This is a genomic window from Roseovarius sp. (assembly GCF_965228755.1).
Classification (GTDB): domain Bacteria; phylum Pseudomonadota; class Alphaproteobacteria; order Rhodobacterales; family Rhodobacteraceae; genus Roseovarius.
Window position 1 is genome coordinate 1 of sequence record NZ_CBDDIG010000013.1, and the last position, 56,993, is coordinate 56,993.

Annotated in this window: 49 protein-coding genes, 1 tRNA gene and 1 pseudogene (1 of these 51 running past the window's edge); 28 read left to right on the plus strand and 23 right to left on the minus strand. The window is 65.1% G+C overall.

All coding sequences use genetic code 11. From position 1 onward, the window contains the following. Positions 1-2,019, plus strand: a pseudogene (gene infB, locus ACO07J_RS18330) (translation initiation factor IF-2); the annotation flags it as partial. A gap of 70 nt (positions 2,020-2,089) precedes the next feature. Here the strand turns inward: infB and ACO07J_RS18335 are convergent. The 4 genes from ACO07J_RS18335 to ACO07J_RS18350 form a co-directional block, all read right to left on the minus strand. After that, the gene (locus tag ACO07J_RS18335; RefSeq protein WP_422031630.1) at positions 2,090-2,224 is read right to left on the minus strand and encodes a hypothetical protein; all 135 of its coding nucleotides are present in this window, start codon (positions 2,222-2,224) and stop codon (positions 2,090-2,092) included. A gap of 219 nt (positions 2,225-2,443) precedes the next feature. Beyond that, positions 2,444-2,842 (minus strand): 8-oxo-dGTP diphosphatase MutT, encoded by a 399-nt coding sequence (mutT, locus tag ACO07J_RS18340; RefSeq protein ID WP_422031632.1) that lies wholly within the window; start codon positions 2,840-2,842, stop codon positions 2,444-2,446. Then, positions 2,839-4,068 (minus strand): bifunctional glutamate N-acetyltransferase/amino-acid acetyltransferase ArgJ, encoded by a 1,230-nt coding sequence (gene argJ, locus ACO07J_RS18345; RefSeq protein ID WP_422031634.1) that lies wholly within the window; start codon positions 4,066-4,068, stop codon positions 2,839-2,841. The genes mutT and argJ overlap by 4 nt, the downstream gene beginning before the upstream one ends. Positions 4,069-4,070: 2 nt before the next feature. Then, on the minus strand, positions 4,071-4,931 hold the full coding sequence (locus ACO07J_RS18350; protein WP_422031636.1) for a peptidylprolyl isomerase: 861 nt from the start codon (positions 4,929-4,931) through the stop codon (positions 4,071-4,073). Positions 4,932-5,116: 185 nt separating this feature from the next. Between ACO07J_RS18350 and secA the strand changes: the two genes are divergently transcribed. From secA to ACO07J_RS18365, 3 genes are all read left to right on the plus strand, one after another. After that, positions 5,117-7,819: a preprotein translocase subunit SecA gene (gene secA / locus ACO07J_RS18355; protein WP_422031638.1), complete on the plus strand. Its 2,703-nt coding sequence runs from the start codon at positions 5,117-5,119 to the stop codon at positions 7,817-7,819. A 174-nt stretch (positions 7,820-7,993) separates the two neighbouring features. Beyond that, positions 7,994-8,965 carry a hypothetical protein gene (locus ACO07J_RS18360; protein WP_422031640.1) on the plus strand — a complete coding sequence of 324 codons (972 nt, stop codon included), beginning with the start codon at positions 7,994-7,996 and terminating at the stop codon, positions 8,963-8,965. Positions 8,966-8,989: 24 nt separating this feature from the next. After that, complete coding sequence (locus ACO07J_RS18365; RefSeq protein ID WP_422031642.1) at positions 8,990-10,552, plus strand: phosphate ABC transporter substrate-binding/OmpA family protein; 1,563 nt, start codon at positions 8,990-8,992, stop codon at positions 10,550-10,552. A 6-nt stretch (positions 10,553-10,558) separates the two neighbouring features. On the opposite strand, the gene radC is transcribed toward ACO07J_RS18365, so the two are convergent. Further along, complete coding sequence (radC, locus tag ACO07J_RS18370; protein ID WP_422031644.1) at positions 10,559-11,323, minus strand: RadC family protein; 765 nt, start codon at positions 11,321-11,323, stop codon at positions 10,559-10,561. Between the two features lie 35 nt (positions 11,324-11,358). Continuing rightward, positions 11,359-11,784, minus strand: a complete 426-nt coding sequence (locus ACO07J_RS18375; RefSeq protein ID WP_422031646.1) for a PACE efflux transporter — start codon at positions 11,782-11,784, stop codon at positions 11,359-11,361. A gap of 186 nt (positions 11,785-11,970) precedes the next feature. Between ACO07J_RS18375 and ACO07J_RS18380 the strand changes: the two genes are divergently transcribed. Further along, positions 11,971-12,813, plus strand: coding sequence for a DUF305 domain-containing protein (locus ACO07J_RS18380; RefSeq protein ID WP_422031648.1), 843 nt, complete (start codon positions 11,971-11,973; stop codon positions 12,811-12,813). Between the two features lie 41 nt (positions 12,814-12,854). Here the strand turns inward: ACO07J_RS18380 and dnaJ are convergent, their stop codons facing one another. Together dnaJ and dnaK are read right to left on the minus strand one after the other, a co-directional pair. Next, a complete protein-coding gene (gene dnaJ, locus ACO07J_RS18385; RefSeq protein ID WP_422031650.1) occupies positions 12,855-14,009 on the minus strand; it encodes a molecular chaperone DnaJ in 1,155 nt (384 codons plus the stop codon). A 65-nt stretch (positions 14,010-14,074) separates the two neighbouring features. After that, complete coding sequence (gene dnaK / locus ACO07J_RS18390) at positions 14,075-15,991, minus strand: molecular chaperone DnaK (protein WP_422031652.1); 1,917 nt, start codon at positions 15,989-15,991, stop codon at positions 14,075-14,077. A gap of 216 nt (positions 15,992-16,207) precedes the next feature. On the opposite strand from dnaK, the gene ACO07J_RS18395 reads away from it, so the two are divergent. Continuing rightward, positions 16,208-16,813, plus strand: coding sequence for an alpha-ketoglutarate-dependent dioxygenase AlkB family protein (locus tag ACO07J_RS18395; RefSeq protein ID WP_422031654.1), 606 nt, complete (start codon positions 16,208-16,210; stop codon positions 16,811-16,813). Here ACO07J_RS18395 and ACO07J_RS18400 read toward each other — a convergent pair. Beyond that, entirely contained in the window at positions 16,810-17,421 is a 612-nt protein-coding gene (locus tag ACO07J_RS18400) for an SH3 domain-containing protein (protein WP_422031656.1), read from the minus strand. The genes ACO07J_RS18395 and ACO07J_RS18400 overlap by 4 nt on opposite strands. Continuing rightward, the gene (locus ACO07J_RS18405; protein ID WP_422031658.1) at positions 17,418-18,239 is read right to left on the minus strand and encodes an ABC transporter permease; all 822 of its coding nucleotides are present in this window, start codon (positions 18,237-18,239) and stop codon (positions 17,418-17,420) included. The genes ACO07J_RS18400 and ACO07J_RS18405 overlap by 4 nt, the downstream gene beginning before the upstream one ends. A gap of 135 nt (positions 18,240-18,374) precedes the next feature. On the opposite strand from ACO07J_RS18405, the gene cysQ reads away from it, so the two are divergent. The 8 genes from cysQ (at position 18,375) to ACO07J_RS18445 (ending at position 27,456) form a co-directional block, all read left to right on the plus strand. Beyond that, a complete protein-coding gene (gene cysQ, locus ACO07J_RS18410; protein WP_422031660.1) occupies positions 18,375-19,172 on the plus strand; it encodes a 3'(2'),5'-bisphosphate nucleotidase CysQ in 798 nt (265 codons plus the stop codon). Then, complete coding sequence (locus ACO07J_RS18415; protein WP_422031662.1) at positions 19,172-19,972, plus strand: 3-deoxy-manno-octulosonate cytidylyltransferase; 801 nt, start codon at positions 19,172-19,174, stop codon at positions 19,970-19,972. Before cysQ ends, ACO07J_RS18415 begins: the two co-directional genes overlap by 1 nt. Positions 19,973-20,134: 162 nt before the next feature. Next, positions 20,135-21,028: a UTP--glucose-1-phosphate uridylyltransferase GalU gene (gene galU, locus ACO07J_RS18420; RefSeq protein ID WP_422031664.1), complete on the plus strand. Its 894-nt coding sequence runs from the start codon at positions 20,135-20,137 to the stop codon at positions 21,026-21,028. Positions 21,029-21,043: 15 nt separating this feature from the next. Further along, positions 21,044-22,027, plus strand: coding sequence for a UDP-glucose 4-epimerase GalE (galE, locus tag ACO07J_RS18425; RefSeq protein ID WP_422031666.1), 984 nt, complete (start codon positions 21,044-21,046; stop codon positions 22,025-22,027). Between the two features lie 45 nt (positions 22,028-22,072). After that, entirely contained in the window at positions 22,073-23,095 is a 1,023-nt protein-coding gene (locus ACO07J_RS18430; RefSeq protein WP_422031668.1) for a glycosyltransferase family 2 protein, read from the plus strand. 220 nt (positions 23,096-23,315) lie between these two features. Next, positions 23,316-24,302, plus strand: coding sequence for a glycosyltransferase family 2 protein (locus ACO07J_RS18435; protein WP_422031670.1), 987 nt, complete (start codon positions 23,316-23,318; stop codon positions 24,300-24,302). A 19-nt stretch (positions 24,303-24,321) separates the two neighbouring features. Beyond that, on the plus strand, positions 24,322-26,022 hold the full coding sequence (locus ACO07J_RS18440; protein WP_422031672.1) for a beta-1,6-N-acetylglucosaminyltransferase: 1,701 nt from the start codon (positions 24,322-24,324) through the stop codon (positions 26,020-26,022). A gap of 6 nt (positions 26,023-26,028) precedes the next feature. Beyond that, on the plus strand, positions 26,029-27,456 hold the full coding sequence (locus ACO07J_RS18445; protein WP_422031674.1) for a sulfotransferase family 2 domain-containing protein: 1,428 nt from the start codon (positions 26,029-26,031) through the stop codon (positions 27,454-27,456). A 7-nt stretch (positions 27,457-27,463) separates the two neighbouring features. On the opposite strand, the gene ACO07J_RS18450 is transcribed toward ACO07J_RS18445, so the two are convergent. From ACO07J_RS18450 to ACO07J_RS18500, 11 genes are all read right to left on the minus strand, one after another. After that, positions 27,464-27,928 (minus strand): PTS sugar transporter subunit IIA, encoded by a 465-nt coding sequence (locus tag ACO07J_RS18450; RefSeq protein WP_422031676.1) that lies wholly within the window; start codon positions 27,926-27,928, stop codon positions 27,464-27,466. Between the two features lie 48 nt (positions 27,929-27,976). Then, positions 27,977-28,540, minus strand: coding sequence for a ribosome hibernation-promoting factor, HPF/YfiA family (hpf, locus tag ACO07J_RS18455; protein WP_422031678.1), 564 nt, complete (start codon positions 28,538-28,540; stop codon positions 27,977-27,979). Positions 28,541-28,787: 247 nt separating this feature from the next. Then, positions 28,788-29,552 carry an LPS export ABC transporter ATP-binding protein gene (lptB, locus tag ACO07J_RS18460; protein ID WP_422031680.1) on the minus strand — a complete coding sequence of 255 codons (765 nt, stop codon included), beginning with the start codon at positions 29,550-29,552 and terminating at the stop codon, positions 28,788-28,790. Continuing rightward, positions 29,549-29,950 (minus strand): lipopolysaccharide transport periplasmic protein LptA, encoded by a 402-nt coding sequence (gene lptA, locus ACO07J_RS18465; protein WP_422033432.1) that lies wholly within the window; start codon positions 29,948-29,950, stop codon positions 29,549-29,551. Before lptA ends, lptB begins: the two co-directional genes overlap by 4 nt. Positions 29,951-30,048: 98 nt before the next feature. Further along, positions 30,049-30,621: an LPS export ABC transporter periplasmic protein LptC gene (gene lptC / locus ACO07J_RS18470; protein WP_422031682.1), complete on the minus strand. Its 573-nt coding sequence runs from the start codon at positions 30,619-30,621 to the stop codon at positions 30,049-30,051. A 44-nt stretch (positions 30,622-30,665) separates the two neighbouring features. Continuing rightward, a complete protein-coding gene (locus tag ACO07J_RS18475) occupies positions 30,666-31,277 on the minus strand; it encodes a ribonuclease D (protein ID WP_422031684.1) in 612 nt (203 codons plus the stop codon). A gap of 95 nt (positions 31,278-31,372) precedes the next feature. Beyond that, a complete protein-coding gene (gene glf / locus ACO07J_RS18480) occupies positions 31,373-32,530 on the minus strand; it encodes a UDP-galactopyranose mutase (protein WP_422031686.1) in 1,158 nt (385 codons plus the stop codon). Between the two features lie 85 nt (positions 32,531-32,615). After that, complete coding sequence (locus ACO07J_RS18485; protein WP_422031688.1) at positions 32,616-33,269, minus strand: ABC transporter ATP-binding protein; 654 nt, start codon at positions 33,267-33,269, stop codon at positions 32,616-32,618. 8 nt (positions 33,270-33,277) lie between these two features. Next, positions 33,278-34,666 carry a sugar transporter gene (locus ACO07J_RS18490; RefSeq protein WP_422031690.1) on the minus strand — a complete coding sequence of 463 codons (1,389 nt, stop codon included), beginning with the start codon at positions 34,664-34,666 and terminating at the stop codon, positions 33,278-33,280. Positions 34,667-34,930: 264 nt separating this feature from the next. After that, on the minus strand, positions 34,931-35,884 hold the full coding sequence (locus ACO07J_RS18495) for a glycosyltransferase (RefSeq protein WP_422031692.1): 954 nt from the start codon (positions 35,882-35,884) through the stop codon (positions 34,931-34,933). A 161-nt stretch (positions 35,885-36,045) separates the two neighbouring features. Continuing rightward, a tRNA-Leu gene (locus ACO07J_RS18500) sits at positions 36,046-36,132 on the minus strand. A 148-nt stretch (positions 36,133-36,280) separates the two neighbouring features. Between ACO07J_RS18500 and ACO07J_RS18505 the strand changes: the two genes are divergently transcribed. Next, positions 36,281-37,270 carry a complex I NDUFA9 subunit family protein gene (locus tag ACO07J_RS18505; protein WP_422031694.1) on the plus strand — a complete coding sequence of 330 codons (990 nt, stop codon included), beginning with the start codon at positions 36,281-36,283 and terminating at the stop codon, positions 37,268-37,270. Here ACO07J_RS18505 and ACO07J_RS18510 read toward each other — a convergent pair. Then, entirely contained in the window at positions 37,267-38,070 is an 804-nt protein-coding gene (locus ACO07J_RS18510; RefSeq protein WP_422031696.1) for an undecaprenyl-diphosphate phosphatase, read from the minus strand. The two genes, ACO07J_RS18505 and ACO07J_RS18510, sit on opposite strands and share 4 nt — an antisense overlap. 225 nt (positions 38,071-38,295) lie before the next feature. Here ACO07J_RS18510 and ACO07J_RS18515 point away from each other — a divergent pair, with 225 nt between their 5' ends. The 13 genes from ACO07J_RS18515 (at position 38,296) to ACO07J_RS18575 (ending at position 56,026) form a co-directional block, all read left to right on the plus strand. Then, positions 38,296-39,732, plus strand: a complete 1,437-nt coding sequence (locus ACO07J_RS18515) for an NAD(P)-dependent oxidoreductase (RefSeq protein ID WP_422031698.1) — start codon at positions 38,296-38,298, stop codon at positions 39,730-39,732. Positions 39,733-39,847: 115 nt separating this feature from the next. Continuing rightward, positions 39,848-40,597, plus strand: coding sequence for a hypothetical protein (locus ACO07J_RS18520; RefSeq protein WP_422031700.1), 750 nt, complete (start codon positions 39,848-39,850; stop codon positions 40,595-40,597). A gap of 4 nt (positions 40,598-40,601) precedes the next feature. Then, positions 40,602-45,134, plus strand: coding sequence for a glutamate synthase large subunit (gene gltB, locus ACO07J_RS18525; protein WP_422031702.1), 4,533 nt, complete (start codon positions 40,602-40,604; stop codon positions 45,132-45,134). A gap of 235 nt (positions 45,135-45,369) precedes the next feature. Next, a complete protein-coding gene (locus ACO07J_RS18530; RefSeq protein ID WP_422031704.1) occupies positions 45,370-45,741 on the plus strand; it encodes a DUF4189 domain-containing protein in 372 nt (123 codons plus the stop codon). Positions 45,742-45,801: 60 nt separating this feature from the next. After that, positions 45,802-46,533, plus strand: coding sequence for a monofunctional biosynthetic peptidoglycan transglycosylase (mtgA, locus tag ACO07J_RS18535; RefSeq protein WP_422031706.1), 732 nt, complete (start codon positions 45,802-45,804; stop codon positions 46,531-46,533). Positions 46,534-46,592: 59 nt separating this feature from the next. Next, positions 46,593-47,258, plus strand: coding sequence for a glutathione S-transferase family protein (locus ACO07J_RS18540; RefSeq protein WP_422033434.1), 666 nt, complete (start codon positions 46,593-46,595; stop codon positions 47,256-47,258). Between the two features lie 89 nt (positions 47,259-47,347). Then, complete coding sequence (gene queG / locus ACO07J_RS18545; RefSeq protein ID WP_422031708.1) at positions 47,348-48,403, plus strand: tRNA epoxyqueuosine(34) reductase QueG; 1,056 nt, start codon at positions 47,348-47,350, stop codon at positions 48,401-48,403. Positions 48,404-48,447: 44 nt separating this feature from the next. Further along, complete coding sequence (locus ACO07J_RS18550; RefSeq protein WP_422031710.1) at positions 48,448-50,448, plus strand: hydantoinase/oxoprolinase N-terminal domain-containing protein; 2,001 nt, start codon at positions 48,448-48,450, stop codon at positions 50,446-50,448. 163 nt (positions 50,449-50,611) lie between these two features. Continuing rightward, entirely contained in the window at positions 50,612-51,808 is a 1,197-nt protein-coding gene (locus ACO07J_RS18555; protein WP_422031712.1) for a glycine C-acetyltransferase, read from the plus strand. After that, a complete protein-coding gene (locus ACO07J_RS18560) occupies positions 51,805-52,728 on the plus strand; it encodes a PLP-dependent cysteine synthase family protein (RefSeq protein WP_422031714.1) in 924 nt (307 codons plus the stop codon). Before ACO07J_RS18555 ends, ACO07J_RS18560 begins: the two co-directional genes overlap by 4 nt. A 16-nt stretch (positions 52,729-52,744) precedes the next feature. Next, positions 52,745-53,767: an L-threonine 3-dehydrogenase gene (gene tdh, locus ACO07J_RS18565; RefSeq protein ID WP_422033436.1), complete on the plus strand. Its 1,023-nt coding sequence runs from the start codon at positions 52,745-52,747 to the stop codon at positions 53,765-53,767. 13 nt (positions 53,768-53,780) lie between these two features. After that, complete coding sequence (locus tag ACO07J_RS18570; RefSeq protein WP_422031716.1) at positions 53,781-54,773, plus strand: GlxA family transcriptional regulator; 993 nt, start codon at positions 53,781-53,783, stop codon at positions 54,771-54,773. Between the two features lie 302 nt (positions 54,774-55,075). Further along, positions 55,076-56,026, plus strand: coding sequence for a DMT family transporter (locus tag ACO07J_RS18575; RefSeq protein ID WP_422031718.1), 951 nt, complete (start codon positions 55,076-55,078; stop codon positions 56,024-56,026). A 7-nt stretch (positions 56,027-56,033) separates the two neighbouring features. Here ACO07J_RS18575 and ACO07J_RS18580 read toward each other — a convergent pair whose 3' ends face one another. Beyond that, positions 56,034-56,993 carry the 3' portion of an NAD(P)/FAD-dependent oxidoreductase gene (locus ACO07J_RS18580; RefSeq protein WP_422031720.1) on the minus strand. It continues 378 nt past the right edge of the window, so the window shows 960 of its 1,338 coding nt (coding positions 379-1,338); its start codon lies off the right edge, out of view; the stop codon is at positions 56,034-56,036.

Below are 56,993 nucleotides of genomic sequence, written 5' to 3' on the forward strand. Positions count from 1 at the left end.
AGGCGAAGGCCGAGGAAGAAGAGCGCAAGCGCCAGGAAGAGGTGGATGCCGCGAAGCGCGCCGCCGAGGCCGCCGCGCAGCCCGCCCCCGACGAGGCGCAGCCGTCGCGCGCGCCCGCGAAGGCTGCGCCGCCGCGCCGTGACGATGCCAAGACCGACCGCGACCAGAAAGGCGGCAAGGGCCGTGGCAAGGGCCGCGACGATGGCCGCCGTTCCGGCAAGCTGACCCTGAACCAGGCCCTTTCGGGCGGCGAAGGCGGGCGGCAGAAGTCGCTGGCCGCGATGAAGCGCAAGCAGGAACGTGCCCGGCAGAAGGCCATGGGTGGCGCGCAGGAACGTGAAAAGGTCGTGCGCGACGGGCATGATGGTCACGCAGAACCAGACCATCGACGCCGATACCGCCGAGCTGATCATTGAGGAATTCGGGCACCGCGTCGTGCGGGTGTCGGATTCGGACGTGGAAGACGTGATCGACAGCGTCCAGGACAAGGACGAGGACCTGCTGCCCCGGCCGCCGGTCATCACCGTGATGGGCCATGTCGACCACGGCAAGACCTCGCTTCTGGATGCGATCCGCGATGCCAAGGTGGTTGCCGGCGAGGCCGGGGGCATCACCCAGCATATCGGCGCCTACCAGGTGACGACGGAGAGCGGCTCTGTCCTGAGTTTCCTAGACACGCCGGGCCACGCCGCGTTCACCAGCATGCGTGCCCGTGGCGCGCAGGTGACGGATATCGTGGTGCTGGTGGTGGCCGCCGACGATTCGGTGATGCCGCAGACGGTGGAGGCCATCAACCACGCCAAGGCGGCCGGTGTGCCGATGATCGTGGCGATCAACAAGTGCGACAAGCCCGCCGCGAACCCCGACAAGGTGCGCACCGAGCTGTTGCAGCACGAGGTGATCGTCGAGGCGATGTCGGGCGAGGTGCAGGACGTGGAAGTGTCGGCCATCTCGAAGCAGGGCCTGGACGAGCTGCTTGAGGCGATCGCGCTTCAGGCCGAGATCCTGGAACTCAAGGCGAACCCGAACCGGGCCGCCGAGGGTGCCGTGATCGAGGCGCAGCTCGACGTGGGCCGTGGCCCCGTGGCGACGGTTCTCGTGCAGCGCGGGACGCTGCACCAGGGCGATATCTTTGTCGTGGGCGAGCAGTACGGCAAGGTGCGCGCGCTGATCAACGACCGCGGCGAGCGGGTCAAGGATGCCGGGCCTTCCGTGCCGGTCGAGGTGCTGGGCCTGAACGGCACGCCCGAGGCGGGCGACGTTCTGAACGTGGTTCAATCGGAAGCGCAGGCGCGCGAGATTGCCGAGTACCGCCAGAAGGCGGCGAAGGAGAAACGCGCCGCCGCCGGGGCCGGGACCACGCTGGAACAGCTTCTGGCGCAGGCCAAGGAGAACGAGAATGTCAAGGAACTGCCGATCCTGGTGAAGGCCGACGTGCAGGGCTCGACCGAGGCGATCGTTCAGGCGATGGAGAAGATTGGCAACGAGGAGGTGCGCGTGCGCGTGCTTCACGCGGGTGTCGGCGCCATCACCGAGTCGGATATCGGGCTGGCCGAGGCGTCTGGCGCGCCGGTGATCGGGTTCAACGTGCGGGCCAACGCGCCGGCGCGGAACTCGGCCAACCAGAAGGGCGTGGAAATCCGCTATTACAGCGTGATCTACGACCTCGTGGATGACGTGAAGGCGGCCGCGAGCGGCCTGCTGGGCGCCGAGATCCGCGAGAACTTCATCGGCTACGCGCAGATCAAGGAAGTCTTCAAGGTGTCGGGTGTCGGCAAGGTGGCCGGCTGTCTTGTCACCGAGGGGATCGCGCGCCGGTCTGCCGGGGTGCGCCTGCTGCGGGATGACGTGGTGATCCACGAAGGCACGCTGAAGACGCTGAAGCGCTTCAAGGACGAGGTTGCGGAAGTGCAGTCGGGCCAGGAGTGCGGGATGGCGTTCGAGAATTACGACGATATCCGGCCGAACGACGTGATCGAGATCTTCGAGCGGGAAGAGGTCGAGCGCAACCTCGACTGATCGCTGGCTGACATGGGCAATGAAAAAGGGGCGGGATTACATTCCGCCCCTTTGCATTCGGTTTGGTCAGTCAGGCGGCGCGGGTGACCGGCCGGCCGCTGTAGGTCTTGCCACCGATGCGCACGGTGATCCGGCCATCGGGCAGGGCTTTGACGAACAGGCCCTGGATCAGGACGCTGGTTCCGATTGAGATGGTGCGAAGCATTGTTTTTCCCCAAGATGCAACGGTTCGAAGTTAGCATGATTTTCATTCAGAAGAAGACAATTTCGCAAAAATGTCATGCTGTGACGGAAAAGCGTGATCCAAACTACACTGTCGGGATTGCCAAACGGGTAACGGGCGGAGTCGGACCGGCCGAACGTCGAGGAAACGTTTAACGATTCGCGCGACCGGGCGGGGAGGCGCCCGGCCCGATGCCGCCGGTCAGAGCCAGTCGCGGAGCATGGCGATCAGGGGAATATCGGCGGGGGGCATGGGGTAGTTGCGCAGCTCGTTTACGCGGGCCCATTTGAGGGTCTGGCCTTCGCGGCCCTGCGGTGTGCCCTGCCATTTGCGGCAGGCGAAGAGGGGCATGAGGAGGTGGAAATCGTCGTAGCTGTGGCTGGCGAAGGTGAGGGGGGCGAGGCAGCTTTGCCAGGTCTCGATGCCCAGTTCCTCGTGCAGTTCGCGGATCAGCGCGGCCTCGGGGGTTTCGCCGGGTTCGATCTTTCCGCCTGGGAATTCCCAGAGGCCGGCCATGGATTTGCCTTCGGGGCGCTGGGTGAGGAGGACGCGGCCGTCGACGTCGATGAGGGCGACGGCCGAGACTAGGATGGTCTTCATGAGCGGTAGTCGGCGTTGATGTCGATGTAGCCGTGGGTCAGGTCGCAGGTCCAGACCACGGCGCGCCCGCCACCGAGGCCGAGGTCGACATGGATGTCGAGCTCGGGGTTCTTCATGTAGGCGGCTGCCGCGTCTTCCGAGTAGTCGGGGTTCACCCAGCCGTCTTTGGCGACGAGGATATCGCCGAACCAGATGCTGAGCGTGTCGCGGTCGGCGGGGGCGCCGGATTTGCCGACGGCCATGACGATGCGGCCCCAGTTGGGGTCTTCGCCGGCGATGGCGGTTTTCACCAGTGGCGAGTTGGCGATGGCGAGCCCGTGGGTGCGTGCGTCGGCATCGCTGGAGGCGCCGGTGACGGAGACGGAGACGAACTTGGTCGCGCCTTCGCCGTCGCGCACGACCTGGTGGGCGAGGTCGAGCATGACCCGGCGCAGCCCTTCCATGAAGGTGATGCTGTTCTCGGTCACGCGGATGCCCGAGGCGCCGGTGGCGGCGACGAGCAGCGTGTCGGAGGTGGAGGTGTCGCTGTCGACGGTGATGCAGTTGAAGGTGGTCTGGTTCAAGGCCGAGACCATGGATTGCAGGATTGGCTGTTCGATGGCGGCGTCGGTGAAGATGTAGACCAGCATCGTCGCCATGTCGGGGGCGATCATGCCGGAGCCCTTGGCGATGCCGGCGATGCGCACCGGCTGGCCGTCGATCTCGATCTGGGTGCCCGAGCCCTTGGGGAAGGTATCGGTGGTCATGATGGCGCGGGCGGCACCTTCGATGCCGGCAGGGTCGAGATTGCCCTTCAGCTCGTCGAGCTTGGCGGCGATGCGGTCATGGGGCAGCGGTTCGCCGATCACGCCGGTGGAGGAGGAGAAGACCCGCGCCTCGGGCACGTCGAGTGTCCTGGCGACGGCGGCGGTGACGGCGGTGACCGCTGCCTCGCCGTTGCGACCGGTGAAGGCGTTGGCGTTGCCGGAATTGACGATGATCGCCGCGCCCGCCTCGGACTGGAAGCCGATCTTCTTCTGGCAGTCGAGCACCGCGGCCGAGCGGGTGGCCGACCGGGTGAAGACCCCGGCCATGGCCGTGCCCGGCGCCAGCAGCGCCAGCATCACGTCGGTTCGCCCGGAATAGCGCACCCCGGCCTCTGCCGTGGCAAAGCTGACCCCGCCGATGTCAGGCAGCGAAGGGAACGCCGCCGGGGCAAGCGGCGAGAGGGGAGGGGTTGCGCCCATGGTCAGTTCTCCAGAAGGCTCGGGTCGTTGATGGCCTCGGGGTTGATGTTCGACGTGTCGGCCCGGTCGATCTTGGCGTTTTCCGCCAGTTGCTCGACATGGGCCGTCAGCATCTGCTCGCGCACCTGGTTCTCGAGCTCGTTGCGGACGGTATCGAACGCGGGGCGTTCCTTTTCGCGGGTTTCCACGAGGGTGATGACGTGCCAGCCGAACTGGGTTTCCACGGGTTCGGAAACGCCGCCGGGTTCGAGCGCGGCGACCGCCTCGAAGAAGGGTTCGACCATGTCGCCCTCGCCGAACCAGCCGAGATCGCCGCCGGCATCGGCGGAGGGGCCTGTCGAGTTCTCGCGCGCCAGTGCGGCGAAGTCGGCGCCCTCCTCCTCGAGCTTGGTCACGAGCGCCTGGGCTTCTTCCTCGGTCTCGACGAGGATGTGGGAGGCGCGATACTCGGTCTCGCCGGTTTCGTCGGGGTATTGCTCTTCATAGGCGGCCTGAAGCTCGGCCTCGTCGACGCCGCCTTCCATCACCTGGGCGATGACCTCTCCGGCGGTGACGGCGCGTTCCTCGTTTTCCAGCAGGATCCTGCTTTGCAGGGACAGGTCGCCCTCGAAGGATTGCTGAAGCAGGGTCTGTTGCACGAGCTGGTCGATGATGCCCTGGAACAGCAGGGCGGGCGGAAACTGATCATATTGCCGCGGCAGATCGGCGCGGACGGCGATGACGTGGCCGAGGGTGATCTCGGTGCCGTTGACGGTGGCCACGACCTCGTTCGGATCGGCCGTGTCCTGTGCCTGTGCCGGGGAGCTCATCACCATCGCCGCGGCGAAGGCGGCGGCGAGGATCGGGCGGAGGGATGCGGGCATGGGCTGTCCTTTTCTGGTCGGGATCAGGGCGCGGCGCCCTGTTACGTTGACACTCGTTCGGCGGCCCCTTACATCGCCTTATGATCAAGGCAGGACCGCCCGCTTGGCCCCGTTCTAGGGGCGCATAGAGGCAGGGGCAAGCAATTGCCTTTCACGAACTTGCGAAACACCGGAACGGACACGCTATGCTGGGTATCAACACTGTCGCCAAGAAGATTTTCGGGACGGCGAACGACCGGAAGGTAAAGGCGACACGGCCGCTGGTCGAGAAGATCAACGCGCTGGAACCCGAGTTCGAGGCGTTGAGCGACCAGGGGCTGATCGACCGGACGGCGGACCTCAAACAGCGGGTGGCCGGGGGCGAGAGCCTTGATGACATCCTGCCGGAAGCCTTCGCCAATTGCCGCGAGGCGGCGCGGCGCGCGCTGGGCCTTCGGGCGTTCGACGTGCAGCTGATGGGCGGGATTTTCCTGCACCAGGGCAACATTTCCGAGATGAAGACCGGCGAGGGAAAGACGCTTGTGGCGACCTTTCCGGCATATCTGAATGCCCTGACCGGCAAGGGCGTGCATATCGTCACGGTCAACGATTACCTCGCCAAGCGGGATGCCGGGTGGATGGGCAAGGTTTTCGGCGCGCTGGGCATGACCACGGGGGTGGTTTACCCGCAGCAGCCGGATGGCGAGAAGAAGCAGGCCTATGCCTGTGACGTTATCTATGCGACCAACAACGAGCTTGGCTTCGACTACCTGCGCGACAACATGAAATCCTCGCTGAAGGAGATGAGCCAGCGGGGGCATCATTTCGCGATCGTCGACGAGGTGGACAGCATCCTGATCGACGAGGCGCGGACGCCGCTGATCATTTCCGGCCCGGCGCAGGACCGGAGCGAGCTTTACGTGACCATCGACAAGCTGATCCCGTCGCTTTCGGAGGATCACTATACGGTGGACGAGAAGACCCGGAACGTGACCTTCACCGACGAGGGGAACGAGTTTCTCGAGGCGACGCTGCGCGAGCACGGGCTGCTGGAAGAAGGGCAATCGCTTTATGACCCCGAGAGCACGACGATCGTGCACCACGTGAACCAGGGGCTTCGGGCGCACAAGCTGTTCCAGAAGGACAAGGATTACATCGTGCGCGGCAAGGAGGTCGTGCTGATCGACGAGTTCACCGGGCGGATGATGCCGGGGCGGCGGCTGTCGGAGGGTCTGCACCAGGCGATCGAGGCGAAGGAGGGCTGTGACATCCAGCCCGAGAACGTGACGCTGGCGCAGGTAACGTTCCAGAACTACTTCCGGCTGTATGACAAGCTGGCGGGCATGACCGGGACGGCGGCGACCGAGGCGGAGGAATTCGCGCAGATCTACGGGCTGGGCGTGGTCGAGGTGCCGACGAACCTGCCGATTGCCCGGATCGACCAGGACGACGCCGTCTACCGGACGCAGGAAGAGAAATACACCGCGATCATCGACGCGATCCACAAGGCGCACGAGAAGAAGCAGCCGGTGCTGGTGGGGACCACGTCGATCGAGAAGTCGGAGATGCTGAGCCAGCTGCTGACCAAGGCGGGGATCGAGCATAACGTCCTGAACGCGCGCCAGCACGAGAAGGAGGCGCAGATCGTCGCCGATGCGGGCAAGCTGGGCGCCGTGACGATTGCCACGAACATGGCCGGGCGGGGCACCGACATCAAGCTGGGCGGCAACGTGGATTTCAAGGTGATGGAAGCCATCGCCGCCGATCCGGAGAAGGACCCCGAGGAGATCCGCCAGCGGATCGAGGCGGATCACAAGGCCGACGAGCAGGCGGTGATCGAGGCCGGGGGCCTGTTCGTGCTGGCCACCGAGCGGCACGAGAGCCGGCGGATCGACAACCAGCTGCGCGGCCGGTCGGGCCGGCAGGGTGACCCGGGGCGGTCGGCCTTCTTCCTGAGCCTCGACGACGACCTGATGCGGATCTTCGGCTCGGAGCGGCTGGAGAAGGTTCTTTCGGGCCTCGGCATGAAGGAAGGCGAGGCGATCATTCACCCGTGGGTGAACAAGTCGCTGGAGCGGGCGCAGGCCAAGGTCGAGGGGCGCAACTTCGACATCCGGAAGCAGTTGCTGAAATTCGACGACGTGATGAACGAGCAGCGGAAGGTGATCTTCAAGCAGCGGCTGGATATCATGAAGGCGTCGGACCTGAGCGAGATCGTGCAGGACATGCGCGGCGAGGTGATCGACGAGCTGATCGACCAGTACATGCCGCCCAAGACCTATGCCGACCAGTGGGACATGGAAGGCTTCGATGCCGCCGTGCGCGAGAAGCTGAACCTTGACCTGCCGGTGGCGGAATGGGCGGACGAGGAAGGTGTCGACGACGACGACATCGCCGAGCGGGTCGAGAAGGCCGCCGACGAGATGATGGCGCAGAAAACGGCCGCTTTCGGGGCCGAGAACATGCGCAGCATCGAGAAGCAGATCCTGTTGCAGACGATCGACCAGAAATGGCGCGAGCACCTGCTGACGCTGGAGCATCTGCGCAGCGTGGTGGGCTTCCGCGGTTACGCGCAGCGCGACCCGCTGAACGAGTACAAGACCGAGGCGTTCCAGCTGTTCGAGACGATGCTCGACAGCCTGCGGCAGGACGTGACGCAGAAGCTGTCGCAGATCCGGCCGATGACCGAGGAAGAGCAGCAGGCCATGCTGGCCGATATCGAACAGCAGCGCGCGACGATGGCGGCGCAGGCCGAAACCGAGAAGGACGGCCAGATCGTGCAGGAGACGTCGTCGCCCGAAGGGTTCGACGAATCCGACCCGGCGACCTGGGGGAATCCGGGGCGGAACCAGCCCTGCCCGTGCGGTTCAGGCAAGAAATTCAAGCATTGCCACGGCCAGTTGGTCTGATCCCGGGCGCCTTATCCTGAGCATAATCAAATCATAAGGCTGCCTCATGGCGGCCTTTTTCTCTTTCTATCCCTGCCGCTGATCTTTTCGGTGCGGGAGTTTGCCATGATCAGTGCCAGACGTATTATCACGATCCTCGGGACGTTGTTCTGTGCCGTGGGAACGGGCTTTTTCATGCAGCACTATATGCAGACCCCTGACCGGTCGGCGCCGGGCGGATCCGTCCGTGTGGCCTCGGCCAGTGCCATCCAGGATGTCGTTCCGCTCGTGGAGCAGGCGCTCAAGGCGCCGGTCGACGAAGAGGAACAGGTTCAGCTTGAGGATATCGCGCTGACCGCCGCCATCCCCGTGCCGCCCTCGGCCGCGCCGCAGCCCGAGCTGCTGCCGGACAACCCGGTGACGCTGGCGGCGCTGGAAGACGAGCCGATCACCGACCTGCCCACCGAAGAGCCCGCGCCGAGCTTTGGCTGCGACATTGGCTTCGAGGCGCAGGCTGTGGCCGCGGCCATGGTGAAGCTGACGCTGAACGCGCCCTGCTTGGCCAACGAGCGGTTCACCCTGCATCACAATGGCATGATGTTCGCCGATGCGACCAATGCCGAGGGGCACGCAGAAATCAGTGTGCCCGCGCTCAACAAGGCGGCGATCTTTATCGCGACCTTCACCAGCGGGGCCAGTGCGGTTGCGAATACCGAGGTCGGTACGCTGGAATATTACGACCGCGCCGTCGTGCAGTGGAGCGGGCCGGAGGGCCTTCAGATCCACGCGCTGGAATACGAGGCGGGGTACGAGGCCGACGGCCATGTCTGGGCCGGGGCGGCCCGTGATCTTGCCAGCGCCGCGAAGGGCGAGGGCGGGTTCATCACGCGGCTGGGCGACGCCGAGGCGTTCAACCCGATGATGGCCGAAATCTATACCTTCCCGTCGGGCACCGCGCTGAAGGAAGGGATGATCCGTATCAACCTCGAGGCCGAGGTGACGGAAGACAACTGCAACACCGATATCGAGGCACAGATCCTGCAGAAATCCGGCACCGACCGGATGGCCGCGAAGGAACTTGTGCTGGCGATGCCGGAATGTGACGCGGTTGGTGACTATCTGGTGTTGAAAAACCTGTTTGATGACTTGAATATCGCCCGCAACTGATACGCTGCGGCCGGGAGTCATTTCATGGCGATTGTACGTGCGGCGAGTTTCGCCGCACTTCTTCTTTGCATGCTTGCCGGGGTTGGGCTGGCGCAGGATGTCACGCTGACGTCGCGCGACGGCGATGTCGAGATTTCCGGCAACCTGCTGGGCTTCGATGGCGAATTCTACCGGGTCGATACGGTCTATGGCGAGCTGACCGTCGATGGGTCGGGCGTGCTGTGCGAGGGGCCGGGTTGCCCCGATCTCGAGGATTTCGTGGCGCGGGTGACGTTTTCCGGCGCGCCGACGGTGGGCCGCGTGCTGATGCCCGCGCTGCTTGAGGCGTTCGCGATCCGCCACAGTTTCGAGGCGGGGCGCGAGATCATTTCGGACAGCGAGGCGATCTACCGGATTACCGACCCGGCGCAGGACAACCGGGTGCTGGGCGAGTTCAGGTTTCGGCTGAACAATACCGACGAGGGCTTTGCCGACCTGCTGGCGGACGAGGCCGATATCGTGATGGCGCTGCGCGAGGTGCGGCGCGAGGAAGTGTTGCGCGGGCGGGAGGCCGGGATCGGCGACCTGTCCTCGCGCAATGGCAGCCGGGTGATCGCGCTGGATGCGCTGGTGCCGGTGGTGGCGCCGTCGAACCCGGTGCAGTCTGTCTCGGTGCCGGAGCTGGTGCGGGTGCTGACCGGCGAGATCGACAACTGGGAGGAGCTGGGCGGGCCGAACGCGCCGATCGCGGTGCATGTGCATGGGCCACGCTCTGGCCTGGGGCAGGCGACGGAGGACCGGCTTCTGAAGCCCGCCTTCAAGTCGTTGCTGGAGGCGGTGACGTTTCACCCGGCGGGGCCGGGGCTGGCCGAGGCGGTGGCGGCGGACCCGTTTGCCATCGGCGTGACCAGCCGGTCAGAGACGGACGCGGCGTGGGAGCTGGCGATAAGGGGCGAGTGCGGCTTCGTGCTGCGGGCCGGGCGGCAGGCGGTGAAGACCGAGGATTACCCGCTGACCTCGCCGATGTTCTTGTATCTTCCGGCGCGGCGGTTTCCCAAGCTGGTGCGCGAATTCCTGGCCTACCTGCGGGATCCGTCGGCGCAGCTGGTGATGCGGCGGGCCGGGTTCGTCGACCAGGCGCCGGAGGAGATACCGATCCATCAGCAGGGGGACCGGTTTGCCAATGCCATTGCGCAGGCGGGCGAGGAGACGTCGCTGGAGGAGCTGCAGCGGATGGTGGCGTTCCTGACGCCGCTGGACCGGCTGACCACGACATTCCGGTTCGAGACCGGGTCGGTGCGGCTGGACGCGCAATCGCGGTCGAACGTGCAGCAGCTGGCGCGGGCGATGGAGGTGGGGCTCTACGATTCGCGGCGGCTGGTCTTCGTGGGGTTCAGTGACAGTGACGGGTCGGCGCTGGCGAACCTGAAGATCGCCCAGCGGCGGGCGGACACGGTGCGCGATGCCGTGGTCGAGGCCGCGGAGACGGCGAACCTGTCGCGGATCGGGCTGGAGACGGAGGCGTTCGGGGAGGCGATGCCGATGGCCTGTGACAACAGCGCGTGGGGCCGGCAGATCAACCGGCGGGTCGAGGTCTGGGTGCGCTGAGCGGGGTTAGAGGTAGCCTTCGGCGCGGAAGCTGAGCTCCTGCGATTTGCCGATGATGACATGGTCGTGCAGCACGATGTTCAGCGCCTCGGCGGCGCGGGTGACCTGGCGGGTCATGGCGATGTCGGCCTCCGACGGGGTGGGATCGCCCGAGGGGTGGTTGTGGACAAGGATGAGGGCGCTGGCGTTGAGCAGGAGCGCGCGTTTCATGATCTCGCGGGGGTAGACGGGGACGTGATCGACCGTGCCCTCGGCCTGTTCCTCGTCGGCGATGAGGGTGTTCTTGCGGTCGAGGTAGAAGACGCGGAACTGCTCGGTGGGGCGGTGGGCCATGGTGGTGCGGCAATAGTCGAGCAGGGCGTCCCATGATGACAGGATCTGTTTCTGCCGGATGCGGGATTGCGAGAGGCGGTGGGCCGCGGCCTCGACCACCTTGAGCTCGCAGATCACAGCCTCGCCCACGCCGTCGAGCGTGTCGAGCTGGTCTGGCGGGGCGGAGAGGACGCCGTTGAAGTCGCCGAAACGATCGAGCAGGGCGCGGGCGAGGGGTTTGACGTCGCGCCGGGGGATGGCGCGGAAGAGGACAAGCTCGAGCATCTCGTAATCGGGCAGGGCGGCGGGGCCGCCGGCGAGGAACCGGTCGCGCAGGCGTTTGCGGTGGTCGCGGAGGTAGGAGGGTTGTTTCGCCGCCTGATCGCTGGCCGGCGCGGCGCAGTCATCGCTGTCGAAGAGCGGGAGAGACAGGTCGGAGAAGGCACGAACGTTGCTCATGCCCCTCACGATGCGGGAGTTTGGTTAGCGAAGGGTTAAGCCCGCTGCGGCGCCTCGGGCGGGTAGAGGCGGTCGTAGCCCAAGGTGAAGACGAAGGTGTAGCCGAGGTAGAAGACCGCGAAGGAGAGGTCGAGCAGCAGGGCCGCGAGGAGCGAGATGCCGAGCCACCAGGCCACGACCGGCAGCAGGAGCGCCATGAAGGACAGCTCGAACAGGGTGGCGTGGGCGATGCGCAGGGGCAGGGTCTTGCGGGCCGTGCCGCGCCAGCGCAGGAGCGCGTGGTCGAAGCCGAGGTTGAAGAGGTAGTTCCACAGCGTCGCCAGCGTACCGCTGATGATGGCGAGCACGCCGATCTCGGCCATGCCGTGATCGAACAGGAAGGCGAAGAGCGGGGTGACGATGAGGATGCCGAGGATCTCGAAGGCGAGGGCCTGGCGGATACGGTCGAGGGTGGTGCGCACGGGATGTCTCCGATGAAGTGCCGGGTCGTCCCGTGGAAAGATCGGTGGATCGGGCGAGGTCGTCCTTGCCTGAGAGGGAGATACGCACCCGGCTTCGGAAATTCAAGCCGCAGGACGTCATGGAACCTTCCAGCGCTGTAACCCCGTTGGTTGGGCAGGGAGGATCGATACGAAAGGAGGTTTTCCATGTCCTACTGGCGCTTTTTCGCGATGATCGGGACCTCGACACTGGTGATGTTCGGGCTGATGTACCTGAACACCTACCTTTGGCCGCACGCGCTTTTCAGCGAGACGCGGGCCTACATGGCGGTGCTGATGGGCGCGACCATGGCGGTGATCATGCTGTCCTTCATGCTGGCGATGTATACGAACCGGAAGGCGAATATCGCGATCTTCACGGGCAGCGTGATCGTGTTCGCGGCGATGCTGTACCTCGTGCGCAGCCAGGTGACGGTGGAGGACCGGAGCTTCATGCGGGCGATGATTCCGCACCATTCGATTGCCATCATGACCTCGGGGCGGGCGAATATTTCCGACCCTCGCGTGCGGAAGCTGGCGGACAGCATCATCGCGGCGCAGAACAAGGAGATTGCCGAGATGAAGTACCTGATCGCTCATGCCGAGGAGGGTGGCGAACCGATCCCGCCGCGGTCAGGCGGTGAGGTGGCGCCGGTGGCCACGTTGGACAAGGCGCTGTCGGAGGTTCGGGTCGAGACGCTGGATGCCGAGGCGATGAGCGTTGACGAGATCGGCGGCGTGCTGGACGGCGCGGCGGATTGCCGGTTCCTGCGGACGCTGGACAGCCCGGCAGTTCTTGCCACCGATGGCAGCGGCGCGGCCGTGATGAAGGTGAACGGGCGGCTCGTTGAACTGCAGGGCGATGCGGAGGCCGGGTTTGCCGCCGAGGGCGTGGAGATGCAGGTGACCCGCGTGGATGGCGCCACGGAAGAGGCGGCCGACCTTGTCATGACCCTCGATGCGGGGCTGACGGTGGGCTATCGCGGGTTTTACGAGTGTAAGGGGGCCTGAAGCGCATACCGGCGCGCCGAGGGGCGCGCCGGGTTGAGCGATCAGCTTTTCATCGAGTCCCAGAAGCTTTTCACCGAGGAGAAGAAGCTCTTGCTCTCGGGGTTGTTGTCTTCGCTGAGACCGGCGAATTCGCGCAGAAGCTCTTTCTGGCGCGAGGTCAGGTTGACCGGGGTTTCGACCGCCAGCTCGATGAACATGTCGCCATGGGCGCCGCCGCGGAGCGAGGGCATGCCCTTGTTGCGCAGGCGCATCTGGCGGCCGGTTTGCGAGCCTTCGGGGATTTTCACCCGGCTGCGGCCGCCGTCGATGGTGGGCACCTCGATATCGCCGCCGAGGGCGGCGGTGCTGACCGAGACGGGCACGCGGCAGAACAGGTTCTTTTCCTCGCGCTGGAACAGCTCGTGCGGGGCCACCTCGATGAAGATATAGAGGTCGCCCGCCGGGCCGCCGCGCATCCCGGCCTCGCCTTCGCCGGCGAGGCGGATGCGGGTGCCGGTCTCGACGCCCGCGGGGATGTTCACGCTGAGCGAGCGGTCGCGTTCCACCCGGCCGTGGCCATGGCAGGATTTGCACGGGTTCTTGATGATCTGGCCCAGCCCCGAACAGGTGGGACAGGTGCGTTCGACGGTGAAGAAGCCCTGTTGTGCGCGGACCTTGCCCATGCCCGAGCAGGTCGGGCAGGTGGTGGGCTCGGCGCCGCCTTCGGCCCCGGTGCCGTCGCAGGCGTCACAGGTGACGGAACTGGGCACGTTGATGGTCTTCTGCAGGCCGCCATAGGCCTCTTCGAGCGTGACGCGCAGGTTGTAGCGCAGGTCGGACCCGCGCGAGGCGCGCTGGCGTCCGCCGCCGCGGCCGCCGCCCATGAAGTCGCCGAACAGGTCGTCGAAAACGTCGGAAAAGGCCGAGGCGAAATCGCCCTGGCCGTGGCCGCCGCCCATGCCGCCGGGGCGCGGGCCGCCGCCCATGCCGCCATCGAAGGCCGCGTGGCCGAAACGGTCATAGGCCGCCTTCTTCTCGGGGTCTTTCAGGACGTCATAGGCCTCGCCCGCCTCCTTGAATGCCTTCTCGGAGTTGGGGTTGTCCTTGTTCCGGTCGGGGTGAAGTTCCTTGGCCTTCTTCCGGTAGGCTTTCTTGATCTCGTCTGCCGACGCGCCCTTTGAGAGCCCAAGTACTTCGTAATAGTCGCGTTTGGACATCTCGGATCTCCTTCAAAAGGTCAAACGGGGGCCCTGAGCGGGCCCCCGGTCAACCGTCGCGCAGCTCACGCGCGCTTGTCGTCGTCGAGATCCTCGAAGTCGGCGTCGACGATATCGTCGTCGTCCGAACCGCTGCGGTCGGCCGCGGCGGGCTCGTCATCCGACTCTTCCTGGCTGGCCTTGTAGATGGCCTCGCCGAGCTTCATCGCGGCCTCGGTCACGTTCTGGATGCCGGCCTTGATCTTCTCGGCGGTGGCATCCTCCTTCTCGAGCTCGTCCTTGAGCGCCGCGATGGCCAGTTCGATCGCCTCGATGGTGGTCGGGTCGACCTTGTCGCCATGCTCTTCCATCGACTTCTCGGTCGAGTGGATCAGGCTTTCGGCCTGGTTGCGGGCCTCGACCATGCCGCGGCGGGCCTTGTCGGCCTCGGCATTCTCCTCGGCGTCCTTGACCATCTTGTCGATGTCTTCCTCGGACAGGCCGCCCGACGCCTGGATCGTGATCTTCTGCTCCTTGTTGGTGCCCTTGTCCTTGGCGCCGACGGAGACGATGCCGTTGGCGTCAATGTCGAAGGTCACCTCGATCTGGGGCATGCCGCGCGGGGCCGGCGGGATATCCTCGAGGTTGAACTGGCCGAGCAGCTTGTTGTCTGCGGCCATTTCACGCTCGCCCTGGAAGACCCGGATCGTCACGGCCGACTGGTTGTCTTCGGCGGTCGAGAAGATCTGCGACTTGTTGGTCGGGATCGTGGTGTTGCGGTCGATCAGGCGGGTGAAGACACCGCCCAGCGTTTCGATGCCCAGCGAGAGCGGAGTGACGTCGAGCAGGACCACGTCTTTCACGTCACCCTGGAGCACGCCGGCCTGGATGGCGGCGCCCATGGCGACGACCTCGTCGGGGTTCACGCCCTTGTGGGGCTCTTTCCCGAAGAACTTGGTCACTTCCTCGACGACCCTGGGCATACGGGTCATGCCGCCGACGAGAACGATCTCGTCGATCTCGCTGGCCGACATGCCGGCATCCTTCAGCGCGGCCTTGCACGGCTTGAGCGAGGCCTGGATCAGGTCGCCGACGAGGCTTTCCAGCTTGGCGCGGGTCAGCTTGATGACCATGTGCAGCGGCTGGCCGCTCGAGCTCATCGAGATGAACGGCTGGTTGATCTCGGTCTGCGAGGAGGAGGACAGCTCGATCTTGGCTTTCTCGGCCGCCTCTTTCAGGCGTTGCAGCGCCATTTTGTCCTGCGTGAGGTCGACGCCGTGTTCCTTTTTGAACTCGTCCGCGAGGTAATTGACGATGCGCATGTCGAAGTCTTCACCGCCGAGGAACGTGTCGCCGTTGGTGGATTTGACTTCGAAGAGGCCGTCGTCGATCTCGAGGATGGTGACGTCGAACGTACCGCCGCCGAGGTCATAGACCGCGATGGTGTGGGTGTTTTCCTTGTCGAGCCCGTAGGCCAGCGCGGCGGCGGTCGGTTCGTTGATGATCCGCAGCACTTCGAGGCCGGCGATCTTGCCGGCGTCTTTCGTGGCCTGACGCTGGGCGTCGTTGAAATAGGCGGGGACGGTGATGACCGCCTGCGTCACCTCTTCACCGAGGTAGCTTTCGGCGGTTTCCTTCATCTTGCCGAGGATGAAGGCGGAGATTTGCGAGGGCGAATACTTCTCGTTCCGGACGGAAACCCATGCGTCGCCATTGCCGCCGTCGATGACGGAGAACGGCATGTTCTTCTTGTCCTTGGCGAGATCCGGGTCGTCGACCCGGCGGCCGATGAGGCGCTTGACGCCGAAGATGGTGTTTTCGGGGTTGGTGACAGCCTGGCGCTTGGCCGGCTGGCCGACAAGGCGTTCGTCTTCGGTGAAGCCGACGATGGAGGGGGTTGTCCGTGCCCCTTCCGAGTTCTCGATCACGCGGGCCTGGCTGCCATCCATGAGGGCGACGCAGCTGTTGGTGGTGCCGAGGTCAATACCGATCACTTTGGACATGTTTTTCGATCCCTTCTTCTTAAGGCGATTTCAACGATGACCGGACCCTTTATGGCATCCGGCCCCGATACTCGGGCAGACCGGGCGAGGCCCGTCCTGCGCTTCCGGGCGTATATAGGCAGGCCGGTAGGCCCCTGCAAGCGCCGCTGCGCGGCGTAACCTGCAAAATTGGAGCAATTGCGGTAGGAAGGACGCGGATTCGGACCGGAGGGTGGCATGAGGCCGACGCAGACGATCAGGGGCGTGGATGTTTACGAGGGATTCCTCGACCGTGAGGGGCAGGTGAGGGTGGTCGAGGATATCCGCGGGGTGGCGGAGGTGGCGCCGCTGTTTTCGCCCATGACGCCCTATGGCAAGCCGATGCGGGTGAAGATGACTTCGGCCGGGAGATACGGGTGGTATTCGGACCGCAAGGGTTACCGCTACGAGCGGCGGCATCCGGAGGGGATGGCCTGGCCGCCGATCCCGGAGAGCGTGCTGGCGATCTGGCAGGCGCTGGTGAGCGGGGAGCGGATGCCGGATTGCTGCCTGGTGAACTATTACGACGAGGCCGCCCGGATGGGCATGCACCAGGATCGGGACGAGGCCGATTTCGGCTGGCCGGTGCTGTCGGTGTCGCTGGGCGACGAGGGGCTGTTCCGGATCGGCAACGAAACGCGGGGCGGGAAGACGCAATCGGTCTGGCTGCGGTCGGGGGACGTGGTGGTGCTGGGGGGCCAGGCGCGGTTGCTATACCACGGGCTCGACAAGATACGGTTTGGCACCTCGACCCTGTTGCCGAAGGGCGGGCGAATCAACCTGACGCTGCGGGTGGTGGATTAGGGCGCGACCGAGCAGCAGCCGGAATACACCTTCACCTCGGTCTTGTCGGTCACAAGCAGGTCGATCCCGAGGCCGTAGGCGCGGTCGGACATGCCGTCGGAGCATTGGTTGCGGCCGACCATGGCGGTGACCACGGTATCGCCGCCATCGGCGAACAGCGCGTGCCGGTCGGGCCGGTTGGCCGAGGGCACGACGAGAACATCGGCAAAGGGCACGGTGGTTTCGAGGCGGGTCATCTCGGCCTTGCGGTCGGGGGTGAGGTTGAAGGAGCAGAACGGCTCTGTCCCGGAACAGGCGAGGTTGCGGGCGAGGCCGGTGTCGGGCTGGCCGGGTTGGCGGGCCATGTAGCGCAGGGCGACCCAGCCCGACGCCTCGCCAGTGTTGATGAGGCCCCATTCGCCGGTCTTGTCGGCATCGATCACCTCGATGCCGGTCGCGTCGGGTGACAGCTTGGCGATCACGCCGTGATCGGTCGAGGGGCCGGAGCGGACGTTGAGCGTGTCGTTGGCGGCGACGCCGGACACGTCATAGATGGCGGGCAGCGTCTGGGCCGGGGAAACCGACGGAAGAAGCCAGAGGCACAGGAAGAGAACGAGCGCGCCCCTCACCGCCGTGCGCCCCAGCTGCTGGAGACATGCTGGCGCGTGTAGAACTCGCCCATCAGGCCCAGCATGATCAGGACGATGGCGGCGATCATCGGGTACTCGATATTCGAGTTGCGCGGGAAGTAGTTGATGAAGACGAAGCCGCGCGCCTGGTCGATGCAGTGGAAGAGCGGGTTCCAGTCGAACAGCATCAGCATGGTCGGCGGCAGGGCGTTGGCGACGAACATCTTGCCCGAGGCGATCATGTTGGCGCGCTGGTAAACCTGGGTGAAAACCGAGACGAAGGTCGGAAACCACGGCTTGATCGCCAGCAGCACCAGCCCCACGGCACAGCCGGTGAACCATGCCAGCAGGAACATGGAGAAGGCGAGGACGGGCTGGTCGATCTCGAACGGTTTGAAGACAACGTGGTAGACGAAGAGGATGGTCAGCAGTGACAGCGCCTGGATGTAGAGCGTGCTGAGCGCGCCGGCGGCGATGGAGATGATGGTGTTCATCGGCGCGTGCTGCATCATCGGGGAGGCGGAGGTTTCCGACCCCGAGACCGCGCCCACCGATTTCACGTGCGTGATGTAGAGGAAGATGCCCGACATCACGTAGAGCAGGAAATCGCCGCGCAGCTTGGCGCCGCGCAGGCCGAGGATGGTGAACATCACGTAGAAGGCGGCGACGAGAACGACCGCCTGAAGCATGTTGACGGCGATGGCGAGAAAGGCGTTGTTATGCGTGCTGCGCACCTTGCGGACGGTGGCATGATAGATCAATTCGCCGATGGCGAAGGCAGACTGAACGGAAGATCGCGGTCTGGTTTGCTGAAACATCTGTCCTGCCGCCTGTGAACTGCTCGAAATTTGCCACGGATTTCTTGCCGACCCGTTACGATCGTATCATAAGGGGCGCCGACCGATCTAGCAACATGGCCGTGAGTTGGCCCCACCCCTATTCGGAGCAGCCCATTGAATTATTCCGACTTCGTCCCCGTCGCCCGCCGCCTTGCCCTGGAGGCCGGCGACAGGATCATGGAAATCTACAATTCCGACGATTTCGACGTGAAGGTGAAATCGGATGACAGCCCCGTGACGGAGGCCGACGAGGCGGCGGATGCGCTCATCTCGGCCGGGTTGCGCAAGGCGTTTCCGGACATGCTTCTGGTGACCGAGGAGCAGGCGGCGTCGCATGCTGAGAAGGCTGACACGTTCCTGATCGTCGATCCGCTGGACGGCACCAAGGAGTTCGTCCACCGGCGCGGCGATTTCACCGTGAACATCGCCTTTGTCGAGGATGGCGTGCCGACCCGCGGTGTCGTCTATGCGCCGGCGAAGGAGCGAATGTTCTACACGCTGGCCGATGGCAGCGCGGTCGAGGAAGCCGGCCCGTTCGACAAGGACACCCCCGGTGCGCTGTCGCCGATCCGGGTATCGGAGGCCGACAACGACGCGCTGATGGTGGTGGCGAGCAAGTCGCACCGGGACCAGGCGACCGACGATTACATCAACAAGTACGCGGTGAAGGATTCGAAAAGCGCGGGATCGTCGCTCAAGTTCTGCCTTGTCGCGACGGGCGAGGCCGATCTCTATCCGCGCGTGGGCCGGACGATGGAATGGGACACCGCCGCCGGCCATGCCGTGCTTCAGGGGGCGGGCGGCAAGGTGGTCCGGTTCGATGACCACAGCCCGCTGACCTATGGCAAGGAAGGGTACGCCAACCCGTTCTTCATCGCCTATGCGCCGGGCGTGGATCTGAAGCCCGCCTGATGGGGGTGCTGATCGTCATCCCGGCGCGTTATGCCTCGACCCGGTATCCGGGCAAGCCGCTGGTCGCGCTGACCGGGGCCACGGGGGAAAAGCGATCGCTGGTCGAGCGGAGCTGGCTTGCCGCGCGGGCCGTGGAGGGGGTCGACCGGGTGGTGGTGGCGACCGATGACGACCGCATCCGCGCCGCCGCCGAGGGGTTCGGCGCCGAGGTGGTGATGACCTCGGAGGCCTGCCGGAACGGTACGGAACGCTGTGCCGAGGCGCTGGACGCGCTGGGCGGGGGTTACGATATCGTCGTGAACCTGCAGGGCGACGCGCCGCTGACGCCGCCGTGGTTCGTGGAAGAGCTGATCGCCGGGATGCGCCGGGACGACGGGGCGGACGTGGCGACGCCGGTGCTGGTCTGTGACGGACGCGCGCATCGCAGCTTCCTCGAGGACCGGGCGCAGGGGCGCGTGGGGGGCACGACCGCGGTGTTCACGCGGGAAAGGCACGCGCTCTATTTCTCGAAGGAGGTCGTGCCCTATACCGGCCAGACCTATGCCGATGACGAGCCGACACCGGTTTACCATCATATCGGTGTCTATGCCTACCGCCCCGAGGCGCTGCGCGCCTATCCGGGGATGGAGGCCGGGCCGCTGGAAGGGCTGGAGGGGCTGGAGCAGCTTCGCTTCATGGAGAACGGCCACACGATTCTGTGCGTCGAGGTCGAGGCGCGCGGGCGGCAGTTCTGGGAGCTGAACAACCCGGAAGATGTGGACAGGATCGAGGAAATGATGCAAGCGATGCACATTGCCTGAGCCCGTTTTCGGGAAATGGCCGCCCAAGGGAGTACCAATTGCCGGCATACTGAGAGAATTTTCGCCCAAGGACGTTTGATTGAAGATGAAATTCCTTCGGACCCGTGCGCACCCCGGTGAATTGGTGTAGAGAAGGCCCGAAATCAGAGCGAGGAGCTGCTCATGCGTAAAAAGGTGTCGAAGGCGATCTTTCCGGTCGCCGGGCTTGGAACGCGGTTTCTGCCGGCGACGAAATCTGTGCCGAAGGAAATCATGACGCTGGTCGACCGGCCGCTGGTGCAATACGCCATCGACGAGGCGCGTGCCGCAGGAATCAAGGAATTCATCTTCGTCACCTCGCGCGGCAAGAGCGCGCTTGAGGATTATTTCGACAACGCGCCGCAGCTCGAGCAATCGCTGCGCAAAGCCGGCAAGACCGAGCTTCTGGAAATCCTGAAGAGCACCGATATGGACAGCGGCGAGATCGCCTATATCCGGCAGGCCAAGCCGCTGGGGCTGGGCCACGCGGTTTGGTGCGCACGGAGGCTGATCGGTAACGAGCCGTTTGCCGTTATGCTGCCCGACGACATCATCGCCGCCGACAAGCCCTGCCTGGCGCAGATGGTCGAGGCTTTCGAGGAGACGCAGAGCAACATCGTCGCGGCGATGGAGGTGCCCGAGGACAAGGCGAGCGCCTACGGCGTGCTCGACGTCAAGGAGGACATGGGCCGGATCGTGTCGACCAAGGGGCTGGTGGAAAAGCCGGCGCCGGGCGAGGCGCCGTCGAACCTGGCGGTGATCGGGCGGTATATCCTCACGCCGAAGGTGCTGCAGCAGCTCAACAAGAAACGCTCGGGCACGGGCGGTGAAATCCAGCTGACCGACGCCATCGCCGATGCGCGCGAGGACGGCGAGGAGGTCTATGGCTTCCGTTTCGAGGGGCAGCGGTTCGACTGTGGCTCGAAGGCCGGCTATCTGCAGGCGACGGTGGCCTTCGCGCTGGCGCGCGACGACCTGCGTGACGACCTGTGGGGATATCTCAACGAAGTGGTTCACGCCGAGAAGGCCGCCCAGTAGCCGCGGAGGCGTGGTTTGACGAACATTCTGGTCACCGGGGGCGCCGGGTATATCGGCTCTCACGCCTGCAAGTGCCTGAAGGCGGCGGGCTATACGCCCGTAACATATGACAACCTGTGCACCGGCTGGGAACAGGCGGTGAAGTTCGGGCCGTTCGAGCAGGGCGACCTGCGCGACGGTGACCGGCTGGCGCAGGTGTTCGCGGCCTACCGGCCCAGCGCGGTGATGCATTTCGCCGCGCTGAGCCAGGTGGGTGAAAGCATGCGGGATCCCGGCCTTTACTGGGAGAACAACGTGACGGGCTCGGTGATGCTGTTGCAGGCGGCGGTGGATGCCGGGTGTCTCGATTTCGTGTTCTCGTCGACCTGCGCGACCTATGGCGATCAGGACAACGTCGTGCTCGACGAGGACTGTGCGCAGTACCCGATCAATGCCTATGGCGCTTCGAAACGGGCGATCGAGGACATGCTGACGGATTTCGAGGCGGCGCACGGGATGCGGAGCGTGATCTTCCGTTATTTCAACGTGGCCGGCGCCGACCCCGAGGCGGAGGTGGGCGAGTTCCACCAGCCGGAGACGCATCTTATTCCGCTGGTGCTGGACGCGGTGGACGGCAAGCGGGATGCGCTGACGATCTTCGGCACGGATTACGACACGCCCGACGGCACCTGCATCCGCGACTACGTGCACGTGATGGACCTGGTGGAGGCGCATGTGCTTGGCCTGAAATGGCTGGAGGATCAGCGCGGCAGCCGGGTGTTCAACCTGGGCACCGGCAGCGGATTCACCGTGCGCGAGGTGATCGACCATGCGCGTGCCACCACGGGGCGCGAGGTGCCGGTGATCGAAGGGTCGCGGCGGCCGGGGGACTGCACCAAGCTGGTGTCGGGTTCGACCCGGGCCAAGTCCGAGCTGGGCTGGGAGCCGAAGCGGTCCACGCTGGCCGAGATGATCGCCGACGCGTGGCGCTGGCACCAAACTGGACATTACGACAAATAACGCCGATTCTGACTCCGAGGCTGCAGGGAACGGACATCGGGCAAGATGGGCTGGCTGGCGGAGGCGTCGACGAAATACAGGCTGCGCTGGAAGCGGCGGCGGCTGTTGTTCCGTGCGCTGCGCAAGCGGCGGCAGCTTTCGCCGGTGATCGACCGGACGGCGCAGATCGCACCCGGGGCGATCCTTGCGGCGTCGACGGTGCGGAACGAGGCGGTGCGATTGCCCTTTTTCCTGGAACATCACCGCAAGCTGGGGGTGCAGCATTTCCTGTTCGTCGACAACGCCAGCGATGACGGCACACGGGAATACCTGGCGCAACAGCCCGACGTGTCGCTTTGGTCGACGCCCGAGAGTTACCGGCTGTCGCGCTTCGGGCTGGACTGGCTGACATGGCTGATGATCCGCCACGCGCACGGCCACTGGTGCCTGACGCTGGATGCCGACGAGATCCTGATTTATCCGCATCATGATACGCGCCCGCTGCCCGCGCTGATCGAATGGCTGGAACGGACCGGGCGGAGTTCCTTCGGGACGATGATGCTGGACATGTACCCCAAGGGGCCGGTCAAGGCGCAGGAGTACCGCGCGGGCGAAGACCCGTTCGAGGCGCTGTGCTGGTTCGATGCGGGGAATTACATGATCCAGAAGCAGCCCGCGCATCAGAACCTGTGGATCCAGGGCGGGGTTCGGGCGCGGTGTTTCTTTGCCGAGGAGCCGCGCCGCGCGCCGACGATGGGGAAAGTGCCGCTGGTGAAGTGGAACCGGCGGTACGTGTATATCAACTCGACCCATGCGCTTTTGCCGCGCGAGCTGAACCAGGTCTATGACGAGCACGGCGGAGAGGAGACCTCGGGCCTGCTGCTGCATACGAAGTTCCTTCATACGATCGTGGATAAATCGGCCGAGGAGAAGGAACGGGGCGAGCATTTCGCCAACAGCGCGCTTTACGAGTCCTATTACGATGCGCTGGTGGAGAACCCCGATCTGTGGTGCGAGGCGTCGACCAGGCTGAAAAGCTGGCGGCAGCTCGAGGCGATGGGGCTGATGTCGCGGGGCAACTGGATATGATCATGCTGCTGGCGGCCCCCCTGATTTGTTGCCATTTTCAGAGGCTTGCGTATTGTGACGCAAACGAGGTGGGGGCCGCGTTGCCGGGGCCGGGGGGATCAGCCAGTTTTCAGGCGTTTGGCAGCAGGCAGGCTTCCGTTAATGATCGGGGCGTAATGTCCGGCGTCGGAGTGGCGCGGAAGCAGGGCAGGAAGCAGTGAGCCTTTGGCAGTCATATATCATGCGGCTGCGCCGGAAGCGGGCCCAGATCCGGGCGTGGCGCAAGCATTTCGCGGTGAAGCCGGTGCGCGACCGGACCGAGCAGATCAAGCCCGGCGATATCCTGCTGTTCTCGACCTTCCGGAACGAGAACGTGCGCCTGCCCTATTTCCTTCAGTATTACCGCAAGCTGGGCGTGTCGCATTTCCTGATGGTCGACAATGACAGCGACGATGGCGGGCGGGAGTACCTGACCGGGCAGCCCGACGTGTCGCTGTGGACGACGAAGGCCAGCTACAAGCGGTCGCGCTTTGGGGTCGACTGGCTCAACTGGCTGCAGCGGAAATATGGCGACGGGCACTGGACGCTGGTGGTCGATCCCGATGAGCTTTTCGTCTACCCGTTCTGCGACACGCGGCCGGTGCGGGCGCTGACCGACTGGCTGGACAGTTCGGGCATCCGGTCGTTCGGCGCGATGCTGCTGGACATGTACCCCAAGGGCCGGATCGACGCGGTGACCTATCGCCCCGGGCAGGACCCGGTGGAGATTGCCGCGTGGTTCGACCCGGGCAACTACATGATCGAGAGGAACCGGTCCTACTGGAACCTGTGGATCCAGGGCGGGCCGCGGGCGCGGGTCTTCTTCTCCGACCGGCCCAAGAAGGCGCCGGCACTCAACAAGATCCCGCTGGTGAAATGGGATCGGCGCTATGCCTATGTCAGCTCGACCCACACGCTTTTGCCGCGGGGGCTGAACCTGACCTATGACCAGTGGGGCGGCGAGAAGGCGAGCGGCGTGCTGCTTCATACCAAGTTCCTCGATACCCTGCCGGGGAAGGCCGAGGAGGAGCTGAAGCGGCGGCAGCACTATTCCGGCAGCGTGGAGTACAAGGCCTACGCCGAGAATATCCACAACAATCCAGAGCTTTGGTGCAATTGGTCGGAAAAATATATAAACTGGCGGCAACTAGAGATACTCGGACTGATGTCAAAGGGTAACTGGGCGTGAGGGAAAGGGCGGTTCGGCCATGAGCGTCGGCATCATCATGCTGGTTCATACGGCGTTCGACCGGGCCGAGCAGGTCGCCCGGCACTGGGCCGCGGCCGGTTGTCCGATCGTCTTCCACGTCGACAGGAACGTGCCGTCGAAGACCTACACTGCGTTCGTCAACGCGATGTCGGACCTGCAGGATGTGCGTTTCGTCAAGCGGCACCGGTGCGAATGGGGCACGTGGGGCCTTGTGGCCGCGACGCAGGCCGCGGGCGAGACGATGCTGGAGGAGTTTGCCGATGTGCGGCATGTCTACCTTGCCTCTGGAGCCTGTCTTCCGCTGCGGCCGGTGCAGGAGCTGATCGACTATCTCGCCGACCGGCAGACCACCGATTTCATCGAGTCGGCGACGACGGCTGACGTGCCGTGGACGATCGGCGGGCTGGACCAGGAGCGGTTCACGCTGCGCTTTCCCTTCTCGTGGCGGCAGCAGCGGTACCTGTTCGACAAGTATGTGCAGTTCCAGCGCGCGGTGGGGTACAGGCGGCGGATTCCCAACGGCGTGGTGCCGCATATGGGCAGCCAGTGGTGGTGCCTGACGCGGCAGACGCTGTCGGCCATCCTGGAAGACCCGGAGCGCAAGGCCTATGACCGGTATTTCCGGCGCGTGTGGATCCCGGACGAGAGCTATTTCCAGACGCTGGCGCGGCTTTATTCCCGCAAGATCGAGAGCCGGTCTCTGACGCTGTCGAAGTTCGATTACCAGGGCAAGCCGCACATCTTCTACGATGATCACCTGCAGTTGTTGCGCCGGTCGGATTGCTTCGTGGCACGGAAGATCTGGCCGTTCGCCAACCGGCTTTACGATGCGTTCCTGACCGACCAGGACAGCGCGATGAAGCGGACCGAGCCGAACCCGGGCAAGATCGACCGGATCTTCTCGAAAGCCGTCGAGCGGCGGACGCGGGGGCGGCCGGGGCTTTACATGCAGAGCCGGTTCCCCGCGCCGGGGCGCGAGGGCGGGTTGACCTGTGCGCAGTACTCGGTGTTCGAGGGGTTCAGCGACCTGTTCGAGAATTTCGAGCCGTGGCTGGCCAAGGCCACCGGCGCGCGGGTGCATGGCCACCTGTTCGCCGAGGATCGGGTGGAATATTCCGACGGGCAGCACGTGATGAACGGCGCGCTGAGCGACAGTGCGAAGCTGCGGGATTACAACAAGCGGGCCTTCCTGACCAACCTGATCTGGAACACGCGGGGCGAGCGGCAGTGTTTCCAGTTCGGACCGCGCGACATGATCGAGCAGATAGAGTGGGATATCGCCAAGGACCCGAACGCGCAGGTTTCGGTCATCACCGGGGCGTGGGCCATTCCGCTGTTCAAGTCGAACAAGAACTTCGCGGACATCCGCAAGGAAGCCGCGCTGCTGCAGCAGATCGAGAGCGAGCACCTGAAGACGTTGCGCTCGGAATGGGCCAAGGCGCGGATCCGCATCTGGACGCTGGCGGAGTTCATCGAGGCGCCGATGGAGCCGTTGCAGACGGTCATCGACGAGATCGGCAAGCAGTATCAACGCGGGTTGGCGGAGGTGCCGAAGATGGCCGACCTGACCGGGTTCGGTCAGTTCCTGCAGAACCTCAAGAACCAGGGCATGCACCCCTACCTGATGGGGGATTTCCCGGTGGCCCATGGCCGACACGAGCCGCAGCAATCGAAACGCAAACCCTACCTGGTGCGGTAACGCGGGATGGGGGACGGGTTCGATTATTTCGTGGTGTTCGCGGAGATGCGGACGGGGTCGAACTTCCTCGAGACCAACCTGAACGCGTTCGAGGGGTTCACCTGTCACGGCGAGGTGTTCAACCCGCATTTCATCGGCTATCCGAATACCACGCATATCCTTGGCGTGACCCAGGCGGACCGGGAGGCGGACCCCGCCGCGCTGATCGCGACGATCCGGGACAGGACCGAGGGAATGGGCGGGTTCCGGTTCTTCCACGACCATGACCCAAGGGTGCTGGATATCTGCCTGGACGATCCGCGCTGTGCCAAGATCATCCTGACCCGAAACCCGGCCGAGAGCTATGTCTCGTTCAAGATCGCGCAGGCGACGGGGCAGTGGAAGCTGACAAACGTGAAGCGGCGCAAGGACAGCAAGGTCGACTTCGATGCGAAGGAGTTCGAGGAGCATGTCGCCGCCCTGCAGGAGTTCCAGGTCTACCTGATGAACCGGCTGCAGGTGAGCGGGCAGACGGCGTTCTACGTCGATTACGAAGACCTGCAGGATGTCGAGGTGATGAACGGGCTGGCGGCGTTCCTCGGGTCGGAGGAGCGGCTGGAAAAGCTCGACGAGTCGCTGAAGAAGCAGAACCCCAGCCCGCTGTCCGAGAAGGTGTCGAATTTCGACGCGATGGAGCGGGCGATTTCGGGGCTGGACCGGTTCAACCTTGGACGGACACCGAATTTCGAGCCGCGTCGCGGGCCGGCGGTGCCGGGATTCGTGACCGGTGCGCGGGCGCCGCTTCTGTTCATGCCGATGCGTGGCGGACCGGAGGCCGAGGTGCTGGCGTGGCTGGCGGATCTGGACGGCGTGCCGGTCGAGACGCTGCCGACGCAGATGAACCAGAAGGGGCTGCGCAAGTGGAAGCGGAGCAAGCCGGGGCACCGGAGTTTTACCGTGCTGCGGCACCCGGTGGCCCGGGCACATGCGGTGTTCTGTTCACGCATCCTTCCGCGCGGGCCGGGGACGTTCGCGGATATCCGCAAGACATTGCGGAACTTTCACAAGCTGCCGATTCCCGGGGATCAGCCGGGGGAAGAGTATGACGTGGCGGCGCATCGCGCGGCCTTTGTCGCGTTCCTCGAGTTCCTGAAGGCCAACCTGAACGGGCAGACCAGTATCCGGGTCGACGCGCACTGGGCGAGCCAGTCGGCGGCGTTGCAGGGCATGGCGCAGTTCGTGCTGCCGGATCTTATCCTGCGGGAAGAGGAGATGCGGCCGGCGCTGACGCGGTTGGCGGGGGAGGTGGGATACCCCGACGCCCGGGCCCCCGGCGCGGCGGAGGCGGACAGCCCGCACGCGCTGGCAGATATCTACGACGAAGAGATAGAGGCGCTGGCCGCGCAGGTGTATCAGCGCGACTATATCCTGTTCGGGTTCGGGCCGTGGGGTTGAGCGCCGCTCAAGCGGCCTGAACCGACTGCGATTCCGTGAGGATGGTGTAGAGCGTGGCCGGGTCGGAATTGGCCCGCAGCTTGGCGCAGAGCGCCGGGTCGCGCAGGGTGCGCGAGACCAGCGCCAGCGCCTTGAGGTGTTCCACGCCCGCATCGCTGGGGGCGAAGAGGGAAAAGACGAGGTCGACCGGCTGGCGGTCGACCGCGTCGAAATTGATCGGCTTTTCCAGCACGACCATGGCGCCGATCACTTCCTCGACACAGTCGAGCCGGGCATGGGGGAGGGCCACGCCGTGGCCGACGCCGGTGGGCCCGAGGCTTTCCCGCTCCTGCAGCGCGTCGACGGCGTTGGTGTGGCTGACATCATAGGCGGATTCGACGATCATGCCGAGTTCGTGAAAGAGCCTCTTCTTGCTCGATACACCAGACAACACACGCACGGCCTCAGGTTTGAGGATCATTGAAACGTCCATCTTTTGCTCCGCGGAAACGGCCCGGTACCCTATACCCAGCTACTCGTTCTAGGGGTCGATCCAGCCAATATTTCCATCGTCACGGCGGTAAACGACATTGAGCCCGTTCTTCCCTTCATTTCTGAAGACCAGTACGGGAACACCTGCCAGCTCCATCTGCATGACCGCTTCGCCGACCGAGAGAGACGGTATCTTGGTTTCCATCTCGGCCACGATGATCGGCTGCAGGCTTTCGGGTTCCGAATCCTCGCCTTCTTTTTCAGACGCGAGGATATAGGACGATGCGCCCGCGAGTTCAACAGGCACGGCACGTGCGCGATGATGATCTTTCAGGCGGCGTTTGTATCGCCGCAGCTGCTTTTCCATCTTCTCGCAGCATTGGTCGAAAGCGGCATAGATTTCATGGGCTTGCGCCTTGGCCTGCGCCGTCAGCCCGGTCGAGAGGTGAACGGTCGCCTCGCAGGCGAATTCGCTCGAACTCTTTGAAAATATGATCTGCGCATCCGTGGGCCGTTCGGCGTATTTCTCGATGACGCCCTGCAACTCCTGCTCCACATGGGTTTTCAGGGCGTCGCCGACGTCGATATGTTTTCCACTGATCTGATAGCGCATCGTGCCTCCTCTTAGTGACGCGACGGATCGGCCGGCGGCAGAGTGACGCCCCCGGAAAAGCCTGATCCAAAAAACACGTGGCAGCATGCTTCCGGCTTGTTCCTGCGCCGTCCCGGTGATGCGGGTCCCATGCGACGACAGACGTTAAGCCAGAAGTTCATGTGACAATTGACGCGTTTTCCGCGGCGCTTGTCAATGGAGTATGACGGGGGGATGACGGGAAACGCGGGCAAGTGCCGGACGTTGTTCAGGATATCCGGAAATTGTCGCCGAGATAGACACGACGGACATTCTCGTTGGCGACAACATCCTTCGGACTGCCGGACATGAGCACCTGGCCGTCATGCAGGATATAGGCCCGATCGACGATCTCGAGCGTTTCACGGACATTGTGATCGGTGATCAGCACGCCGATGCCGCGGGTCTTGAGATCGGCGACGAGGCGGCGGATATCGCCCACCGAGATAGGGTCGACCCCGGCGAAGGGTTCGTCGAGCAGCAGGTATTTCGGGTTGGCGGCGAGGCAGCGGGCGATCTCGACCCGGCGGCGTTCCCCGCCGGACAGCGCCAGCGCGTGCACGCGGCGGAGGTGTTCGATGGAGAACTCGGACAGCAGCCCCTCGAGCTTTTCGCGGCGCTTGTGGCGGTCGCGTTCCGAGATGTCGAGGATAGACATGATGTTATCCTCGACCGACATGCCGCGAAAGATGGACATCTCCTGGGGAAGGTAGCCGATGCCCAGCTTGGCGCGGCGGTACATCGGCAGGGTCGTCACGTCGCGCCCGTCGATCATCACCTGCCCGCCTTCGGGATAGACCAGCCCGGCGATGGCGTAGAACGTCGTCGTCTTGCCCGAGCCGTTGGGGCCGAGCAGGGCCACCACCTCGCCCTGTTCCATTTCGAGAGAGACGTCGCGGATGACGACGCGCTTCTTGTAGCTCTTGCGGATCGCCTTGACGGTAAGCCCGGTGTTGTGATGCGCCAGGTGCAGGCGGCGTTCGGCCACGGTCATTCCTCGCCCCCCTGGTTGAGGACGGTCTTGACCCTGCCGGACATGCGGGCGGTTCCTGCGCGTGTATCGACGACCATGGTTTCCGAAGATAGGGCGTTCGCGCCCTGCAGCAACAGCACGTTGCCCTGCATCTCGATCATCCCGGTCTCGATATTGTAGTCCGCGCGGGAGGCCTCGGCGGCATCCTGCCCGCTGACCAGCGTGACACCGCCGGTCGCCTGAAGGGTTTTGATGCCGCTCTGGTCCTCCTTGTAGACGACCAGAACGCGCGGCGCGGAAAGGCGCATGTCGCCCTGTCCGATCTTGACGTTGCCGGTGAAGATGGCGGTGCCATCCTCCTGGTCGACGTCGAGATTGTCGGAGGTCACCTCGACCGGGAGGTTGCTGTTCTCCTGCATGTTCCCGAAGGCGACCTGGGCGCCCTGTGCCGCGGCGAGGCCGGGTACAGCAAGAAAGAGGGTGGCGGCAAATGCTTTGAACCAATCGAGCACGGGAGTCATTCCTCGGAAATTTGCGGTTGGTATATCAGCTTGACCCCGTCGGTGAAAAGCAAATGTGCATTGCCGGTTTCGGCGTCGTTCTCAAGTACCATCCGGCCCGCCGATAGATCGCCCGCAGGGGCGGTGCCCTCGACCGGGCCGGGGCTTTCGGCATAGAGGTCGTCGAACCGCGCCTTGAGCAGCTCGGTCTCCATCACATAGCCGGTGGTGGTTTCGATATGGACGTTGCCCGCCAGCGAGGCTGTCTGGTTGTACTGGTTCATCTCGCCGCGATCCGAGGTGATCTTTACCTTGGCGCCGGAGTTGAGCAGGAAGTCGGCGGTCACGTCCTCGGCCAGGAAGAGCCGGGAATCTTCGGGCGAGGGGCGTGAGCGGACGGTCTGGACGATCACCTCGTCGCCAGAACTTGTGACGCCGGCGAAGGTGGCGTTGGTGGCGCCCTGATCCTGGGCGCGTTGCTGGAGGTCGATATCGACCATCGGCAGCGCCTCGTCGGGGTGGAAGTTGTTGGAAATCAGGAACAGGGTCGACAGGATGCCGAGCGCGGCCAGCGGCAGGATGATCTTCATCCATGCCACGATACGGGAATGAAGATTGTCCCGCCGCGCCATTGTCAGTGGGCGAAAATGTCGATCTCGGGCCAGCCTTCGAGATCGAGCTTCGCCCGGGTGGGCAGGAAACCGAAACAGGCGTTGGCGAGGTCGGTGCGGCCTTCCCGCGAAAGGCGCTCGTCGAGTTTTTCCCGCAGCTGGTGGAGATAGAGCACGTCGGAGGCGGCGTAATCGAGCTGGGCCCCGGTCAGCTCGGCCGCGCCCCAGTCGGAGGATTGCTGCTGTTTCGAGATGTCGATGCCGAGCAGTTCCTGAAGCAGGTATTTCAGCCCGTGCCGGTCGGTATAGGTGCGGATCAGCTTGCTGGCGATCTTGGTACAGTAGACGGGGGCGGCCAGCGCGCCGAAGGCGTTGTACATCGCGGCGATGTCGAACCGGCCGAAGTGGAAAAGCTTGAGCACGTCGGGATTCACGAGCAGGGCTTCGAGATTGGGCGCGCTGGTCTGACCCTGCGTGATCTGGACGATATGCGCGTTGCCGTCGCCGCCGGAAAGCTGCACCACGCAAAGCCGGTCGCGATGCGGGTTGAGGCCCATCGTCTCGCAATCGATGGCCACCACGGGGCCGAGATCGAGCCCGTCGGGCAGGTCGTTGCGGTACAGATGGTTCGCCATGTTGCCTTTTCCCCTTGCTGCGCGCGGACTTTTCACCGGCGCGGCAATTCATGTCAATCGTCAAAGCCGTGCCCGTGCGGGCGCCCGGTGCGGGGTCAGAGCGGCGATCTGAAGAAGGTGGGGACGGGGTGGCCGGTTTCCAAGGCGTCGAGGAAGCCCCGGGCGGTATCCAGCGCCTCGCGGATCGTCACGTCCATGTCGAGGTAGCGATAGGTGCCGAGCCGCCCGACGAAGGTGGTGTTTCCGGCGGTCTCGGCGAGGGCGGTGTAATCGGCCAGCAGCGCTTTCTCCCTCACTTGCCGGATGGGGTAGTAGGGGATGTCATCCGGCCCGCAGGCGCGCGAGTATTCGCGGTAGCAGACGGACGCCTCGTGGCTTTCCCACGGGGCGAAATGCTTGTGCTCGGTGATGCGGGTGTAGGGGATGTCGGCATCGCCGTAGTTCATCACCGCGCAGCCCTGGTAATCGCCATCATGGGTGAAGCGTTCGAAATCGAGCGTGCGATAGCCCAGGTGGCCGAGCCGGTAGTCGAAGAACCCGTCGAGCGGCCCGGAATAGAAGACGTGGTCGTATTCGGCGGCCTGCGACCGGTCGAAGAGGGTGCCCAGGTGAACGGCGATCGAGGGATGCTCGAGGATGCGGGCGATCATCTCGGTGTAGCCATGCTCGGGCAGGCCCTGGAAACGGTGGCGGTAGTAGTTGTCGTTGTAGTCGAAACGCAGTGGCAGGCGCTTGAGGATCGAGGCGGGCAACTCGGACGGGTGACAGCCCCATTGCTTCATCGTGTAGCCCTTGAAGAAGGTCTCGTAGAGGTCGCGGCCGACAAACTTCAGGGCCTGCTCCTCGAAGTTCCGCGGTGTGGCGATGGTGGCGTCGGCCTGTGTCTCGGCGATGAAGGTGCGGGCCTCCTCGGGGCGGAACGTGGAGCCGAAGAACTGGTTGATGGTGTGCAGGTTGATGGGGAGCGAATACACCTGTCCGCGGGCGGTGGTCTTGACCCGGTTGATGTAGGGTTTGAAGGTGGCGAACCCGTTCACGTAGTCCCACACCTCGGCATCGTCGGTGTGGAAGATATGCGGGCCATAGGCATGGACCAGCACGCCGGTCTGTTCGTCACGCTCGGTATGGCAGTTGCCGCCGATGTGAGGGCGGGCGTCGACCACGGTGATGTCGAACCCGGCCTTGGCCAGTGTGCGGCCGATGACCGCGCCGGACAGCCCGGCCCCCACCATGAGGAGTTTTCCTGTCGCCATGCCTTCGCGCCCCGCGCGGTTACGTGTTCAGCGTGTTAAACGTGAAAGGCCGGGGCGCCGCAACCCGGAGGGCGGCGCGTCCGGGTCATTTCATCAGTTCGGTGTGATACGCGATCGCGTCCTCGAGATCCTCGAAATAGGTCACGCTGCCATTCTCGAGCACGAGGCCGGAATCGCAGAAGTTCCGAAGGCCCGCCATCGAGTGGTTGACCACGATGGCGCTGGAGGTGGCCATGCGGTTCTTGAAGACCTGCTGGCTTTTCCGCTTGAACCGCGCATCGCCGACCGCGGTCACCTCGTCCACGAGGTAGGTGTCGAAATGGATGCCCATGGACGCCCCGAATGCCAGCCGCGAGCGCATCCCCGACGAGTAGCTTCGGACCGGCATGTTGAAGAAATCGCCCAGTTCCGAGAAATCCTCGACAAAGGCGATAAGCTCCTCGGTGTCCACGCCATAGATGCGGGCGAGAAACTTGACGTTCTCGGCGCCGCTGAGGTCGCGGTGGATGGCCCCGGCTAGCCCGACCGGCCAGGAGATCGACCCGTCGCTGACGATGCGGCCGCTGTCGGCGTTCATCGTGCCGGCGATGATCTGGAGCAGGGTCGACTTGCCGGCGCCGTTCCGCCCCAGCAAGCCGAGCGACCGCCCGCTGGGAAGGGTCAGGTTGAGGTTGTCGATGACGACCTTCTGCCTTCCCTTGATCCAGAAGCTTTTCGACAGATTCTCGAAGCGGATCATCGCGAGCCTCAGGAACGATCCCGGATGGAATAGTAGACCAGCGCCAGTATCGACCAGAAGAGCAGCAGGAACAGCGCCGCCAGGCCCGTCAGGATCAGGCGTTGCGGGTATTCGGAGGCCTGTGCCAGCGTCGGCTTGATATATGTGGCGAGGTAGCGGCTTTGCCTGTTGGCCTCGTCTCGGGCGGTTTCCAGCGCGGTCAGGGCCGCGGTATAGGCCTGCTCGGCATACTCGCGATCGACGCTCAACCGCTCGAAATCGGCGATCAGGGAGGGGTAATCCTGGCTGACGCCTCCGGTTTCTGTGCTGGACGAGGCGAAGTTGCGCCGCTCGATGGCGATCCGGTCGCGGATGACGTCGATGCGCTGCTGGGCTTCGCGAAGCCGGGGATCGTTCTCGCTAGAGGTGCCGCGCAGCAGATCGTACTCCACCAGAACCGAGGCCAGTTGCTGTTGCAGGCTGGTCATCACGCCCATGCGGGTCTGGATGTCTGTTTCCGGATCGACGATCTGGGAGCGGGTGCGAAACTCGGTGATTGCCTCGCGGGCGTTCTTGAGGCGCTCGATGGCTTCGTCGAGATCGTCCTGGGCATATCTCATCGCGTCTTCGCGCGCCTGCAGGTTCAACTCGTTGATGCGGGCCTGGCTGATCGAGACGATCTCGCGCGAAATCTCCTGCGCCATGTCGGCATCGAAGGCCTTGACCTGAACCTCGATCAGGCCGGTCGAGGAATCGTAGGACACGCCAACCATGCGGTTCCAGTACCAGATCAGGTCTTCCTGCGTGGCGTCGTTCCAGATCGAGAAGACCCAGTCGTTGGGCCAGTACTGGGAATAATGGGCGCGCAGGTCGATGCTGTTCGAGACGGCCTGGACCATCTCCTGGCTCTGGATGAACTCGTAGAGGATGTCGCTGTCGGAGGCGGTGGAGGCGCCGGCAAAATCGGCCAGGCCGCCGAGGAGCTCGTTGGCGCCGCCCTGCTCCTGGCTTCGGACGGTGAAACCGGCGATCGAGTGGTACTGGTCTTCGGCCACGGTAAAGAGATACGCCACGGTCGCCACGAAGGGGATGACCGCCAGGAACAGGAAAGAGGTGATCAGGCCCCAGTGCCGTTTCTTCAGCCTGGCAGGCCCGGCCACCGGGCGAACCGCGGGCTGGGCGCTCTCGTCCGGCTGGCCGCCGGCCGGGCCGGAAGGCGGCTGTTTGGGCGCGGCCTGCTGCCTTTCGCCGGCGGGGGTCTTGTTGGGGGCTGCGGCCGGGTTCGGCGAGGCCCTGCGGGCGGGCTGTTTCGCCGTGCCGGTCGCGGGGCCGGTCGTGCCGACCGAAACCGGACGGCGCACGGGGGCGGGTTCCTCGGCGGGCTCAGTCTCGGGGCGGCGGCGGGACGCGAAAGGCATGGCGTCGTCACCACCCGCGCCGGTGTTGCCGGATCGCGTTGCCTGTCCGGTGTTCGGGTCGTCGGAATTGCCCGGCTGGCCCTCTTTTGCCGCCCCATCCCGGGCGGCTGAGCTGCGATTTGTCATTATTATACGATCCAGGCCTCAAGCCGTTTTCAATCTTGCTCTCTGTCTAGCATATCATGGACAGAAATCACCAGTGTTCGCGTGTCGGGACAGGCGGGCATCCGCAGGGATGGCGCCTTGACGGGCAAGCGCGGCCCTTCATTCGTGCGGCTCGGGCCCGGCCAGACGCTTTACCGCGTCGTGGCTGACATCGAGGCGGTTGAACAGCCCGTCGAAGACCGCCCGGCTCATCAACCGCAGGAAGGCGCGGCGGGAGCCGGAGTGGTGGCGGACCTTGGAGAACCATTTCGGCAGCACGATCAGCAGGGCCGGCCAGAACAGCCAGCCGGCGGCCATGCGGTAGAGCAGGAGCAGGTTGCGGTGATGGTAGTAGATCTTCCACAGCGGCCGGAACCTTTGCCCCTTGGCGGCGCCGGAGCCGCCGAAGGTGGTGAAATCGTGCTCGAAGGCCACCTGTGGCAGGAAGGCGATGCGCCCGCTCGCGCGGGTGAGGCCGAGGGTATAGAGACCGTCGTCGCCATAGAGGAACAGACGGCCGTCGGGGAAGCCCGCCATGTCAAGGGCGCGGCGGGAAATGAAAAAGCCGACGAAGGAGGTCACGTCGATCTCGCAGCCGTCGCCGTCGTATTCGGCATGGGGGATGTGGAAGCCGTTCCGTCCCTTGCGAAAGGTCCGCAGGAACAGGCGCCAGTGCCAGAACGGGTTGCGCGAGGGGCGGTTCATCTCGCAGATCCGGCCGTCGGGGAAATAGACGGCGGCGGCGATGGCGTCCCATTTTTCGGGCGGCAGGGCGTGAAAGGCCGCGAGCGCGCCGGGCAGAGGGCGGGCGTCGTCGTCCATCACCACGAGCCAGTCGGGATCGTGCCGCGCGACGGCATGCCGCATGCCGGTCTCGAACCCGCCGGCGCCGCCGAGATTTACCTTGCTGGTGACGATATCGAGCCGCGGATTCGTCTGGGTCGCGAGCCAGTCGGCGGTGTCGTCGGTCGAGGCGTTGTCGACGATGACGATGGCGGAGAGGAGTGAGGGCCCGGAGGCAAGCAGGCGGTCGATGGTGGGCCCGAGCTTGTCGAGCCGGTTGTGGGTGACCACGACGGCGACCAGTCGGCGGGATGTAGGCGGTGTCTGGTCCGGCACTTGGTTCTGAAACCCTTGCATTGCTGGGTCGGGGAAAGCCCACACTTGACGCGTGATGTCAAACCGTTTGGCGGCAGCGGGGCCCGTGCAGGCCAGAGTTTGCAAGTTTTGGGGAATGGTGCCCAGGAGAGGACTCGAACCTCCACGTCCATACGGACACTAGCACCTGAAGCTAGCGCGTCTACCAATTCCGCCACCTGGGCCGGTGTCGTGAGGACGCCGTTTAGCCGGGGGCCGGGGCGCTGTCAACGGCGATTTTCCGGTGGGCCGGCAATCGGGCATCACGCCTTGTCGAAGCCCGCGCGGGAGGCTAGGAAGAGGGGTGAACGGCAAGACTGCGGAGGCCAGCATATGCCCAAGTCAAAACTCGTCACGATCTTCGGGGGCTCCGGTTTCCTGGGGCGGTATATCGCGCGGCGGATGGCCAAGGCGGGCTGGCGGGTCAGGGTGGCCGTGCGGCGCCCGAACGAGGCGGTCTATGTGCGGACCTATGGCGTCGTCGGCCAGGTCGAGCCGGTGCTGTGCAATATCCGCGATGACGAGAGCGTGCGCTCGGTGCTGCGCGGGGCGGATGCGGCGGTGAATTGCGTGGGCACGTTCGACAAGGGCGGCAAGAACAATTTCGACGCGGTGCAGAACAAGGGGGCCGCGCGAATCGGCCGGATCGCCAAGGAAGAAGGCGTGGCGCGGCTGGTGCACATCTCGGCCATCGGGGCCGATGCGGAGGCCGAGACGCTTTATGGCCAGAGCAAGGGCCAGGGCGAGAACGCCATTCTCGAGTCGTTCCCCGATGCCGTGATCCTGCGGCCGTCGGTGATGTTCGGGGCGGAGGATTCGTTCTTCAACCGCTTTGCCGGGATGACCCGGTGGGGGCCGATCCTGCCGGTTGTCGGGGCCTCGACGAAGTTCCAGACCGTGTGGGTCGACGATGTGGCCGCCGCCGCCGAGATGGGCGTGAAGGGCACGGCCGCGCCGGGGATCTACGAGCTGGGCGGGCCGGACGTGAACACGTTCCGCGAGCTGATGCAGCAGATGCTGGGGGTGATCCATCGCCGGCGGATGATCATCAACATCCCGTTCTGGATCGCCTCGATCATGGCCGGGGTGATGGAGTTCGTGCAGGCGATCACACTGGGCCTCGTGCCGCCGCAGATCACCCGTGACCAGGTGCAGACGCTGAAGGACGACAACGTGGTGTCGGACGGGGTGAAGACCTTTGCCGACCTCGGGATCGACCCGGTGGCGATGGAGGCGGTGCTGCCGGATTACCTGTGGCGGTTCCGGCCGGACGGGCAGTATGACGACATCAAGCGGTCGGCCTCGAACCTGCGGGGCGCCTAGGCGTAGGCGACAAACAGCAGGATGATGCCGAGGATCACCCGGTAGATCACGTAGGGCGTAAAGCTGACGGTGCGCAGGAGGCGCATCATGATGGTGAGCGCGAAGAGGGCCGCGACGAAGGCCAGGGCGGCGGCGATGCCGCAGTCTTTCAGGAGCGCGAGGTCGGCGTTGAGCATCGCCTCGCCCGAGAGCAGAACGCCGCTGGCGACGATGGTGGGCACCGACATCAGCATCGAGAGTTTCGCCGCGTCGTGGCGGTTGTAGCCGAGGAATCGGGCGCCGGTGATGGTGATGCCCGAGCGGGAGGTGCCGGGGATGAGGGCGATGGCCTGCCAGACGCCGACGACCATGGCATCGGTCAGCGTCCAGTCCTTCTGGGAGCGGGTGGTCTCGCCGAACTGGTCGGCCCAGTAGAGCAGGATGCCGAAGATCAGCATCGCCCAGGCGATCACCGCGACCGAGCGCAGGTAGATGTCGAGCCCGGTGAGCTTGAGGATCAGGCCGAAGGCGATGACCGGCACGGCGGAGACCAGCAGGAGCAGGGCGAGTTTCGCCCCCTCGGTGTCGGCGCGGCCCATGAGGAGGCGGGGCAGGCCGAGCATGGCCTTGCGCATGTCGGACCAGAAATAGATCAGCACGGCGAAGAGGGTGCCCACGTGGACGGCGACGTCGATGGCCTGGCCCTGATCCTGCAGGCCGGTGAGGTGGGGGAGGAGAATCAGGTGGCCGGAGGAGGAGATCGGCAGGAATTCCGTAAGCCCCTGAATCAGGGCGATGATGACGAGGTGGAAGAGGGGCATCGGCGGAATTCCGGCGGGTGAGGAGATTTGGCCCAGCTATAAACCACTGAGTTTCAGGAGAAAGATTTGATTTAGGTCCGGTTCGGACTTAAAATCTTACTGAAGGGTAAAGAAAAAGCGCGGATTGCAGCAATTATTTTCGTAATAGGTCAGTCGTTCTGACTTTATTTCCGGATTACCATAAAGTAAAGAAGGCCGGTATTTCGGAAATTCGGAGACGGCCCCGTGGCAAAGCAGCCTATGTTGAAATTCGTGACTGTAGAACGGTCCATGCCTGAAAAGCGTTCAGCCACCGAACGCAACCAGGACTTTCACGAGATCTATGCCGAGTATGCCGCCGAGAAGGCGAAGGAGCAGTCTGGCCGCTGCAGCCAGTGCGGTGTGCCCTATTGCCAGAGCCACTGCCCGCTGCACAACAACATCCCCGACTGGCTGCGCCTGACGGCGGAGGGCCGGGTGAAGGAAGCCTACGAGCTGAGCCAGCTGACCAACACCTTTCCGGAGATCTGTGGCCGCATCTGTCCGCAGGACCGTCTGTGCGAGGGCAACTGCGTGATCGAGCAGTCGGGCCACGGCACGGTGACGATCGGGCAGGTGGAGAAATACCTGACCGATACCGCGTGGGAGGAAGGCTGGGTCGAGCCGATCACCGCGTCGGAGGAACGGCCCGAGTCGGTCGGCATCATCGGTGCGGGCCCCGGCGGACTGGCGGCGGCGGACATGCTGCGCCGCGCCGGTGTGCAGGTGACGATCTATGACCGCTACGACCGGTCGGGCGGGCTGATGATCTATGGCATTCCCGGCTTCAAGCTGGAGAAGGACGTGGTCATGCGCCGCAACGAACAGCTCGAGAAGGGCGGCGTGGAGTTCGTGATGAATTGCGACGTGGGCAAGGATATCAGTTTCGAGGAGATCCGCGAAAAGCACGATGCGGTGCTGATTGCGACGGGGGTTTACAAGAGCCGTGACCTGCAGGGTCCGGGCTCTGGCGCCGGCGGCATCGTGCGGGCGATCGATTACCTGACGGCGAGCAACCGGAAGAGCTTCGGCGATGACGTGCCGGAATTCGAGAGCGGCGAGCTGAACGCCGAGGGCAAGCGCGTGGTGGTGATCGGCGGCGGTGATACGGCGATGGATTGCGTGCGCACGGCGGTGCGGCAGGGGGCGACCTCGGTCAAGTGCCTGTACCGGCGCGACCGGCAGAATATGCCGGGCAGCCAGCGCGAGGTGGACAATGCCGAGGAAGAGGGCGTGGTGTTCGAATGGCTGAGCGCGCCCAAGGCCTTTGTCGGCGACCCGGTGACGGCGGTGAAGGTGCAGCAGATGCGCCTTGGCGCGCCGGATGCGACCGGGCGGCAGACACCGGAGGAGATCGAGGGGGCCGATTACGACGAGCCTGCCGATCTGGTGATCAAGGCGCTGGGTTTCGAGCCGGAGGAACTGCCGACGCTGTGGGGCGTGGAAGAGCTTGCCGTGACCCGCTGGGGCACGATCAAGGCGGAGTTCACCACCGGCCGCACGGCGATGGACGGGGTCTATGCCGTGGGCGACATCGTGCGGGGCGCCAGCCTTGTGGTCTGGGCGATCCGCGACGGGCGGGACGCGGCCGAGGCGATCCTGGAGGATCTCGACGGTGGCCGGCAGGCCATCGCGGCGGAGTGACATGCGACGTCGGTATAACGTCGGTATTTTGTCGGTATTGCGTCGGTGCCGTGAGAAGCGCCCGGCGGCAGACGGGTCAGGTGGCCTGACCCATCGGATGAAGGAACGGTCAACAGTGAAGACGGGGATCAACAGGGCATGGTGTCGGATGGCGGCCGCTCTCGTGGCGGTTTCTGCCGCGCCGTCGCTTGGCCACGCCGATCTTGCCATGTGGCAGGAGATGCCGCTGGAGGCCTGTAACCCGGTTTACGCTGTCCAGAAGCGGGGTTGCCAGCTTGAGAAGGTCTTTACCTGCTCGGTTGGCGGCGAAGATTTCTTGCTCTACCGGGAAATTGACGAAGACTTGTCCGTCTCGACTGAAATCACGGATCTTGAAGGCGGGTCCGTCGTGTACTGGAACGACGACGGTGATTTCAACCTGATCGACATTGCGGAGGACCGCGACCCTGTATCCGTCAGTGAACTTATGGAAACAGGCCGCGATGTTTTCGATCATACCGCGCTGATGATTATCGCCCCGTTCATCGACCCCATTCCTGCACGTTTCACAGGCGAAATGCGTTTGACGGACGAGACCTTGGTTCTTGATCGTACCGTTTTCACGAAGCTTTCGTCCGAATACCGCTTTACGCTGAACTCCTTGGATCTCTTCTGGACAGGCGAACAATATCTGGATCGAGACAGCCATGCGATTGATGCTGGCAGTGGGACAGGTCGCATCGACGGTTCAGAGATGCCGGAAATCGCAGAGCCAGTTGAGATCATCTATCCCGATGAACCGGGGTTCGCGAGCGATCAGCCACAATACGACTGCGAGGCAATCAGCAGCATTGCCGCGCCGAACAGCCTATCCGCGAAAGGATAATGCCATGACCAAATTCGACACCAACTGGGCCAAGAACGAGGAAGCCAAGCGCAAGTGGCTGGCCGAGAACGGCATGTATTCCGAGGAGGAGGAGCATTCCTCCTGTGGCGTCGGGCTTGTCGTGTCGGTGGATGGATCCCCCAGCCGCAAGGTGGTGGATGCCGGGATCAATGCGCTGAAGGCGATCTGGCACCGGGGCGCGGTGGATGCCGATGGCAAGACCGGCGACGGTGCCGGCATTCACATCCAGATCCCCGTGCCGTTCTTCTATGACCAGGTGCGGCGCACCGGGCACGAGCCGCGGGAAGACCAGCTGATGGCCGTGGGGCAGGTGTTCCTGCCGCGGACGGATTTCGGCGCGCAGGAGACCTGCCGGACGATCGTGGAGACGGAAGTCATCCGCATGGGGCATTACATCTATGGCTGGCGGCACGTGCCGGTGGATGTGAGCGTTCTGGGCGAGAAGGCCAACGCGACGCGGCCCGAGATCGAGCAGATCCTGATTTCCAACGCCAAGGGGATCGACGAGGAGGATTTCGAGCGGGAGCTTTACGTCATCCGCCGCCGGATCGAGAAGGCCGTGGCCGAGGCGGGGATTCACGGGCTTTATATCGCGAGCCTGAGCTGCCGGAGCATCATCTACAAGGGCATGATGCTGGCCGAGCAGGTGGCGGATTTCTATCCCGACCTGCAGGACGAGCGGTTCATCAGCGCCTTCGCGATCTATCACCAGCGCTATTCGACCAACACCTTCCCGCAATGGTGGCTGGCGCAGCCGTTCCGGATGCTGGCGCATAACGGCGAGATCAACACGCTGAAGGGCAACATCAACTGGATGAAGAGCCACGAGATCCGGATGGCGAGCGCGTCGTTCGGGGATCATGCCGAGGATATCAAGCCGATCATCGCGGGCGGGTCTTCGGATTCGGCGGCGCTGGATTCTGTTTTCGAGGTTCTGGTCCGGGCCGGGCGGAGCGCGCCGATGGCGAAGACGATGCTTGTGCCGGAAAGCTGGTCGAAGCAGGCCGAGGAGCTGCCCGAGGCATGGCGGGACATGTATTCCTATTGCAACTCGGTGATGGAGCCGTGGGACGGGCCCGCGGCGCTGGCGATGACCGATGGCCGCTGGGTTTGTGCGGGCATGGACCGGAACGGGCTGCGGCCGATGCGGTACGTGGTGACGGGTGACGGGCTGGTGATTGCCGGGTCCGAGGCCGGGATGGTGCCGATCGACGAGGCCACGGTGCGCGAGAAGGGCGCGCTTGGGCCGGGGCAGATGCTGGCCGTGGATATGCAGAAGGGGCAGTTGTACCACGACACCGAGATCAAGGACAAACTGGCGCGCGCCCTGCCGTTCGGCGAGTGGGTCGGCAAGATCAACGACATGGACGAGATCCTGGCCGGGGTGACGGAGAAGCCGCTTTACACCGGGGCCGAGCTGCGCCGGCGGCAGATCGCGGCGGGCTACACGATCGAGGAGCTGGAAAGCGTGCTGGCGCCGATGGCGGAAGACGGCAAGGAGATGGTCGCCTCGATGGGGGATGACACGCCGAGCGCGGTGCTGTCGAAGAGCTATCGGCCGCTGAGCCACTTCTTCCGGCAGAATTTCAGCCAGGTGACGAACCCGCCGATCGACTCGCTTCGGGAGTTCCGGGTGATGAGCCTGAAGACGCGGTTCGGGAACCTGAAGAACGTGCTGGACGAGAGCGGCGCGCAGACCGAGATCGTGGTGCTGGAAAGCCCGTTCATCGGCAATGCGCAATGGGCCGCGCTGATGCGCGAGTTCGAGGGGGAGGTGACGCAGATCGACTGTACCTTCGCGCCGGGCGAGAACGCGCTTCGCGACGGGCTGGCGCGGATCAGGGCCGAGGCGGAGGATGCCGTGCGCTCGGGTGCCGGGCATATCGTGCTGTCGGATACCGGGGTGAGCGAGCAACGGATCGGGATGCCGATGATCCTGGCCACGAGTGCCGTGCACAGCCACCTGACGCGGAAGGGCCTTCGGACGTTCTGTAGCCTGAACGTGCGGTCGGCGGAGTGCATGGACCCGCATTATTTCGCCGTGCTGATCGGCGCTGGTGCGACCGTGGTGAACGCCTATCTCGCCGAGGACAGCCTGGCCGACCGGATCGAGCGGGGGCTGCTGGATGGCGGGCTGACCGAGAACGTGGCGCGGTATCGCGAGGCGATCGACCAGGGGCTGCTGAAGATCATGTCGAAGATGGGGATCTCGGTGATTTCGTCCTATCGCGGCGGGCTGAACTTCGAGGCGGTGGGGCTGTCGCGCGCGATGTGCGCGGAGTATTTCCCGGGCCTGACCAGCCGGATTTCCGGGATCGGGGTCAGCGGGATCCAGGCGAAGCTGCAGGACGTGCACAAGCAGGCCTTCAAGGGCGGCAAGGATATCCTGCCGATCGGGGGGTTCTACAAGGCGCGGAAGTCGGGCGAGACCCATGCCTGGGGCGCGCAGACGATGCACATGATGCAGATGGCGTGCAACAAGGCGAGCTTCGAGCTTTGGAAGCGGTACAGCCAGGCGATGCAGGCGAACCCGCCGATCCATTTGCGCGACCTGATGGCGATCAAGCCGCTGGGCAAGGCTATTCCGCTGGAAGAGGTGGAAAGCGTGACCGCGATCCGGAAGCGGTTCGTGACGCCGGGGATGTCCCTGGGCGCGCTGAGCCCGGAGGCGCACAAGACGCTGAACGTGGCGATGAACCGGATCGGCGCGCGGTCGGACAGTGGCGAGGGCGGGGAAGACCCGGCGCATTTCACGCCGGAGCCCAATGGCGACAACCCGTCGGCGAAGATCAAGCAGGTGGCATCCGGCCGGTTCGGCGTGACCGCCGAGTACCTGAACCAGTGCGAAGAGCTGGAGATCAAGGTGGCGCAGGGCGCGAAGCCCGGCGAGGGCGGGCAGCTGCCCGGCATGAAGGTGACCAAGCTGATCGCGCGGCTGCGGCATTCGACGCCCGGCGTGACGCTGATTTCCCCGCCGCCGCACCACGATATCTATTCGATCGAGGATCTGGCGCAGCTGATCTATGACCTCAAGCAGATCAACCCGACCGTGAAGGTCTGTGTGAAGCTGGTGGCGCAATCGGGCGTGGGCACGATTGCCGCGGGCGTGGCCAAGGCGAAGGCCGACGTGATCCTGATTTCCGGTCACAATGGCGGCACCGGGGCGAGCCCGGCGACCAGCATCAAGTACGTGGGCCTGCCGTGGGAGATGGGGCTGACCGAGGCGCACCAGGTTCTGTCGATGAACCACCTGCGCGACCGGATCACCCTGCGGACCGACGGGGGCCTGCGGACCGGCCGCGATATCGTGATGGCGGCGATGATGGGGGCCGAGGAATACGGCATCGGCACCGCGGCGCTGATCGCGATGGGGTGCATCATGGTGCGGCAGTGCCAGTCGAACACCTGCCCTGTCGGTGTCTGTACGCAGGATGAGAGCCTGCGTGCGAAGTTCACCGGCAATGCGGACAAGGTGGTGAATCTCATTACCTTCTACGCGCAGGAGGTGCGGGAAATCCTGGCCAGCATCGGTGCGCGGTCGCTGGACGAGGTGATCGGGCGGGCGGACCTGCTGACGCAGGTCAGCCGGGGCTCGGCGCATCTGGACGACCTTGACCTGAACCCGATGCTGATCACCGTGGATGGGGCCAAGGACATCGTCTATGACCGCAACAAGCCGCGGAACGAGGTGCTGGATACGCTGGATGCCGAGATCGTGCGGGATGCGGCGCGGTTCCTGAACGATGGCGAGAAGATGCAGCTGCATTACGCGGTGCAGAACACCGACCGGACGGTGGGCACGCGGGTGTCGAGCCATATCGTGCGGAATTTCGGGATGCGCAACGCGCTGCAGCCCAACCACCTGACGGTGAAGCTGACCGGCAGCGCGGGGCAGAGCCTTGGGGCGTTTGCCGCGCCGGGGCTGAAGATCGAGGTGTCGGGCGATGCCAACGACTATGTCGGCAAGGGCCTGTCGGGGGGCACCATCGTGGTGCGCCCGCCGCAGATGAGCCCGCTGGTGGCGGCGGACAACACGATCATCGGCAACACGGTGCTGTATGGCGCAACCGCGGGCTACCTGTTCGCCAGCGGCCGGGCCGGCGAGCGGTTCGCGGTGCGGAACTCGGGCGCGCATGTGGTCGTGGAGGGCTGCGGCTCGAACGGGTGCGAGTACATGACCGGGGGCGTTGCCGTGATCCTTGGCGAGGTGGGCGCGAACTTTGCCGCCGGGATGACCGGGGGCATGGCCTATCTCTATGACCCGGACGGCAAGGCGCGGAACCTGATCAACGCAACCTCGGTCGTGGTCTGCCCGGTGACGGAAGAGCATTGGCTGGGACAGCTGGAAGAGCTGATCGAGCGGCATGCCGAGGAGACCGGCAGCCGGCGGGCGCAGGACATCCTGCAGTACTGGGAGCTGGAGAAGGGCAACTTCCTTCAGATCTGCCCGACCGAGATGCTGAACAAACTGGACTATCCGCTTGGCATCGAGGACGAGGCGATTCCGGCGGAATAGGGTCTGGATCGGGACCATGCCGGGCCGTGGGCGCGCGATCGTCGCCGCCTGTGGCCCGGCGTGCTGTCGGATGCCTCCGGCGGGGATATTTGGACCAAGAAGAACGCCGTGACCGGTGCCATCGCAGGGGCGGTGCGGACCTGCGGGTTAATAATATGACTTTCCCAAGTTGCTGAAGTTTGGCGAAAATCCGGAAATGGCGGATACTGACCCAGGGTAACTGGGAGAATCACTAATGAAAATTCGTTTGTTTATTTCCGGCGCCGTTGCGGCGCTTGGCCTTGCGGCCGGGCCGGTGGCGGCCGGGCAGTGCGGGTATCAGTATTGCTGGGGTGCGGTGGGCTTTGGCCCGGGGGGGGCTTATGGCTGGTCGCACAGCTACCCGTCGCAGCAGGAGGCGTATAACCGCGTCAACCAGGAATGCGGGGGCAATTGCACGCAGATCAAGACCTTCTACAATACCTGCGCGGCGATGGCCGTGGGCGCCAACAATGGCTGGGGCTGGGGTCACAGCCCGAGCCGCGCCGGGGCCGAGAACATCGCCATGGGATACTGCAACCAGTACGATTACGGGTGTTCGATCCGGGTCTGGGCCTGTTCGTTCTGACGCGCGGGATCCGGATCGCCGGTATTGAAAGACACCTGCGGGCGCTGTAGCGGACACGGGATGGCCAAGCGCAAACCGGCAAAGACGAAAAAGACGGGCGGCCGGGCGAAACGGGGGTTTCGCCCGTTGGCGCTTGCGTGGCGCTGGGGCGTGCGGCTGATCCTGCTGGTGGCGCTGGTGGCGGGGTGCATGATCGTCGCGCACCGGGTGCTGAACCCGCCCAAGACGATCTACATGCGGCAGGAAGAGGCGCGGCTGGGCCGGATCGACCACGTGTGGGTGCCGCTGAAGAACATCGCGCCGGTGATGGCGCGGGCGGCGGTGGCGGCGGAGGATGCGGAGTTCTGCAACCACTGGGGGTTCGACATGTCGGCGATCCGCAGTGCGATCGAGGAGGGCAGCGGGCGCGGCGCCTCGACCATCAGCCAGCAGACGGTGAAGAACGTGTACCTGTGGCACGGGCGGAACTGGCTTCGGAAGGCGCTGGAGGCGATGATCACGCCGGTGGTCGAGATCGTCTGGCCGAAGCGGCGGATCATCGAGGTCTATCTCAACGTCGCGGAGTTCGACGAGGGGGTGTTCGGGGTCGAGGCGGCGGCGCGGCATTACTTCGGCGTGGGGCCGGACAAGCTTTCGCCGACGCAGGCGGCGCGGCTGGCGGCGGTGCTTCCGGACCCGAAGGGACGGTCGGCCGCGAACCCCTCGGCCTATGTCCGGAAACGGGCGGCTTCGATCCTAGACGGGGCGGCCACGATCCGCCGCGACGGGAGATCGGCCTGTTTCGAGGATTGAAATACGCCGATATTCCGGGCATGGAGGAACGCAGCCCGGCGCAGAACAGCAAGACGGTCATGGCAAAGCTTTATCACGTTCCCCTTTCCCCCTTTTGCCGCAAGGTGCGGCTCGTGCTGGCCGAGAAGCGGATCGAGTGCGAGCTGGTGGAGGAGAAATACTGGGAGCAGAGCCCGGATTTCCTGCGCCGCAACCCGGCGGGCAAGGTGCCGGTGCTGAAGCTCGACGACCGGATGATGGCGGAGAGCACGCCGATCTGTGAATATATCGAGGAAAAGTATCCCGAGCCGCCCCTGATGCCGAAATCGGCCGAGGCGCGGTACGAGGTGCGGCGGCTGGTCAGCTGGTTCGACGACAAGTTTCACAGCGAGGTCACCTCGAACCTGCTCTATGAGCGGGTGAACAAGAAGGTGATGAAACAGGGGTTTCCGGACAGCTCGAACGTGAAGGCCGGGGCGAAGGCGATCAAGTTCCACCTCGATTACATGACCTGGCTGCTGGACCAGCGGCGGTGGCTGGCCGGGGACGTGATGACGCTGGCGGATTTCACGGCGGCCGCGCATCTGAGCTCGCTGGATTATATCCGTGACGTGGACTGGAACCGGTCGGAGATCGTGAAGGACTGGTATGCGAAGATCAAGTCGCGGCCGGCCTTCAGGGGGATCCTGGCGGACCAGATCCCGGGGTTTCCGCAGCCGGCGCATTATGCGGACCTGGATTTCTGATCGTGGACCGTGTTCGGGGGCGCTGCCCCCGTCGTTGAACCCCTGCGGGCTTCAACGCCTCCCCCGGGATATTTCCGGCCAGAAGAAGCATGGGTGATCTGAAGGACAGGCTTGTGGCGCGGGCCCTCGAGGAGGGGTTTGACGCGTGCCGGGTGTGCCGGCCTTGGGATGTGCCGCAGGTGCCGGGGCGGCTGGCGGAGTTTCTCGACAAGGGGCGGCACGGGCAGATGGGGTGGCTGGCGGAGCGGAGCCACTGGCGCGGGGCGCCGCAGGTTCTGTGGCCCGAGGCGCAGTCGGTGATCGTGCTGGGGGAGAGTTACACGCCGGATGTGGACCCGATGGCGACGCTTAATGAGCCGGAGGTCGGCACGGTGTCGGTTTACGCGCGGAACAGGGATTATCACGACACGGTCAAGAAGCGGCTGAAGCGGTTGGCGCGGTGGCTGATTGCGGAAGGCGGCGGGGATGTGAAAGTTTTCGTCGACACGGCGCCCGTGCCGGAGAAGCCGCTGGGGCAGGCGGCGGGGCTGGGGTGGCAAGGCAAGCATACCAACCTGCTGAGCCGGGAGCTGGGCAACTGGTTCTTTATCGGGTCGGTGTTCACGACGCTGGAACTAGAGACTGATCCCGCCGAAAGCGACCATTGCGGGTCGTGCCGGGCGTGCCTGGATGTCTGCCCCACAGAGGCGTTCCCGGCGCCTTATCAGCTCGATGCGAGGCGGTGCATTTCCTACCTGACGATCGAGCACAAGGGGCCGGTGGACGAAGAGCTGCGGGCGAAGATGGGCAACCGGATCTATGGCTGCGACGATTGCCTGGCGGTGTGCCCGTGGAACAAGTTCGCGGTCGAGGCGCGGGAGGTGAAATATCACGCCCGCGACGACCTGACGGCGCCGGGGCTGGCGGAGCTGGCGGCGCTGGACGATGCCGGGTTTCGCGAGCGATTTTCGGGCAGCCCGATCAAGCGGATCGGGCGGGACCGGTTCGTGCGGAACGTGCTTTACGCGATCGGCAATTCGGGGGCGCCGGCGCTGCGGCCGGTGGCGCAGGGGTTGTGCGAGGATCCGGACGCCACGGTGGCGGATGCGGCGCGCTGGGCGGTGGGGCGACTGGATGATGCCGCAAACGGGATGGACCGGGGCTGAAAAGCCGGTAAACCGCTGACAGCGAAGCACAAGGAGAGAGGCGCATGGCGCTTTTGCTGGGGGTCGATACCGGCGGGACCTATACGGATGCCGTTCTGATCAGGGATGAGCGCGAGGTGGTGGCGAGCGCCAAGGCGCTGACCACGCGGCACGACCTGGCCGAGGGGATCGGCAAGGCGGTGGCGGCCGTTCTGAAGGAGAGCGGGGCGGATGTGGCGGAGATCGGGCTGGCCTCCCTCTCGACGACGCTGGCGACCAATGCGCTGGTCGAGGGGCAGGGCGGGCGCGTGGGGCTTGTCTATATCGGGTTCCGGGAGCGTGACCTCGAGGGGCACGGGCTGCGCGAGGCGTTGGGGGGTGATCCGGCGCTGGTGATCGCGGGTGGGCATTCCCATGCAGGCGGAGAGGCGGCAAAGCTGGATGAAGCGGCGCTTTGGGCATGGTTAGAGACTGATATGGGCGTTTCCGGCTTTGCCGTGGCGAGCCAGTTCGCGACGCGGAACCCGGCGCATGAGCTGCGGGCGGCGGAGATGATCCGGGCGGCGACGGGCAAGCCGGTGTCGTGCTCGCATCACCTGTCGGCGCGGCTGAACGGGCCGAAGCGGGCACTGACGGCGGTGCTGAACGCGCGGCTGATCGGGATGATCGCGCGTCTGATCGAGAAGGCGGAGGGCAAGCTTGTCGAACTGGGGATCCATGCGCCGCTGATGGTGGTGCGGGGCGATGGCGCGCTGATCTCGGCGGGGCAGGCGAAGGAGCGGCCGATCGAGACGATCCTGAGCGGGCCGGCGGCGAGTATCGTGGGCGCGTGCTGGATGACGGGTGAGACGGAGGCGCTGGTGTCCGACATTGGCGGGACGACGACGGATGTTGCCGTGTTGCGGGGTGGCAAGCCGGCGATCGACCCTGCCGGGGCGAGGGTCGGGCCATGGCGGACGATGGTGGAAGCCGTGGCGATGCGGACGACGGGCCTTGGCGGGGACAGCGAAGTTCACGTGATGGACGAGGGGCTGATCGGTGGTGTGAGGCTGGGGCCGCGGCGGGTGGTGCCGGTGAGCCTGATCGCGGTGGAGGCGCCGGAGCTGGTGCACCGCGTGCTGGACGAGCAGTTGCGGAGCGAGACGCCCTGCGAGCATGACGCGCGGTTCGTGCGGGCGGTGCCGGGGGTAGAGGCTGGCGGTTTGCAGGCGAAGGATGCGGCGCTGCTGGAGCGGATCGGCGACGGGGTGCAACCGCTGGGCGCGGTGCTGAAGACGCGGCTGGAGATGGCCGGGCTGATGCGGCTGGTGAAGCGGGGCCTGGTGCAGGTCTCGGGCGTGACGCCGTCGGACGCGGCGCATGTGCTGGGGCGGCAGGCGCAGTGGGACGGGGAGGCGGCCGAGAAGGCGGTGGCGCTGATCGGGCGGAAGCGGACGGGGAGTGGCAATCGGTTGAACCCCGAGCCGATGGCGATGGCGCAGATGATCATCGACCAGCTGACGCATCAGACGAGTTTGGCCTTGTTGGAGACTGCTTTTGCCGAGGAGGAGGTGGATTTCGGGTTGTCGCCGGAGGCGCTGGCGCGGCATGTGCTGTTGCAGAAGGGGCTGGACCATCACCGGGGTTTGATGCGGCTGGAGGCGGGGCTGAACCTGCCTGTTGTCGGCCTGGGTGCCTCGGCGCCGGCCTATTACGGGGCGGTGGGCGAGCGGTTGTCGTGCCGGATGGTGTTGCCGGAGCATGCCGGGGTGGCGAATGCGATCGGCGCGGTCGTCGGTCGGGTGACGATCCGGCGGAGCGGGACTGTGACGAGCCCGGCAGAGGGGCGGTTCCGGGTGCACCTGGAGCGCGGGCCGGAGGATTTCAGCGATGCGGAGGCGGCGATGGCGGCCTTGCAGGGGGCACTTGAGTCGGACGCGCGGGCCGAAGCCGAGCGGGCCGGGGCTCAGGATATCCATGTGAGCGCGTCGCGGGAGATGAAGGTGGCGCAGGCGGAGGCGCGGGAGGTGTTCCTGGAGGCGGAGATCACGGTGGAGGCGAGCGGGCGTCCGCGGATTGCCGGTTAGCTTGCGGTTGACGGCGGGGTGATTGCGCGGGAAGCCTTAAGGGAGAGGCGGTGCGCCTGGATATGGAGTTGGGGGCGCTGCCCCCATCGCCGCGGGGCGGCGATTCCCCCGGGATATTTCCGGCCAGAAGAAGCCCCGGGGACTGGAAAAAGGAGAGCGAGCGATGCGTGCGGGCGAGAGGTTTGACGGGGACCTGGGAGAGCGGCTGGAGGAGTTGAAGGCCGAGGGGCTTTACAAGACCGAGCGTGTGATCACGTCGATGCAGGCCGGGGAGGTGACGCTGGCGGGCGGCAGGGAGGTGGTGAACCTTTGTGCCAACAACTACCTCGGGCTGGCGGACGATGCGCGGGTGATCGCGGCGGCGCATGATGCGCTGGATCGCTACGGGTTCGGGATGGCGAGCGTGCGGTTCATCTGCGGGACGCAGGAGGAGCACAAGGCGCTCGAGGCGCGGGTGGCGGCGTATCTGGGGATGGAGGATGCCATTCTCTACGCCGCGGCGTTCGATGCCAATGCGGGTTTGTTCGAGACGATCCTGGGGCCGGAGGACGCGATCATCTCGGATGCGCTGAACCATGCGAGCATCATCGACGGGGTGCGGCTGTGCAAGGCGCAGCGGTATCGGTATGCGAATTCGGACATGGCCGACCTGGAGCGGTGTCTGAAGGAGGCGGAGGGGGCACGGCATCGGCTGATTGCCACGGATGGCGTGTTCTCGATGGACGGGTATTACGCCAAGCTGGCGGAGATCTGTGACCTGGCGGACAAGTACGACGCGATGGTGATGATCGACGATTGCCATGCGACGGGGTTCGTGGGCGAGACCGGTCGGGGCACGCATGAGCATTGCGGGGTGATGGGCCGGGTGGACATCATCACCGGGACGCTGGGCAAGGCACTGGGGGGTGCCTCGGGCGGGTTTACGGCGGCGAGTGGCAAGGTGGTGGACTGGCTGCGGCAGCGGTCGCGGCCCTACCTGTTTTCCAACACGCTGGCGCCGGTGATTGCGGGGGCGTCTTTGAAGGTGTTCGATTTGCTGGAGGATGGCGCGGCGCTCAGGGCGCAGTTGTGGGAGAACGCGGCGTATTTCCGGGAGCGGATGGGGGCGTTGGGCTTCGAGTTGTTACCGGGGGAGCATGCGATCATTCCGGTGATGCTGCGCGATCCGAAGCTGGCGCAGGAGATGGCGGCGAAGTTGAACGAGAAGGGGGTTTACGTGACCGCGTTCAGCTTCCCGGTGGTGCCGAAGGGGCAGGACCGGATCCGGACGCAGATGAGCGCGGCGCTGACGCGGGAAATGCTGGACCGGGCGATTGATGCGTTCGAGGAGGTCGGGCGGGAGCTGGGGGTGATCTCGTGAGTGGGGTTTTGCCGTCGGTCATGGGCGCGATGGGCGGTACGCCGCTGGTCGAGTTGAGCCGGGTCAGAGACGCATTGGGGCTTGAAGGGCGGCTGCTGGCGAAGCTGGATTACCTGTTGCCGGGGTTTTCCAAGAAGGACCGGGCGGCCAGGGCGATTGTCGAGGCGGCGCGGGAGAGTGAGGAGTTGGCCGAGGGGCAGACGGTGGTGGAGCTGACCTCGGGCAACATGGGGACCGGGCTGTCGATCGTCTGCGGGGTGCTGGGGCATCCGTTCGTGGCGGTGATGAGCGAGGGGAATTCCGAGGAGCGGGCCAGGATGATGCGGGCGCTGGGGGCGGAGGTTGTCCTGGTGCCACAGGCGGAAGGCTCGAAACGGGGCGAGGTTTCGGGGGCGGACCTGGCACTGGTGGAAGAGGCGGCGCAGCGGATCACGGCGGAGCGCGGGGCGTTTCGGGCGGATCAGTTTGCAAGGGAAGGCAATCCGCGGGCGCATGAGACCGGAACGGCGCCGGAGATCTGGGGGCAGTCGGAAGGGGCGGTGACGGCGTTTTGCGATTTTATCGGGTCTGGCGGCACGCTGGGTGGCGCGGCGAGGTTCTTCGGGGAGAAGGGCGTGCGGTGTTACGCGGTGGAGCCGGACCGGGCGGCGCATCCGATCCAGGGGGGCGGGTATTCGATGCCGGACCTGGTGCATCTGGATGGCGTGAGTTTGGCCGGAACAGAGACTGTTTCTGGCGCGGAGGCGGCGGAGCATGCGAGGCTTCTGGCGCGGATGGAGGGGATCTTCGGCGGGTATTCCGCCGGGGCGAACCTGGCCGCGGCGGTAAGGCTTTTACAAGGCAAGGAAAGCGGTGGCTGTGTCGCCTTCGTGGTGTGCGACAGCGGGCTCAAGTATCTCAGCACGGATTTGTGGGAGTAGCGCGATGCAGAACGAGATGAAGGCGCTGGTGAAGGCGAAGCCGGAGCCGGGGCTGTGGATGGAATACGTGCCCGTGCCGGAGCCGGGGCCGGCGGATGTGCTGATCAAGGTGAAGAAATCGGCCATTTGCGGGACGGATGTGCATATCTGGAAATGGGACGAGTTCAGCGCCAAGACGGTGCCGGTGCCGATGGTGGTGGGGCACGAGTTCGTGGGCGAGATCGTCGATACCGGGGCGGCGGCGGTGAAATACCGGATCGGCCAGAGGGTTTCCGGCGAAGGGCATATCGTCTGCGGGGCCTGCCGGAATTGCCGGGCGGGCCGGGGGCATCTGTGCCGGAACACCAAGGGGGTCGGCGTGAACCGGCCGGGGAGCTTTGCCGAGTACCTGTGCATTCCGGAGAGCAACGTGGTGCCGATTCCGGAGGATGTGCCGGACGAGATCGCGGCGATCTTCGACCCGTTCGGCAACGCGGTGCATACGGCGCTGAGCTTTGACCTCGTGGGGGAGGATGTGCTTGTGACCGGCGCCGGGCCGATCGGGATCATGGGGGCGCTGGTGGCGCAGAAGGTCGGCGCGCGGAAGGTGGTGATCACGGATATCAACCCTTACCGGCTGAACCTCGCGCGGGAGATGGGCGTGCAATATGTCGTCGACGTTTCGAAGCAGCAGCTTCGGGACGTGATGGACGAGATCGGCATGACCGAGGGGTTCGACGTGGGGCTCGAGATGTCGGGGGCGAGTGCCGCCATGCAGCAGATGATCTCGCGGATGAACAATGGCGGGAAGGTCGCGTTGCTGGGGATCGCGCCGACGGAGTTTCCGGTGGACTGGAACACGGTGATTTTCCGGATGCTGCATATCAAGGGCATCTACGGCCGCGAGATGTACGAGACCTGGTACAAGATGATCGCGCTGGTGCAGTCGGGGCTGGATGTGAGCGGGCTGATCACGCACCGGATTTCCATCGACGATTACGAGGCGGGGTTCGAGGCGATGATCTCGGGCAATTCCGGCAAGGTCGTGATGGATTGGTAGGACGGGGCCGGGCATGACCGCCGCGGAGGAGAAGCCGAAGCGTTACGTGTTCCTGTTGATCCCCGGCTTCTCGATGCTGGGGTTCACCTGTGCGCTGGAGGCGCTGACGCTGGCCAACCGGCATGCGGGCGGGCGGACGTACTATACCTGGAAGCTGGTGAGTGCCGATGGCGGGGCGGCGGCCGCGTGGAACGGGGTGACGGTGCAGGTCGATGACGGGCTGTGCGAGCTGCGGCGGGACGACACGCTGGTGGTCTGTGCCGGGGAGGACGTCGCGGTAGGGAGCACGAAGCCGGTTCTGGCGTGGCTCAGGCGGGAGACGCGGAAGGGGCTGAGCTTCGGGTCGCTGTCGAGCGGGGCCTATACGCTGGCGCTGGCCGGGCTGATCGCGGGGAAGCGGATATCGACCCATTGGGAGTACAAGACCGCGCTGGTCGAGGCGCTGCCGCGGGTGAGCATCGAGGACAAGATCTTCTCGGTCGACGGGCGGGTGTTTTCCTGTGCCGGGGGCGCGTCGTCGATGGACCTGATGCTGCACCTGATTCACGAGGATTACGGGCAGGAGATTTCCGACTGGGTGGCGGAGCAGATGGTCTATACCGCGCCGCGCGATCACAGCCAGTCGCAGCGCATTCCGGTGCAGGACCGGACCGGCGTGCGCGACCGCAAGCTGGCGCTGGCGGTGGAGACGATGCGCAACAATGTCGAGGAGCCGCTGGGCCCGGACGAGGTGGCGGACGCGGTGGGCGTGTCGACGCGGCAGCTCGAGCGGCTGTTCGCGAAGCACCTGGGGACGTCGCCGGGGAAATACTACCTGTCGCTGCGGCTGGAACGGGCAAGGCAGGTGTTGCGGCAGACCGAGCTGTCGGTGGCGGAGGTGAGCGTGCTGTGCGGGTTTGTCAGCCCCTCGCATTTCTCGCGCAGCTACAAGGCGGCGTTCGGCGTGACGCCCGGCAAGGAGGCGGGCGGGCGCAAGCTGTTGTGGGCGGCGGAGGGCGGCGGGTAGGCGGCGCGCCTTCAGGGCGCATCCGGTTGGTTTGCGTTCGGGCCACGCAGGCCTTGAGGGGCCAGCCCCTCAAACTCCCCGGGATACTTCCGGCCAGAAGAAACTGGCACGTGCCCCGCTTCTTCTGGCGTGGGCTCCGCCCGTTCACGGACGAAACTCTCCACTGGAGAGTTTCCGGGAAGTCCGCGAACTCCCCGCCGGAGGCATCCGACCGTGAGGCAGGCGGCGCATGGCTGGGTTGCGCGCGGCGGAGTTGACCTTTGGGCGGCGGCGGGCCAATCAAGGGGCAAGGAGATGCGCCGATGGCCCCGTTCAAGGGCATTGCCCTCAAGCTATGTGCCGTGTTGCTGTTCATCGTCATGTCGGCGCTGATCAAGGCGACGGCGGATCACGTGCCGCCCGGCGAGGCGGTGTTCTTTCGCTCGCTCTTTGCCATTCCGGTGATCCTGATCTGGCTGGCGGTGCGGCGGGACCTGGCGACCGGGCTGAAGGTGAAATCGCCGATGGCGCATTTCTGGCGCGGGGTGGTCGGGACCACGGCGATGGCGCTGATGTTTGCCGGGCTGGGGTTGCTGCCGCTGCCGGAGGTGACGGCGCTGGGCTATACTGCGCCGCTGCTGGTGGTGGTTTTCGCGGCGATGTTCCTTGACGAGAAGGTGGGGGTGTTCCGGATCGGGGCGGTGGCGCTGGGCCTTGTGGGCGTGCTGATCGTGCTGGCGCCGCGGCTGACCATGCTTTCCGGGCCGACGGTGCAGACGGCGGAGGCGGTGGGCGCGGTGCTGGTGCTGCTGGGCGCGACCTGTGCGGCGCTGGCGCAGATCTACATCCGCAAGCTGGTGCAGACCGAGCAGACCAGCGCGATCGTGTTCTATTTCTCGATGACCTCGACCATCCTGTCGCTGGTGACGATGCTGATCGGGTTCGCCATGCCGGGCACGCCGTTTGCCTGGGTCATGCCCGAGGGGCGGGAGGCGGTGCTGCTGGTGCTGGCCGGGCTGATCGGGGGGCTGGCGCAGATCTTCATCACCTCGGCCTATCGGTTTGCCGATGCGAGCGTCATCGCGCCGTTCGATTATGCCTCGATGTTGTTTGCCATCGTGATCGGCTATGTCATTTTCGACGAGGTGCCGACGCGGCCGATGCTGCTTGGCGCGGCGCTGGTGATTTTGGCCGGGCTGATCATCATCCTGCGGGAACGGCACCTGGGGATCCAGCGGGGCAAGGCGCGGGAGGCGAAGACGCCGCAGGGCTGAGCCCGGGTCAGATGTCGGACAGGGCGTATTTCAGGTAGGCGGGGCGCATCAGCAGGCGGCGGTAGCGGCCGAGCGGGAAGCGGCGGGGCGTGTGGCGCATCGGCGCCGGGTAGGGGGTGGACGGTGACTTGCCCTGCACGAGGTCGGCGAGGAGCGTGCCCGAGTAGCTGCCCATCGAGACGCCGTTGCCGTGGTAGGCGAAGGCGGCGAAGCCCCCCTCCATGCCGGGGATCGGGCCGGCATAGGGCAGCAGGTCACGCGAGAGGCAGACGAAGCCGGACCAGTAGTGGGGCGTTTCGACATGGCGCCAGGCCGGGAACATGGCGTCGAAATCGGCGCGGATCTTCTTGCGGATGGTGGCTTCGGTGGTGTCGGTGTGGCTGAGCCCGCCGCGCATGCCGAAAAGCATCCGGTTGTCGGGCATCAGGCGGAAATAGTGCAGCAGGTGGCGGCTGTCGAAGCACATCTGGTGGCTGGTCCAGCCCTGGGCCGTCAACTCCTCCTGCGTCATGGGGCGGGTGACGATGACGCTGGATTGCGTGGGCAGGTAGCGCGAGGCCATCCACGCGGGCAGGTTGTCGGAGCTGTAGCCGTTGGTGGCGAGGATGAATTTTTTCGCCCGGACGGTGCCGGAGGCGGTGTGCAGGCGGTAGCCGTCGGCGCGGGGTTCGATGGCGGTGACGGCGGAGTGGCCGTGGATGGCGGCGCCGGCGTCGCGGGCCGCGTGGGCGAGGCCGCGGGCGTATTTGCGGGGGTTGAGGGCGAAGCCGATCGGGTTGGTCACCGCGCCGTGGAAGGGGCCGTTGAGGCCGGACTGGGCCAGTTCATCGGGCGGGATGATGGTGGGCTCGACGCCGTAGACCTGCTTGATATGACCGGCATGGGCGCGCATGGCGGCGAAATCCTTCGGCCGGTGGGCGAGCTGGGTTTCGCCGTCGGAATGGCGGTCGACATCGAGGTCGAGCCG

What these genes read in the sequence shown, in the direction of transcription:
- ACO07J_RS18335 (WP_422031630.1), bottom strand. Translation starts at nt 2,224, where the DNA reads ATGCTTCGCACCATCTCAATCGGAACCAGCGTCCTGATCCAGGGCCTG.
- mutT (WP_422031632.1), bottom strand. Translation starts at nt 2,842, where the DNA reads ATGAAGACCATCCTAGTCTCGGCCGTCGCCCTCATCGACGTCGACGGC.
- argJ (WP_422031634.1), bottom strand. Translation starts at nt 4,068, where the DNA reads ATGGGCGCAACCCCTCCCCTCTCGCCGCTTGCCCCGGCGGCGTTCCCT.
- ACO07J_RS18350 (WP_422031636.1), bottom strand. Translation starts at nt 4,931, where the DNA reads ATGCCCGCATCCCTCCGCCCGATCCTCGCCGCCGCCTTCGCCGCGGCG.
- secA (WP_422031638.1), top strand. Translation starts at nt 5,117, where the DNA reads ATGCTGGGTATCAACACTGTCGCCAAGAAGATTTTCGGGACGGCGAAC.
- ACO07J_RS18360 (WP_422031640.1), top strand. Translation starts at nt 7,994, where the DNA reads ATGCAGCACTATATGCAGACCCCTGACCGGTCGGCGCCGGGCGGATCC.
- ACO07J_RS18365 (WP_422031642.1), top strand. Translation starts at nt 8,990, where the DNA reads ATGGCGATTGTACGTGCGGCGAGTTTCGCCGCACTTCTTCTTTGCATG.
- radC (WP_422031644.1), bottom strand. Translation starts at nt 11,323, where the DNA reads ATGAGCAACGTTCGTGCCTTCTCCGACCTGTCTCTCCCGCTCTTCGAC.
- ACO07J_RS18380 (WP_422031648.1), top strand. Translation starts at nt 11,971, where the DNA reads ATGTCCTACTGGCGCTTTTTCGCGATGATCGGGACCTCGACACTGGTG.
- dnaJ (WP_422031650.1), bottom strand. Translation starts at nt 14,009, where the DNA reads ATGTCCAAACGCGACTATTACGAAGTACTTGGGCTCTCAAAGGGCGCG.
- dnaK (WP_422031652.1), bottom strand. Translation starts at nt 15,991, where the DNA reads ATGTCCAAAGTGATCGGTATTGACCTCGGCACCACCAACAGCTGCGTC.
- ACO07J_RS18395 (WP_422031654.1), top strand. Translation starts at nt 16,208, where the DNA reads ATGAGGCCGACGCAGACGATCAGGGGCGTGGATGTTTACGAGGGATTC.
- ACO07J_RS18405 (WP_422031658.1), bottom strand. Translation starts at nt 18,239, where the DNA reads ATGTTTCAGCAAACCAGACCGCGATCTTCCGTTCAGTCTGCCTTCGCC.
- ACO07J_RS18415 (WP_422031662.1), top strand. Translation starts at nt 19,172, where the DNA reads ATGGGGGTGCTGATCGTCATCCCGGCGCGTTATGCCTCGACCCGGTAT.
- galU (WP_422031664.1), top strand. Translation starts at nt 20,135, where the DNA reads ATGCGTAAAAAGGTGTCGAAGGCGATCTTTCCGGTCGCCGGGCTTGGA.
- ACO07J_RS18430 (WP_422031668.1), top strand. Translation starts at nt 22,073, where the DNA reads ATGGGCTGGCTGGCGGAGGCGTCGACGAAATACAGGCTGCGCTGGAAG.
- ACO07J_RS18435 (WP_422031670.1), top strand. Translation starts at nt 23,316, where the DNA reads ATGCGGCTGCGCCGGAAGCGGGCCCAGATCCGGGCGTGGCGCAAGCAT.
- ACO07J_RS18440 (WP_422031672.1), top strand. Translation starts at nt 24,322, where the DNA reads ATGAGCGTCGGCATCATCATGCTGGTTCATACGGCGTTCGACCGGGCC.
- ACO07J_RS18445 (WP_422031674.1), top strand. Translation starts at nt 26,029, where the DNA reads ATGGGGGACGGGTTCGATTATTTCGTGGTGTTCGCGGAGATGCGGACG.
- ACO07J_RS18450 (WP_422031676.1), bottom strand. Translation starts at nt 27,928, where the DNA reads ATGGACGTTTCAATGATCCTCAAACCTGAGGCCGTGCGTGTGTTGTCT.
- hpf (WP_422031678.1), bottom strand. Translation starts at nt 28,540, where the DNA reads ATGCGCTATCAGATCAGTGGAAAACATATCGACGTCGGCGACGCCCTG.
- lptB (WP_422031680.1), bottom strand. Translation starts at nt 29,552, where the DNA reads ATGACCGTGGCCGAACGCCGCCTGCACCTGGCGCATCACAACACCGGG.
- lptA (WP_422033432.1), bottom strand. Translation starts at nt 29,950, where the DNA reads ATGCAGGAGAACAGCAACCTCCCGGTCGAGGTGACCTCCGACAATCTC.
- lptC (WP_422031682.1), bottom strand. Translation starts at nt 30,621, where the DNA reads ATGAAGATCATCCTGCCGCTGGCCGCGCTCGGCATCCTGTCGACCCTG.
- ACO07J_RS18475 (WP_422031684.1), bottom strand. Translation starts at nt 31,277, where the DNA reads ATGGCGAACCATCTGTACCGCAACGACCTGCCCGACGGGCTCGATCTC.
- glf (WP_422031686.1), bottom strand. Translation starts at nt 32,530, where the DNA reads ATGGCGACAGGAAAACTCCTCATGGTGGGGGCCGGGCTGTCCGGCGCG.
- ACO07J_RS18485 (WP_422031688.1), bottom strand. Translation starts at nt 33,269, where the DNA reads ATGATCCGCTTCGAGAATCTGTCGAAAAGCTTCTGGATCAAGGGAAGG.
- ACO07J_RS18490 (WP_422031690.1), bottom strand. Translation starts at nt 34,666, where the DNA reads ATGCCTTTCGCGTCCCGCCGCCGCCCCGAGACTGAGCCCGCCGAGGAA.
- ACO07J_RS18505 (WP_422031694.1), top strand. Translation starts at nt 36,281, where the DNA reads ATGCCCAAGTCAAAACTCGTCACGATCTTCGGGGGCTCCGGTTTCCTG.
- ACO07J_RS18510 (WP_422031696.1), bottom strand. Translation starts at nt 38,070, where the DNA reads ATGCCCCTCTTCCACCTCGTCATCATCGCCCTGATTCAGGGGCTTACG.
- gltB (WP_422031702.1), top strand. Translation starts at nt 40,602, where the DNA reads ATGACCAAATTCGACACCAACTGGGCCAAGAACGAGGAAGCCAAGCGC.
- ACO07J_RS18530 (WP_422031704.1), top strand. Translation starts at nt 45,370, where the DNA reads ATGAAAATTCGTTTGTTTATTTCCGGCGCCGTTGCGGCGCTTGGCCTT.
- mtgA (WP_422031706.1), top strand. Translation starts at nt 45,802, where the DNA reads ATGGCCAAGCGCAAACCGGCAAAGACGAAAAAGACGGGCGGCCGGGCG.
- ACO07J_RS18540 (WP_422033434.1), top strand. Translation starts at nt 46,593, where the DNA reads ATGGCAAAGCTTTATCACGTTCCCCTTTCCCCCTTTTGCCGCAAGGTG.
- queG (WP_422031708.1), top strand. Translation starts at nt 47,348, where the DNA reads ATGGGTGATCTGAAGGACAGGCTTGTGGCGCGGGCCCTCGAGGAGGGG.
- ACO07J_RS18550 (WP_422031710.1), top strand. Translation starts at nt 48,448, where the DNA reads ATGGCGCTTTTGCTGGGGGTCGATACCGGCGGGACCTATACGGATGCC.
- ACO07J_RS18555 (WP_422031712.1), top strand. Translation starts at nt 50,612, where the DNA reads ATGCGTGCGGGCGAGAGGTTTGACGGGGACCTGGGAGAGCGGCTGGAG.
- tdh (WP_422033436.1), top strand. Translation starts at nt 52,745, where the DNA reads ATGAAGGCGCTGGTGAAGGCGAAGCCGGAGCCGGGGCTGTGGATGGAA.
- ACO07J_RS18570 (WP_422031716.1), top strand. Translation starts at nt 53,781, where the DNA reads ATGACCGCCGCGGAGGAGAAGCCGAAGCGTTACGTGTTCCTGTTGATC.
- ACO07J_RS18575 (WP_422031718.1), top strand. Translation starts at nt 55,076, where the DNA reads ATGGCCCCGTTCAAGGGCATTGCCCTCAAGCTATGTGCCGTGTTGCTG.